The 57,671-nt window shown below is 65.4% G+C and carries 54 protein-coding genes and 3 pseudogenes (2 of these 57 cut by a window edge); 35 read left to right on the top strand and 22 right to left on the bottom strand.

The window, feature by feature from the left end; all coding sequences use genetic code 11:
• The 3 genes from ABD212_RS17490 to ABD212_RS17480 all read left to right on the top strand — a co-directional run.
• On the top strand, nt 1–1,903 hold the 3' portion of the coding sequence (locus ABD212_RS17490) for an alpha/beta fold hydrolase (protein ID WP_425561296.1). Its footprint begins 782 nt before the window's first position; 1,903 of the gene's 2,685 nt are visible here — the last part of the coding sequence; the start codon falls outside the window, past its left edge; the stop codon is at nt 1,901–1,903.
• On the top strand, nt 1,900–2,868 hold the full coding sequence (locus ABD212_RS17485; protein ID WP_344097116.1) for an NAD-dependent epimerase/dehydratase family protein: 969 nt from the start codon (nt 1,900–1,902) through the stop codon (nt 2,866–2,868). The genes ABD212_RS17490 and ABD212_RS17485 overlap by 4 nt, the downstream gene beginning before the upstream one ends.
• A gap of 306 nt (nt 2,869–3,174) precedes the next feature.
• Nucleotides 3,175–3,543 (top strand): holo-ACP synthase, encoded by a 369-nt coding sequence (locus tag ABD212_RS17480; RefSeq protein WP_344097115.1) that lies wholly within the window; start codon nt 3,175–3,177, stop codon nt 3,541–3,543.
• A gap of 225 nt (nt 3,544–3,768) precedes the next feature.
• Here the strand turns inward: ABD212_RS17480 and ABD212_RS17475 are convergent, their stop codons facing one another.
• Complete coding sequence (locus ABD212_RS17475; RefSeq protein ID WP_344097114.1) at nt 3,769–4,413, bottom strand: LuxR C-terminal-related transcriptional regulator; 645 nt, start codon at nt 4,411–4,413, stop codon at nt 3,769–3,771.
• A 650-nt stretch (nt 4,414–5,063) separates the two neighbouring features.
• Here ABD212_RS17475 and ABD212_RS17470 point away from each other — a divergent pair.
• The 13 genes from ABD212_RS17470 to ABD212_RS17410 all read left to right on the top strand — a co-directional run bounded on the left by ABD212_RS17470 (nt 5,064) and on the right by ABD212_RS17410 (nt 20,787).
• Nucleotides 5,064–5,396: a TcmI family type II polyketide cyclase gene (locus ABD212_RS17470; RefSeq protein ID WP_344097113.1), complete on the top strand. Its 333-nt coding sequence runs from the start codon at nt 5,064–5,066 to the stop codon at nt 5,394–5,396.
• 119 nt (nt 5,397–5,515) lie between these two features.
• Nucleotides 5,516–7,207, top strand: coding sequence for an acetyl-CoA carboxylase carboxyltransferase subunit alpha (locus tag ABD212_RS17465; RefSeq protein ID WP_344097109.1), 1,692 nt, complete (start codon nt 5,516–5,518; stop codon nt 7,205–7,207).
• Between the two features lie 11 nt (nt 7,208–7,218).
• On the top strand, nt 7,219–7,773 hold the full coding sequence (locus ABD212_RS17460; protein WP_344097108.1) for an acetyl-CoA carboxylase biotin carboxyl carrier protein: 555 nt from the start codon (nt 7,219–7,221) through the stop codon (nt 7,771–7,773).
• On the top strand, nt 7,770–9,269 hold the full coding sequence (locus ABD212_RS17455; RefSeq protein WP_344097107.1) for an acetyl-CoA carboxylase biotin carboxylase subunit: 1,500 nt from the start codon (nt 7,770–7,772) through the stop codon (nt 9,267–9,269). Before ABD212_RS17460 ends, ABD212_RS17455 begins: the two co-directional genes overlap by 4 nt.
• Nucleotides 9,266–9,532 (top strand): acyl carrier protein, encoded by a 267-nt coding sequence (locus ABD212_RS17450; protein ID WP_344097104.1) that lies wholly within the window; start codon nt 9,266–9,268, stop codon nt 9,530–9,532. Before ABD212_RS17455 ends, ABD212_RS17450 begins: the two co-directional genes overlap by 4 nt.
• A 66-nt stretch (nt 9,533–9,598) precedes the next feature.
• Complete coding sequence (locus tag ABD212_RS17445) at nt 9,599–10,114, top strand: SRPBCC family protein (protein ID WP_344097101.1); 516 nt, start codon at nt 9,599–9,601, stop codon at nt 10,112–10,114.
• A gap of 118 nt (nt 10,115–10,232) precedes the next feature.
• Nucleotides 10,233–10,667 carry a cupin domain-containing protein gene (locus ABD212_RS17440; RefSeq protein ID WP_344097099.1) on the top strand — a complete coding sequence of 145 codons (435 nt, stop codon included), beginning with the start codon at nt 10,233–10,235 and terminating at the stop codon, nt 10,665–10,667.
• Nucleotides 10,664–11,944 carry a beta-ketoacyl-[acyl-carrier-protein] synthase family protein gene (locus ABD212_RS17435; protein ID WP_344097096.1) on the top strand — a complete coding sequence of 427 codons (1,281 nt, stop codon included), beginning with the start codon at nt 10,664–10,666 and terminating at the stop codon, nt 11,942–11,944. Before ABD212_RS17440 ends, ABD212_RS17435 begins: the two co-directional genes overlap by 4 nt.
• A complete protein-coding gene (locus ABD212_RS17430; protein ID WP_344097094.1) occupies nt 11,941–13,209 on the top strand; it encodes a beta-ketoacyl synthase N-terminal-like domain-containing protein in 1,269 nt (422 codons plus the stop codon). The genes ABD212_RS17435 and ABD212_RS17430 overlap by 4 nt, the downstream gene beginning before the upstream one ends.
• Complete coding sequence (locus ABD212_RS17425) at nt 13,206–15,788, top strand: FAD-dependent oxidoreductase (protein ID WP_344097091.1); 2,583 nt, start codon at nt 13,206–13,208, stop codon at nt 15,786–15,788. Before ABD212_RS17430 ends, ABD212_RS17425 begins: the two co-directional genes overlap by 4 nt.
• Nucleotides 15,785–16,483, top strand: coding sequence for a TcmI family type II polyketide cyclase (locus tag ABD212_RS17420; protein WP_344097088.1), 699 nt, complete (start codon nt 15,785–15,787; stop codon nt 16,481–16,483). The genes ABD212_RS17425 and ABD212_RS17420 overlap by 4 nt, the downstream gene beginning before the upstream one ends.
• Nucleotides 16,484–16,819: 336 nt before the next feature.
• The gene (locus ABD212_RS17415; RefSeq protein WP_344097086.1) at nt 16,820–18,538 is read left to right on the top strand and encodes an alkaline phosphatase family protein; all 1,719 of its coding nucleotides are present in this window, start codon (nt 16,820–16,822) and stop codon (nt 18,536–18,538) included.
• A 1,814-nt stretch (nt 18,539–20,352) separates the two neighbouring features.
• Nucleotides 20,353–20,787, top strand: coding sequence for a hypothetical protein (locus tag ABD212_RS17410; RefSeq protein WP_344097084.1), 435 nt, complete (start codon nt 20,353–20,355; stop codon nt 20,785–20,787).
• Between the two features lie 158 nt (nt 20,788–20,945).
• Here the strand turns inward: ABD212_RS17410 and ABD212_RS17405 are convergent, their stop codons facing one another.
• Nucleotides 20,946–21,719: a LysM peptidoglycan-binding domain-containing protein gene (locus ABD212_RS17405; protein ID WP_344097082.1), complete on the bottom strand. Its 774-nt coding sequence runs from the start codon at nt 21,717–21,719 to the stop codon at nt 20,946–20,948.
• A gap of 383 nt (nt 21,720–22,102) precedes the next feature.
• Between ABD212_RS17405 and ABD212_RS17400 the strand changes: the two genes are divergently transcribed.
• On the top strand, nt 22,103–23,701 hold the full coding sequence (locus ABD212_RS17400; RefSeq protein ID WP_344097080.1) for a patatin-like phospholipase family protein: 1,599 nt from the start codon (nt 22,103–22,105) through the stop codon (nt 23,699–23,701).
• 101 nt (nt 23,702–23,802) lie between these two features.
• On the opposite strand, the gene ABD212_RS17395 is transcribed toward ABD212_RS17400, so the two are convergent.
• Complete coding sequence (locus tag ABD212_RS17395) at nt 23,803–24,096, bottom strand: hypothetical protein (RefSeq protein WP_344097078.1); 294 nt, start codon at nt 24,094–24,096, stop codon at nt 23,803–23,805.
• Nucleotides 24,097–24,428: 332 nt separating this feature from the next.
• Here ABD212_RS17395 and galE point away from each other — a divergent pair, with 332 nt between their 5' ends.
• Nucleotides 24,429–25,448 carry a UDP-glucose 4-epimerase GalE gene (gene galE / locus ABD212_RS17390; protein WP_344097076.1) on the top strand — a complete coding sequence of 340 codons (1,020 nt, stop codon included), beginning with the start codon at nt 24,429–24,431 and terminating at the stop codon, nt 25,446–25,448.
• A gap of 504 nt (nt 25,449–25,952) precedes the next feature.
• Nucleotides 25,953–26,429, top strand: coding sequence for a DUF7882 family protein (locus ABD212_RS17385; RefSeq protein WP_344097074.1), 477 nt, complete (start codon nt 25,953–25,955; stop codon nt 26,427–26,429).
• A 10-nt stretch (nt 26,430–26,439) separates the two neighbouring features.
• Here ABD212_RS17385 and pelF read toward each other — a convergent pair whose 3' ends face one another.
• The 3 genes from pelF to ABD212_RS17370 are packed head-to-tail and all read right to left on the bottom strand — an operon-like array spanning nt 26,440 to nt 30,313.
• Nucleotides 26,440–28,329, bottom strand: coding sequence for a GT4 family glycosyltransferase PelF (pelF, locus tag ABD212_RS17380; RefSeq protein ID WP_344097071.1), 1,890 nt, complete (start codon nt 28,327–28,329; stop codon nt 26,440–26,442).
• Entirely contained in the window at nt 28,287–28,979 is a 693-nt protein-coding gene (locus ABD212_RS17375; RefSeq protein WP_344097069.1) for a hypothetical protein, read from the bottom strand. Before ABD212_RS17375 ends, pelF begins: the two co-directional genes overlap by 43 nt.
• A gap of 56 nt (nt 28,980–29,035) precedes the next feature.
• Complete coding sequence (locus tag ABD212_RS17370; RefSeq protein ID WP_344097067.1) at nt 29,036–30,313, bottom strand: hypothetical protein; 1,278 nt, start codon at nt 30,311–30,313, stop codon at nt 29,036–29,038.
• 379 nt (nt 30,314–30,692) lie between these two features.
• Between ABD212_RS17370 and ABD212_RS17365 the strand changes: the two genes are divergently transcribed.
• The gene (locus ABD212_RS17365) at nt 30,693–31,187 is read left to right on the top strand and encodes a metallophosphoesterase family protein (RefSeq protein WP_344097064.1); all 495 of its coding nucleotides are present in this window, start codon (nt 30,693–30,695) and stop codon (nt 31,185–31,187) included.
• 42 nt (nt 31,188–31,229) lie between these two features.
• On the top strand, nt 31,230–32,216 hold the full coding sequence (locus ABD212_RS17360; RefSeq protein ID WP_344097062.1) for a hypothetical protein: 987 nt from the start codon (nt 31,230–31,232) through the stop codon (nt 32,214–32,216).
• A 307-nt stretch (nt 32,217–32,523) separates the two neighbouring features.
• On the opposite strand, the gene ABD212_RS17355 is transcribed toward ABD212_RS17360, so the two are convergent.
• The 3 genes and pseudogenes from ABD212_RS17355 to ABD212_RS17345 all read right to left on the bottom strand — a co-directional run bounded on the left by ABD212_RS17355 (nt 32,524) and on the right by ABD212_RS17345 (nt 34,461).
• Nucleotides 32,524–32,925 (bottom strand): (4Fe-4S)-binding protein, encoded by a 402-nt coding sequence (locus tag ABD212_RS17355; protein ID WP_344097060.1) that lies wholly within the window; start codon nt 32,923–32,925, stop codon nt 32,524–32,526.
• Between the two features lie 568 nt (nt 32,926–33,493).
• Nucleotides 33,494–33,821 (bottom strand): annotated as a pseudogene (locus ABD212_RS17350) (ATP-binding cassette domain-containing protein); the annotation flags it as partial.
• Between the two features lie 115 nt (nt 33,822–33,936).
• On the bottom strand, nt 33,937–34,461 hold the full coding sequence (locus ABD212_RS17345; RefSeq protein ID WP_344097058.1) for a DUF6326 family protein: 525 nt from the start codon (nt 34,459–34,461) through the stop codon (nt 33,937–33,939).
• Nucleotides 34,462–34,561: 100 nt separating this feature from the next.
• Between ABD212_RS17345 and ABD212_RS17340 the strand changes: the two genes are divergently transcribed.
• Together ABD212_RS17340 and ABD212_RS17335 are read left to right on the top strand one after the other, a co-directional pair.
• Nucleotides 34,562–35,227 carry a TetR/AcrR family transcriptional regulator C-terminal domain-containing protein gene (locus tag ABD212_RS17340; protein ID WP_344097057.1) on the top strand — a complete coding sequence of 222 codons (666 nt, stop codon included), beginning with the start codon at nt 34,562–34,564 and terminating at the stop codon, nt 35,225–35,227.
• A 448-nt stretch (nt 35,228–35,675) separates the two neighbouring features.
• Nucleotides 35,676–36,539 (top strand): annotated as a pseudogene (locus ABD212_RS17335) (SDR family NAD(P)-dependent oxidoreductase).
• Between the two features lie 106 nt (nt 36,540–36,645).
• On the opposite strand, the gene ABD212_RS17330 reads toward ABD212_RS17335, so the two are convergent.
• Complete coding sequence (locus tag ABD212_RS17330; RefSeq protein WP_344097055.1) at nt 36,646–37,020, bottom strand: hypothetical protein; 375 nt, start codon at nt 37,018–37,020, stop codon at nt 36,646–36,648.
• 201 nt (nt 37,021–37,221) lie between these two features.
• Here ABD212_RS17330 and ABD212_RS17325 point away from each other — a divergent pair, with 201 nt between their 5' ends.
• Nucleotides 37,222–37,971, top strand: a complete 750-nt coding sequence (locus ABD212_RS17325; protein WP_344097053.1) for a nucleotidyltransferase domain-containing protein — start codon at nt 37,222–37,224, stop codon at nt 37,969–37,971.
• Nucleotides 37,972–38,119: 148 nt separating this feature from the next.
• On the opposite strand, the gene ABD212_RS17320 is transcribed toward ABD212_RS17325, so the two are convergent.
• The 4 genes from ABD212_RS17320 to ABD212_RS17305 form a co-directional block, all read right to left on the bottom strand.
• Nucleotides 38,120–38,716, bottom strand: a complete 597-nt coding sequence (locus ABD212_RS17320) for a hypothetical protein (RefSeq protein ID WP_344097051.1) — start codon at nt 38,714–38,716, stop codon at nt 38,120–38,122.
• A 320-nt stretch (nt 38,717–39,036) separates the two neighbouring features.
• Nucleotides 39,037–39,456: a hypothetical protein gene (locus ABD212_RS17315; RefSeq protein ID WP_344097049.1), complete on the bottom strand. Its 420-nt coding sequence runs from the start codon at nt 39,454–39,456 to the stop codon at nt 39,037–39,039.
• A 264-nt stretch (nt 39,457–39,720) separates the two neighbouring features.
• Nucleotides 39,721–40,146 carry a hypothetical protein gene (locus ABD212_RS17310; RefSeq protein WP_344097047.1) on the bottom strand — a complete coding sequence of 142 codons (426 nt, stop codon included), beginning with the start codon at nt 40,144–40,146 and terminating at the stop codon, nt 39,721–39,723.
• 626 nt (nt 40,147–40,772) lie between these two features.
• Nucleotides 40,773–41,201, bottom strand: a complete 429-nt coding sequence (locus tag ABD212_RS17305; RefSeq protein WP_344097044.1) for a VOC family protein — start codon at nt 41,199–41,201, stop codon at nt 40,773–40,775.
• 534 nt (nt 41,202–41,735) lie between these two features.
• Between ABD212_RS17305 and ABD212_RS17300 the strand changes: the two genes are divergently transcribed.
• From ABD212_RS17300 to ABD212_RS17265, 8 genes and pseudogenes are all read left to right on the top strand, one after another.
• Nucleotides 41,736–41,975 (top strand): hypothetical protein, encoded by a 240-nt coding sequence (locus ABD212_RS17300; RefSeq protein ID WP_344097042.1) that lies wholly within the window; start codon nt 41,736–41,738, stop codon nt 41,973–41,975.
• 100 nt (nt 41,976–42,075) lie between these two features.
• Nucleotides 42,076–42,573, top strand: a pseudogene (locus ABD212_RS19080) (DUF7882 family protein).
• Nucleotides 42,574–42,744: 171 nt separating this feature from the next.
• The gene (locus tag ABD212_RS17290) at nt 42,745–43,431 is read left to right on the top strand and encodes a hypothetical protein (RefSeq protein WP_344097038.1); all 687 of its coding nucleotides are present in this window, start codon (nt 42,745–42,747) and stop codon (nt 43,429–43,431) included.
• A 239-nt stretch (nt 43,432–43,670) separates the two neighbouring features.
• Nucleotides 43,671–44,051, top strand: a complete 381-nt coding sequence (locus ABD212_RS17285; protein WP_344097036.1) for a nitroreductase family deazaflavin-dependent oxidoreductase — start codon at nt 43,671–43,673, stop codon at nt 44,049–44,051.
• 864 nt (nt 44,052–44,915) lie between these two features.
• Entirely contained in the window at nt 44,916–45,185 is a 270-nt protein-coding gene (locus ABD212_RS17280) for a hypothetical protein (RefSeq protein ID WP_344097034.1), read from the top strand.
• Nucleotides 45,186–45,416: 231 nt separating this feature from the next.
• Nucleotides 45,417–46,091: an SDR family NAD(P)-dependent oxidoreductase gene (locus ABD212_RS17275; RefSeq protein ID WP_344097032.1), complete on the top strand. Its 675-nt coding sequence runs from the start codon at nt 45,417–45,419 to the stop codon at nt 46,089–46,091.
• 440 nt (nt 46,092–46,531) lie between these two features.
• On the top strand, nt 46,532–47,488 hold the full coding sequence (locus tag ABD212_RS17270) for an acyl-ACP desaturase (protein ID WP_344097030.1): 957 nt from the start codon (nt 46,532–46,534) through the stop codon (nt 47,486–47,488).
• A 37-nt stretch (nt 47,489–47,525) separates the two neighbouring features.
• On the top strand, nt 47,526–47,660 hold the full coding sequence (locus tag ABD212_RS17265) for a hypothetical protein (protein ID WP_344097028.1): 135 nt from the start codon (nt 47,526–47,528) through the stop codon (nt 47,658–47,660).
• Here the strand turns inward: ABD212_RS17265 and ABD212_RS17260 are convergent, their stop codons facing one another.
• The 3 genes from ABD212_RS17260 to ABD212_RS17250 form a co-directional block, all read right to left on the bottom strand.
• Nucleotides 47,661–47,837, bottom strand: coding sequence for a hypothetical protein (locus tag ABD212_RS17260; protein WP_344097025.1), 177 nt, complete (start codon nt 47,835–47,837; stop codon nt 47,661–47,663).
• 115 nt (nt 47,838–47,952) lie between these two features.
• Entirely contained in the window at nt 47,953–48,114 is a 162-nt protein-coding gene (locus ABD212_RS17255; RefSeq protein WP_344097023.1) for a hypothetical protein, read from the bottom strand.
• 683 nt (nt 48,115–48,797) lie between these two features.
• Complete coding sequence (locus tag ABD212_RS17250) at nt 48,798–49,643, bottom strand: SDR family NAD(P)-dependent oxidoreductase (protein ID WP_344097022.1); 846 nt, start codon at nt 49,641–49,643, stop codon at nt 48,798–48,800.
• A 480-nt stretch (nt 49,644–50,123) separates the two neighbouring features.
• Here ABD212_RS17250 and ABD212_RS17245 point away from each other — a divergent pair, with 480 nt between their 5' ends.
• Complete coding sequence (locus ABD212_RS17245) at nt 50,124–51,023, top strand: oxygenase MpaB family protein (protein ID WP_425561295.1); 900 nt, start codon at nt 50,124–50,126, stop codon at nt 51,021–51,023.
• Between the two features lie 224 nt (nt 51,024–51,247).
• On the opposite strand, the gene ABD212_RS17240 is transcribed toward ABD212_RS17245, so the two are convergent.
• Entirely contained in the window at nt 51,248–51,742 is a 495-nt protein-coding gene (locus ABD212_RS17240) for a DapH/DapD/GlmU-related protein (protein ID WP_344097019.1), read from the bottom strand.
• Nucleotides 51,743–51,897: 155 nt separating this feature from the next.
• Nucleotides 51,898–52,587: a hypothetical protein gene (locus ABD212_RS17235; RefSeq protein WP_344097017.1), complete on the bottom strand. Its 690-nt coding sequence runs from the start codon at nt 52,585–52,587 to the stop codon at nt 51,898–51,900.
• Between the two features lie 411 nt (nt 52,588–52,998).
• On the opposite strand from ABD212_RS17235, the gene ABD212_RS17230 reads away from it, so the two are divergent.
• On the top strand, nt 52,999–53,796 hold the full coding sequence (locus ABD212_RS17230; protein ID WP_344097015.1) for an MBL fold metallo-hydrolase: 798 nt from the start codon (nt 52,999–53,001) through the stop codon (nt 53,794–53,796).
• A gap of 360 nt (nt 53,797–54,156) precedes the next feature.
• Here ABD212_RS17230 and ABD212_RS17225 read toward each other — a convergent pair whose 3' ends face one another.
• Nucleotides 54,157–55,014 (bottom strand): hypothetical protein, encoded by an 858-nt coding sequence (locus ABD212_RS17225; RefSeq protein WP_344097012.1) that lies wholly within the window; start codon nt 55,012–55,014, stop codon nt 54,157–54,159.
• Nucleotides 55,015–55,385: 371 nt separating this feature from the next.
• Nucleotides 55,386–56,582, bottom strand: a complete 1,197-nt coding sequence (locus tag ABD212_RS17220; RefSeq protein WP_344097010.1) for an MFS transporter — start codon at nt 56,580–56,582, stop codon at nt 55,386–55,388.
• Between the two features lie 409 nt (nt 56,583–56,991).
• Between ABD212_RS17220 and ABD212_RS19040 the strand changes: the two genes are divergently transcribed.
• On the top strand, nt 56,992–57,465 hold the full coding sequence (locus ABD212_RS19040) for a Dabb family protein (protein ID WP_425561292.1): 474 nt from the start codon (nt 56,992–56,994) through the stop codon (nt 57,463–57,465).
• Between the two features lie 69 nt (nt 57,466–57,534).
• Here ABD212_RS19040 and ABD212_RS17215 read toward each other — a convergent pair whose 3' ends face one another.
• Nucleotides 57,535–57,671, bottom strand: the 3' portion of a protein-coding gene (locus ABD212_RS17215) for a hypothetical protein (protein WP_344097142.1). Its footprint extends 16 nt past the window's final position; only the last 137 of its 153 coding nucleotides appear in the window; its start codon lies beyond the right edge, outside the window — the gene reads right to left on this strand; it ends in the stop codon at nt 57,535–57,537.

Raw genomic sequence — 57,671 nt, 5'->3', positions numbered from 1 at the left:
AGCGCTGATGCTATGGGGACCCGGAGACCCGATCTTCAGCGACCGCTACCTCGACGACCTTGTCGACCGGCTGCCGGAGGCCGACGTGCATCGCTTCGAGGGTGCGGGGCACCTCATCACAGAAGACCGTCCATATGCGGATGCGGTACTGGCGTGGCTCAGCGACAACTTCGGGCTCGTGCAGGAACGCGGCCAGGCCGCACCGCCGGAATCGCTCGTGCCCATTTCGTCGGAACGGGAACCTTCACGCTTCGTGCCGTTGTGGCACGGACTCGACGAGCGTCGGTCGGACGACGCGATCGCGGTCATCGACATGTCCACGCGCGGCGGACCACGGCGGGTGAGCTGGCGGCAGTTGGACGACAAGGTGCGCCGCATCGCAGGCGGTCTCTCCGGAATCGGCGTGCGAAAAGGCCACCGAGTATCCCTGCTCGTACAACCCGGCGCCACCCTGACCTCCCTGGTCTACGCATGCCTGCGAATCGGTGCGGTCGTCGTCGTCGCCGACGCGGGCCTCGGGGTCAGGGGCTTGACCCGGGCGGTGCGCGGAGCGTGGCCCGACTTCGTCATCGGCGAGACGCCCGGCCTCGTCGCGGCACGCACCCTCGGCTGGCCGGGAGTGCGCATCTCCACCGTGCGTCTGTCGAAAGCTGCCAAGCTGGTGCTCGGCGTCTCGCACACCCTCGGCGACATCGTCACAATCGGCGGCGGCCTGGCCATTCCCGAGCCGCCCGATGCCGGCGACGAGGCCGCGATCCTCTTCACCTCCGGGTCCACCGGTCCCGCCAAAGGCGTCGTGTACACCCACGGCCAGCTGTCCGCGCTCCGCGACGCGCTCGCGAGCCATTTCGAAGTGACCGAAGACACCGGGCTGGTGACCGGCTTCGCACCGTTCGCGCTGCTAGGTCCCGCCCTGGGCACACGGTCGGTGACGCCGGAGATGGATGTCTCATCCCCCCGCACCCTCACTGCGACCGCCGTCGCGGCGGCGGTCAGAGAGTCCGATGCCGGCATCGTGTTCCTTTCGCCGGCGGCGATTCTCAATGTCGTCGCAACGGCCGGAGAACTAGGACGGCAGGACCGCGAGGCGCTCGCGGGCGTGCACACCTTCCTGTCGACCGGAGCCCCGATCGGCGCGGAGCTTCTCGCGTCCGCGGCCGCACTCATGCCGAATGCCACACCCCATACGCCCTACGGCATGACCGAGTGCCTTCTGGTGACAGACGTGACGCTGGACGGCATCCGTTCCGCGGCTGCTGCCGACGCGGACGCCGGGGTGTGCGTCGGATCGCCGATCGGCACGAACCGCGTGGTCGTCAGCGCGTTGGACGTCGAAGGGGCAGCGACAGGGCCGCTGAGCTCGCAGCCCGGCGTTCTCGGCGAGATCGTCGTCTCGGCTCCCCATCTGAAAGATCATTACGATCGGCTCTGGCTCGCGGATCGCGCCGCTGAACGTGAGACACAAAGTGAGGCGGATTCGACCCCAGGCCGGTGGCATCGAACCGGCGATGTCGGGCACCTCGACAGGCACGGCCGCCTCTGGGTCGAAGGCCGGCTGCCGCACGTGCTCGTCACATCGGCGGGACCGATCGCGCCGGTAGGAGCGGAGCAGGAAGTCGAGACGGTCGCCGCCGTGCGACGCGCGGCAATCGTCGGCATCGGACCCGACGGCCTGCGGCAGGCCGTCGCAGTCGTCGAGACCGTCCCGCCGACGGATCGTCCGGGACTCGCCGATCCGAACGTGACCCGTGCTGTGCGCTCCAGGACGGAACTGCCGCTCGTCGCCGTGCTCGCCGTTCCCCGACTCCCCACCGACGTCCGACATAACTCCAAGATCGATCGGACGCGATTGTCGGACTGGGCTGAGGGCGTCCTCGCCGGTGGAAAGCCGACCGCCCCATGACTGTGCTCGTCACCGGAGCATCCGGATTCCTCGGCCGCGCCGTCGCAGCCGAGTTCGTCACCCGCGGCCACGATGTGCGCACCCTGCAGCGACGACCCTCCGGCGTCGGCGGCGTCACCGACATCCTGGGCTCGGTCACCGATCCGAGTCGCATCGCACGTGCGATCGAAGGTGCGTCGTCGGTGGTGCACCTTGCCGCGAAGGTCTCGTTGACCGGTCCTGCGCAGGAGTTCCGAGCGGTAAACGTCGAGGGAACCCGATCCCTGCTGGATGCTGCCGAGCGCTCCGGGGTCACTGGGTTCGTCTACGTCTCCTCTCCGTCGGTCGCATACGAGGGGTCTGCCCTGGCCGGTATCGGAGCAGAACCGGCATCGCCGCGGCGTGCGCAAGGCAACTATGCGCGCACGAAGGCGGAGGCAGAGTTGCTCGCGCTTGCGCGCGACTCTGCCGCGATGCATGTCGTGGCGATCCGTCCGCACATCGTCTGGGGTCCAGGTGACACGCAGCTGATCCAGCGGATCGTCGAGCGGGCCCGCCGTGGACGACTCCCCTTGCTCAACGGCGGCACCGCCCTTATCGACACCACCTACATCGACAACGCTGCGACCGGCATCACCGCGGCACTCGACCGCCTCGATCGAGCGCACGGCAACGCGTACGTCCTCACGAACGGCGAGCCGCGCCCGGTGGGCGAACTGCTCGCCGGGATCTGCCGCGCCGCCGGTGTGCATCCGCCTCGTTGGAGCATTCCCGCCGGTCTGGGGCTGGCAGCCGGCACCGTGATCGAGAGGCTGTGGGCGCTTCGCCCAGGAAGGGACGAGCCGCCGATGACTCGTTTCCTCGCACAGCAGCTTTCAACGGCGCACTGGTTCGATCAGCGCGAGACGCGCCGCGCACTGGACTGGTCGCCGTCCGTGTCCATCGACGAGGGACTCAGCCGCCTGGCCGCCAGTTACGCGGCCTGAGCCCTGGGCGTGAAGTTCGCCGTGCTCCCCACCATGCACTTCGATGGGCTCGACCTAGCCAGCTCGATTTGGTTCAGGCGTTGACATCGTGTTGCCACAGGCCTCTCCCGCGATAGGCAGGCGCGGGAGCGGCTGAAGCGTATTGCCCGGCCGAGGACTCCGCCCGCGACATGAGACCAGGCCAGCGGGGGCGGTTCCGGTACTGGAATCGACGGTTCCGGGAACGGCGAGAACCCGCCACTGCCCGCCGTTCGCCAAGTCGATCAGGTTAGAGTAGCCGCGGCCCACCCGGGCGGGGAGGGATACGTGATCACCGGCATCGGCGTCGACCTCGTCGAGATCTCTCGGTTCGAGCGCTCGCTCGCGCGGAGCCCTCGGCTGCTGGAGCGGCTCTTCTCGCCAGGCGAGCGCTCCCTGCCGATGCGATCCCTCGCAGAGCGGTTCGCCGCGAAAGAGGCGTTCACCAAGGCTCTCGGCGGCTCGGACGGCGTGCACTGGACCGAGATCGAGGTCACATCCGAGACGTCCGGACACCCATGGCTCAGACTTTGCGGATCGACGGCCGCGGTCGTAGCGCACCGCGGGATCACGGCCATCCATCTCTCCATGACCCACGAGGGCGGCTTCGCGGTCGCGTACGTCGTCGCCGAATCCGCGGACGGGTCGCTCCCGTGACGCATCCCCGCCCCGGGGTGAGGCGCGAAGCGCTGATCCACGTCTGCGATCACCCCCGCGAACATCCGTCAGACGGGCTGCGCCGCGCGGGCATCGTCGTGCCGATCGTGGCGTGGTTGCACGCACCGGGCGCATCGTTCGCTGAGACGGCATCGCGGGCATCGAGTTCGGCATCTCGACGTTCGACCAGCTGCTTCACGCCGCGCGCGGTCAGATGGCGACGACTCAGGATTGTCGAGCGGTGTCGTTGTTCACGAAAATGGCCAGCTGCGTGCGGCTCCGGACGCCCAGGCGCCGTAAGACCGCCGTGATGTGGCTCTTGACCGTCGCATCACTGACCGACAGCCGGGCGGCGATTTCGCCGTTGGTCATTCCCTCGGCGACAAGGAGGGCCACCGTCCGTTGGCGGTCGGTCAGTGGGTTCAGGGCGCTGAGCTGCGCGGGGATCTCCGCCGCACCGGTCGGTCCGGTGGTCAGGAACTGCAGGAGGTGGCGGGCGAACGCAGGGTCGAGGACGAGTTCGTCCTTGGCCAAAGCGCGGATGCCGTCGACCAACCGCGGCGCGGCGACCCACCGAGAAAGGTAACCCCTCGCCCCGGCTCGCAACGCCCCTGCCAGATCGAGCTTTGACTCGGTCTCGGCAAGGATCAGTACCGCTCGGTCGCGACTGCACAACGCACTGACGGACTCCTCTTGCATATGCGGTAGCAGGCCCTGACGGATGACGACGATGTGCGGGTCCACCAGGTCCGCCAGCGAGCATGCCGAAGCGACGTCCACCACCTCGCCCACCACGACCAGGTCGGGTTCGAGCTCGATCAGCACTCGCAGTCCGATGCGGTAGATCTCGTTGTCTTCGCACAGCAACACCCGAACAGCTTCCGGCACAGGGACGGGCCAGACTTGGTGCAGGGATCGAGCGGGATGAGAGGTCGCATCCGGGTCAGGTTGGAACGTCATCAGGCTCCCCTTGAAGTGGCAGGACATCGATATTGCATCCGTCACCGTGAACGGACCCCCCGGCCCGTTCGCTCACCGTCACTCACCAGCCCGCCCCGACGAACAGGTCAGTGGCGGACACCTGCAGCAAAATTACCGCGAGAACCCAAACAAATCTACGAAGTGTAGCGGATAGTAACAAACCGCGCTACAGACCGTCACATCGACCGCCGTGGAGCCGCCGGATGGGTGCTGCCAGTGTGCAGGAGGATGCTGGCCGCAGGCCTCACGCTCGACCCGGCATCCGGCACTCGTTCGTTTTCCGGCCGTCGACTCTCGTGCGGTCCAGGGTTCCGACTTTGGATGAGACGCCTCAACCTACGGGAGGGGATGGCTCCTCCAGAGGACAGGTGGCTTTCAACTCCTTGGGTGGGTGAGGAAAGGCACCAGGTCCATACCTCCGGCGGACGCGTGCTGGCTGTGAGTGACTTAGCGTATGGATTGTCCCTGGGGCCGGCTCTCCGCGAGTAGACCGGGACGACAATCGTTCGATCGCAACGTTCCGATGGATGGAGTCAGCCATGCAGCAGATCATGATCGTCGCGAAGATGCGCGCCGACGATGCTCCAGCGGTAGCGGAGATCTTCACCCGCTCCGACGCGACCTCGATGCCTCAGGACATCGGCGTCATCGGTCGGTCCCTGTACCGCTTTCACGGGATCTACGTGCACCTGATCGATTTCTCACGGCCAGCATCAGACGCAATGCGGACGGCGCAGAAGTTGCCGTCCTTCCGTGCAGTCAGTGACGATCTCCGCCCGTACATCGGAGCCTACGACCCGAACTGGAGTTCACCCCTCGATGCCATGGCGGACCGCTTCTACCACTGGACGTCGCCGGCCCCGCAAGGCTGAGCGCACCCACCCGCCAACTCGTTGGACGACTCGGTTCGACCACGAGGAGCCACCCCTTCGCCGTTCCGGTTGAACATATTTGCGAATAAAGGGACCCGATGACATCTACATTGGAGCCGGTGGCGTCGCCCGCCGGTCGGGCGGAATGGACCAAGTGCCCTGGCTGCGGTTGCCTTGTCTATTTCAAGCGACTGGATCGAAACCTGCGGGTGTGTCCCGAGTGTGAGCACCACGTGCGGATGGGGGCGCGAGCCCGGATCGAATTGCTGGTCGACGCAGGAAGTTTTCGCGAGGCCGACTTCGACGCGGTGATGCCCGATCCGCTCGAATTCACCGACTCCCGTCCGTATCGAGACCGGTTGGCCGACGCGACCGCCAATTCCGGGGAGTCAGAGGCGGTCATTTTCGGCGACGCACTTCTCGGTGGCCGGAGGGCGGTCTTAGCCGTCATGGAATTCACTTTCATGGGCGGGAGCATGGGACTGGAGGTCGGCCGCAGGGTGAGCGAGGCGGCCAGCCTGGCCCTCCGGATGCGGGAGCCACTGATCGTCGTGTGTGCAAGCGGCGGGGCACGAATGCAGGAGGGTGTTTTTTCGCTCCTGCAGATGGCCCGCACGGCGGTCGCCTTCGCCCGGCTTCGGGAGGCGGGGGTGCTGTCGGTGTGTGTGCTCACCGATCCGACGTACGGGGGTGTCTCCGCATCCTTCGCCAGTTTGGGTTCGGTGGTTATCGCAGAGAGGGGCGCGCACGTCGGGTTCGCCGGCCCGCGGGTCGTGCAGGAGACCATCCGTGCGGCGCTGCCCGCCGGCTTTCAGGCCGCGGAATCGCAGCTCGTGCACGGCCTGGTCGACCGCGTGGAAAACAGAGCCGATCTGCGGTCCGTGCTGATCCGGCTGATAGATCTGCACACCGGTCGAGGTGACCGCACCGCAGTTGATCCCGTTCCCGAGCCAACAGCGACGAGGTCGATCGGGTCTCCGGCGATGCGTGACTCCTGGGCGGTGGTCCAAGCCGCGCGCAACGTTGATCGGCCGACCACAGCGGACTACCTTCGGCTTGTCTTCGACGATTTCGTCGAGCTGCATGGCGATCGTGCGCATGCCGATGACCCTGCGGTCGTCGGCGGGGTGGCATCTCTCGCCGGGCGATCTGTTGTCGTCATCGGCACCCAGAAGGGCCACACGGTCAAGGATCTCGTTGCTCGCAATTTCGGGATGGCGCACCCGGAGGGTTACCGCAAGGCGATGCGTCTGATGGAGCACGCCGAACTGTTCGGGTTGCCGGTCGTCACTTTTGTCGACACTCCGGGCGCTCACCCCGGCCCGGACGCTGAAGAACGAGGGCAGTCCATCGCCATCGCCGAAACCATCATGCGCAGTTCGCGACTGCGCGTTCCGGTCGTTGCGGTCATCACCGGTGAAGGCGGCAGCGGTGGCGCCCTCGCGCTCTGCACCTCGGATCGGTTGGTTGTCTTGGAGAACGCCTTCTTGTCCGTGATCAGTCCGGAGGGGTGTGCGGCAATCCTTTGGCGGAGCGCATCGTCAGCGCCGGCCGCAGCCAGGGCGTTGCAACTCGGCGCGCCGCAGTTGCTGCACAGCGGCATCGCCACCTCGGTGGTACCCGAACCGGTCGGCGGGGCGCAAGCGGACCCGGCTGCCTGCGCGCAAACGCTCCGCGAGATCATCATCCGTGAGATCGACGAGCTGGACGATATCTCTCCCGCGGATTTGCTGTCGGGTCGGGAGCAACGGTTTTCCCGGCTCGGCGGTGCGGCCCTGATGGTCCCGCTGACGACCGACATCGCTAGCTGAGGCGGGCCGAGATGACAGCAAACGATGCGATCGCGTCAAGGAATGGCGACCTTCCTGGGGCGGCCGCGCTTCGCCCGCCCCCCGGCAACGCGGAATCCATGCCCGAACTGCGGCAGGAAGTGGCCGAACTCGCCCGCACGCTGCCTGGCTATCTGCGACGAGTACGGGTCCGCGGCGGGGACCGCGAGATCGAGGTCGAGTGGGCCGACCAGGTGGGAACCCCGGAATCGGCAGTCGATCAACGGAGGACGGCTCACCCCGGCGGGGCAGGGCACCTCACGACCGCGGTGTCCCCGCCAACGGTGGACGATGCGTTCACAGCAGTGCGGGCACCGTTGGTCGGCTGCTATTTCGCCGCGCCGTCACCCGGTGCGGAACCGTTCGTGCGGGTCGGCGACGAGGTGGAGCCCGGCACCACGGTGGCGATCATCGAGGCGATGAAGTTGATGAATCCGATCGTGGCAGGCGAGTCGGGCGTCGTCGCCGAAGTGTTGGTGAGCAACGGTGAATCTGTCGAATATGACCAGATTCTCCTGCGCCTTCGCCCGAAGGAGCAGGCAGCATGATCCGGAAACTGCTCATTGCCAACCGTGGCGAGATCGCCGTTCGGATCGCCAAGACGTGCCGGGAGTTGGGCATCGAGGTCGTCGCTGTGCACAGCTCCGCCGATCGGGATTCCGAAGTCGTTCGGTTGGCCGACATCGCCGTGAACATCGGCCCGCCGGCACCGCGACGGAGCTACCTGAACATTCCCAACATCGTCGAGGCGGCCCTGCAGACGGGGGCCGACGCCATCCATCCCGGTTACGGCTTCCTCTCCGAGGACCCCGATTTCGCGGAGATCTGCGAGTCGGCGGGACTGATCTTCATCGGTCCTCCACCGTCGGTGATGCAGGACATGGGCAACAAGGCGACGGCGCGTGGGCTCATGCACAAGGCCGGGCTGCCGATGCTGCCCGGGGTGGTCGAACCGGTGCGCTCGGTACGCGATGGGCAGGAGATTGCCGCCGACATCGGGTATCCCGTCATCATCAAGGCTGCCGCCGGCGGTGGTGGTCGCGGGATGAGCGTCGTCCACAGCGAAGCGGATTTCAGCGACGCGTATGTCAGCACCCGCGAGGTGGCCAGGGCGGTCTTCAACGACCCCGCCGTCTACGTGGAGCGTTACCTGGCCGGTGCGCGCCATGTAGAGGTGCAGGTGCTGTGCGATCAGCACGGCAACGGCGTCTTTCTGGGGGAGCGCGATTGCTCGCTGCAGCGCCGTCATCAGAAGCTCCTCGAGGAGGCGCCTGCCGCCCACATGACGGTCGCGCAACGCGAACGCCTGGGCGCGTTGGCCGTTCACGGTGCGCTGTCAGTCGGCTACACCGGCGCCGGGACCATGGAATTCCTGGTCGACGGCTCGGGCGAGCCCTACTTCATGGAGATGAACGCCAGAATTCAAGTGGAACACCCGGTCACCGAAATGCTGACCGGTATCGACCTGATCCGCGAACAGATCTTGATCGCCGATGGACTGCCGCTCGCGTTCGGGCAACAGGATGTCCGATGCAGCGGAGCCGCCATCGAGTGCCGGATCAACGCGGAGGACCCAGCGCGGGGTTTCGCACCGACTCCAGGTCGGCTCGACGTCTACAGAGCGCCGGCCGGACCATGGACGCGACTGGACACCGGGTACCGGGAGGGCGATCAGGTAAGTCCGCACTACGACTCTCTGCTGGGCAAACTCATCGTATGGGCGCCCACCCGGGATCAGGCAATGTCCAGGATGGACCGGGCATTGGCCGAAATGGCGGTGGACGGCCCGGGCCTGTCCACAACGGCGACCCTGCACCGGGCACTGCTACGGCATCCCGACTTTCGCGCCGACCGGCATGACATCCAGTTTCTCGACCGGGTGATGCCGAGCCTGCTCGCCAGCGCAGCCGAAATCCATCAGCAGGGACCCCGCGTTCCCTCCTTGACGGCAGATTACGTCTGTGCCGTCCCAGCCCCCGCGGAGCCGATCGGGCCCCGCGGTCTACCCCCACGCCCCACCCTAGAGGAGGTCACCCCAGCATGAATGACACCTTCACGATCGGCGATCTGATGACGTTGCTCACCAAGAAGGCGGGTCTGCCGATAGCGGACCAGACCGACGACCCGTCTGCACGGTTCTCCGATGTCGGCCTCGACTCGCTGGCATTCCTCGAGATGCAGACCGGACTGGCGGCCGCCTATGGGATTGAAATGCCCGACGATCGGACCGAGCGATACACGTTCGGCGAGATCGTCGACGTGGTGCAGAGCCATCTCGCGTTGAGTTCCATCGAACAAGCGTCGTGATCCGATGAACTCGATACGCCGATCGGAGTCTGACCGATGAGCATCGATTCGCCCAGGACGCCATCGGTGTCCCCGACCGCGGAAACGGAAGGGCACACCGACAACTCCATCGTCATCGACGCTCCGCTGGATCTGGTGTGGCAGATGACCAATGACCTCGGCAATTGGCCGACGCTGTTCACTGAGTACGCATCGGTCGACATCCTGGAGAATCGGGACGACAGCTACTTCCTGTTCCGGCTGGCCATGCATCCGGACGCCAACGGGACGGTCTGGAGTTGGGTCTCTGAGCGGACTCTCGACCCGATCGCCCACCGAGTGAATGCACGGCGGGTCGAGCCGGGCCCATTCGAGTTCATGAACATCGAGTGGACGTACCGGCACGTTGAGGGCGGAACCATGATGCGGTGGGTGCAGGACTTCCGGATGCGACCCACGGCCCCTGTCGACACCGCCGACATGACGAGCCGGATCGATGCCAACAGCAAGATCCAGATGGCCATCATCGCGCGGAAGGTACAGGCAGTCGCCACCGGATCGGTTGGGGCGCTGCCCCTCGGGCAGTCCGCACCGGTGTCATGAGCGGAGCGTCGATCCCGCCGCGTGCCCTGCCCACGCACCTGATGACCGACGCAGAATCACTGCCCCCGGCTCTGTCCATCCCGCCGCTCCTCGTATCGAACAACGCTAAGGAGTTCCGTTGACCACCAATGCGCACCCCACCTCGACAGTCAGGTGCGGCCCCACCGTGCATCGCGACCAAACCCAGCCGAATTACCGGCGCGGCGGGGATATCCGCACCCTGCTGTCACCGGCAAGTGTCGGAGCCACTGCGGCCTTCATGGGAACGCTCAGCCTCGCGCCCGGCGAGATCGTCACCGAACACTGGCACCCGTACTCCGAGGAGTTCCTGTACTGCGTTTCCGGTGACGTCTCGATCACCGTGGACGGTGACGAGCGCCGATTGGTGGCGGAGTCAGCAATCCATATTCCCGTCGGGGTGCGTCACCGCATTGTCAATGATGGCGCCCTGCCTGCTTTCTTCGTCTTCACCTGCGGTCCGCTGGCGCCGCGCCCGGAGTTGGGCCACGTCGACACCGAACCATCACCGGGATCCCTCGGCGAGGTTCGATGAGCGCCGGGAGACGGGTCGTCATCACCGGTATCGGAGTTGTCGCACCTGGCGGCGTCGGAAAGCAGGCGTTCTGGACCCTGCTGACCGAGGGTCGCACCGCCACCCGCAGGATCAGCTTCTTCGACCCGGCGCGGTTTCGATCGCAGATCGCCGCAGAAGTTGATTTCGACCCGCGGGCCTCCGGCCTGACGCCGCAGGAGATCTACCGCAACGACCGATTCATCCAGTTCGCCATGATCGCAGCAGATGAGGCAGTCGCGGACAGTGGTTTGGACCTGCGCTCGGGAGTGGGTGTGAATCACGACCGGCTCGCCATCAGCGTGGGCAGTGCAGTCGGCGCGACGATGCGGCTCGAGGACGAGTACGTCAACGTCAGCAACCATGGTCGGGACTGGCTGGTCGATCCCGCGTATGGGTCCAGGTTTCTGTACAACTCGCTGATCCCCAGTAGTGCAGCCACCGAACTCGCGGTCCGATTCCACGCGCACGGGCCGGCATCGGTCATGTCGACCGGTTGCACGTCCGGCATCGATGCCGTCGGATACGGCACGCAGCTGATCCAGGACGGCGACGCGGACATCGTCATCGCGGGGGCGAGTGACGCCCCCATCTCGCCGATCTCGGTCGCGTGTTTCGACACCATTCATGCGACGTCCGAGCGCAACGACGATCCCGAACACGCATCACGGCCATTCGACGCGACCCGTGACGGGTTCGTCATGGGCGAGGGCGGGGCGGTGCTGATCCTGGAGGAGTACGCCAGCGCTCGGGCGAGGGGCGCCCATATCTACTGCGAGATCGGCGGCTTCGCCAACAGGTGCAATGCGTTTCATATGACCGGGCTGCGGCCGGACGGCGTCGAAATGAGTGCCGCCATCGACGCCGCACTCGGCCAGGCCGAACTCGACCCGACGACGGTCGACTATGTCAACGCCCATGGTTCGGGCACAAAGCAGAACGACAGGCACGAGACCGCCGCCGTCAAGCGCAGTCTCGGCCAGCACGCCTACGACATCTCGATGAGCTCGATCAAGTCCATGGTCGGGCATTCGCTGGGTGCGATCGGCTCCATCGAGCTGGTCGCCTGCAGCCTCGCCATCGAGCACGGTGTCGTTCCGCCCACCGCCAACCTCGAGAACCGCGACCCCGAGTGCGATCTGGACTACGTTCCCAAGACCGCTCGGGACATGCCGGTGGACGTCGTCGTCTCAGTGGGCAGCGGCTTCGGCGGGTTCCAGTCGGCCATCGTGCTCGCGAAGCCCGAGGTGGCGGCATGACACGTGCGGTGGTCACCGGTATCGGCGTGATCGCGCCCAGCGGTATCGGCGCCGACCAGCACTGGAAGAGCATCCTTGCCGGTGAACTGAATGTGCGTCGCATCTCCGCCTTCGATCCGACCCGCTACGCCACCACGATTGCCGGCCAGGTCGACGGATTCGAGGTGACCGACCGGGTAGACCCGCGGCTGGTTGTGCAGACCGACCGCTGGACCTGGATGTCGCTGGCCGCAACGCAAATGGCCCTCGACGACGCCGTGTACAACCCCGCCGACCACAATCCGTATGCAACGTCAGTCTCTCTAGCAGCTGGTTCCGGCGGCAACGAGTTCGGCCAGCGTGAGATGACGGGCCTGTACACAAGAGGCCCACGAGCGGTCGGTGCCTACCAGTCCATTGCCTGGTTCTATGCGGCCAGCACCGGACAATCCTCGATCCGGCACGCCACCAAAGGCCCCGCCAGCGTGCTGGTGACCGAGGGAGCCGGCGGCCTGGACAGCCTCGGTCATGCGCGCCGGGTGGTCCGTCGGGGTACCACGGCAGTCATCGCCGGCGGAACCGAAGCCCCGCTGTCGCCGTACGCCCTGACCTGCTTGGGCACAAGTGGCCGGTTGACCACGTCGGCTGACCCACGTGCCGGTTACAAGCCGTTCGACAAGCAGGCCAACGGCTATGCACCCGGTGAGGGCGGTGCTGTGCTTCTGGTCGAGGATTTCCGCACCGCTGTGGAACGCGGAAGTCCTCAGATCTACGGGGAGATCGTCGGCTATGCCGCAACCCACGACGCGTTCGACGCCAATGCACCGGCGCCGGACGCTACGCACATGGCGCGGGCGATGAGCCTGGCGATCGCGGATGCGGGCCTGAAGGCAGATGACGTCGACCTGATCGTCGCCGATGGGGCGGGAGTAGCCCAACTGGACGCCCTGGAGGCATCCGCGCTGCGAATGGTTTTCGGCGACCGGATCAGCGCCGTACCGGTCACCGCGCCCCAGGGCTTCGTCGGTCGGCTCAACGCCGGCGGTTCGGCGCTCAGTGTGGCGACTGCGCTGCTTGCCATTCGCGACGGTGTGGCGCCTGCGGTCGGCAACCTCGACCAGCCCGATCCGGCGTACGGACTCGATCTGGTGCGCGTGCCGCGCGAACTCGACCTCGACGTCGTGTTGATCAACGCCCGCGGCTTCGGGGGATTCAACAGCTCCATGGTGCTGCGGAACATCGCCGCTGCGGATCTCGAAGGCATTGCCAAGGAGGGCTTGCCGTGACCGAGCCGGTGATCAGGACGGTGCTCCGGATGCGCGCCCGCCAGGGCCAGGAGGCGGAGTTCCAAGAGGCCTGGGCCCGCGCGGCTGCCGAGATCAGTCGCGTGCCGGGCAATGTGCGACAGGAGCTATCCCGTGATCTCGACGACTCGCGCACGTTCGTCATCACCAGCGAATGGAGCGACCGCGCCGCGGTGGATGCGTTCGGCCGCAGCGACCAGCGGGAGGCGCTGACCGCGGGATTGCGTGATCTGCGCGAGGATGCGGCCAGGAGCACCTACGAGCTGTTGAGTACCGTCCCGGCGACGAAGCCGCTGCCGATCCGCATCGATCTGACCACCAGGGTCAGCCCAGGAGAGGAGGAGGCATTCGAGCACGCATACCAGATCGTTGCGTCCCGGCTGGGGGGGACGCCAGGCCTGGTACGCGAGGAACTGCTCAAGGAGCCGGGATCGTTCGTGTACCACATCTTCGCCGAATGGGAGTCCGAGCAGGATTTCATCAACTGGGTCGAGGATCCGTCGCATGCTGACCAGAGTGGCCCGTTGGCCCGGTGGTTGTCCGTCGAATTCGCGCGGCGGGTGTTCGAGATCCGCTACCGCCCGGCTCAGCACAACCCGGCGCCGGGCGCGCCGGAATTCCCGGCCGTGCAACGCTCCTCCGCACGGCCGACCATCGCCGCGCGGGCGACGGCGCCGGCGGCGGTCGTTGCCGCTGCGCCGACGTTTGCGGTCGACGCAACGGCAACGCACTCACCCTCAGCTGGGCCGTTGCCGATGCCGGCGGCGGCTCCATCTTCGGTACCGGCGGTGGCAGCCGCCGCGACGTCAGCACGCCCCGCGGCTCACGACTCCGCGACGCGGAAAAGCAGGGGAAGCGATGTCGACGTGCTGGTGGTCGGCGGCGGGCCAGTGGGACTGACCTGTGCCATCGAGTTGGCTCGCAGGGGAATCTCCGTGCGCATCATCGACAAGCGACCGGAAGCCGCCGCGCAGGCCGACAAGGCGATCGGCATCCATTGCCGGACGATGGAGATATGGGAGGACCAGGGCGTTGTCGCGGAGGCGATCCGCGCAGGGGTCTGGTTGCACGGCCAAACGGTGTATGTGAATGGGAAACTGACCCATCAGGTCGACTGGGCCGGAATGAGCGATCTTCCCTACGCGCACCTCGGCCTGCCGCAATACGACACGGAACGCATTCTGGGCGACCGGCTCGCCTCCCTCGGAATCACCCTGGAACGCGGCGTCGAGCTGGTCTCCTTTGAGCAGGACGCGGATGAGGTGGCCGCGACGCTGAGAAGCTCTTCCGGTGCCGCGAGTGTGACGCGAGCGCAGTTCCTGGTCGGCTGCGACGGTGGACACAGCGTGGTCCGCGCGGGCCTGGGGCTGAAGTTCGAGGGCGGGCTGTCGATGTTCCCGCAGCTGTTCATGTTGGGCGACGTGCAACTCGATTGGACGATGCCGCAGGGCCATCTCCTGCGTTTCGTCCGGATCGAGGACGATGGCGACTTCACCGGGATGCTGGTCTGCGTCCCGCTGCAAGGCCCGGGGCGCTACCGCGTTGCGACCTTGGCGCCACAGCCGCTGCAGAAGACCATCGGGTCGGGGATCGTCCCGGCGGGATTCTGGCAGGAGTACACGCCCCCGAACCTCGCCGACATCCAAGCCGTGCTCGACGATCTCGCACCCGAGCCGACGACCGCCAGCAACCTGCGGTGGGCATCGACCTTCCGCATCAAGCACGGCATCGTCGACAGATACCGGGCCGGCCGCGTCTTCGTCGCCGGCGACGCAGCACACCTGCATCCACCGGCCGGTGGCCAGGGCATGAACACTGGAATCCAGGACGCTTGGAATCTGGGCTGGAAGCTCGCACTCGCCGTCCGCGGAATCGCTGCAGACAGTTTGCTCGACAGCTACGACGCCGAGCGGCGTCCGGCAGGCAAGGCGATCGTCGATCGCGCCGTCGCGCTCGCTTTCACAGACGAGATGGACATGGAGGACGAAAAAGCGCAGTTCCTGCTCGAAATGCAGATGACCATGAACTACTCCGAAAGCGCCCTGGTCGGCGAGGAAATCGGCACTGACGCGGTTCTCGGTGGCCCGGCTCCGGGCGAGCGGGCACCGGACGTGCACGGTCTGACCAGGTTCGGAGTCGGCCACCCACTTCGCCTGTTCGAAGTCACGCACGGAACGAGATCAACGCTGCTGCTCTACGCCGACGAAACAGTGAGTGAGGACGACATCATGGAATTGGAAAAGCTCGCCGCGGCGGTGTGGCGACAATCGTCGGGCGAGGTCGATGCCTATCTGATCACGAGCACGGACGCCCATGTGCCGGCGCACCTCGACGTTCCCGTTCTCCGGGACAGCGCCGGCAACTTCCGGAAAACCTATGACGGCCAGGGGCTGACGGGCTACTTGATCCGCCCCGACGGTCACGTCGGGTATCGCAGTGCGAGAGCGACGCTCACCGGAATCAACGATCACCTTCGGCACATCTTCATCGATGCCAAGCCGACTACCGGTCAATCGAGCAAGCGACCCTTCCGAGCAACCGAGGAGACAGAAGAGCCATGACTTTCCGCCCCTTCCGCAACGTGATCGTCTGCCACCTGGTTCCAGGCAGCGAGGAAAAGGTCGGTGCCGTCTTCGGCCACTACGACCAGATCACCCGACCGCAGGACCTCGGTGTCATCGGCCGGACCCTGCTGTCCCACGACGACCTCTACATCCACGTCCTTGATCGCAAGCAGGACCCGGAGGTGTCCGGCCAGCGGCGGGGGCTGCCGGCATTCCAGCAGATCGCGCAGGAGATCGGTCCGTTCGTCACGCCGTACCCGCGTTACTGGGAGAACCCGTCCCACTCGGTGGCCAAGGAGTTCTACAGGTGGGTTCCGGATGGGGATGTCCCCGCGGACCGGACACTGACCGTCATCATCCAGCGGATGAAGCACGATGCAGAGTCCGACATCGCTCGGGTGTTCTCGGATTCCGACGCCGGCCGGCTGCCGATCGAGACGGGCGTGACCGGGCGTTGGCTGTACTCGATCGACGATGTCTTCGTGCACCTGCTGGAGGAAGACAAGGCCAAGGCGGACGCCGTGCGGCAGAATCCCGAGTCGCACCGGCCGGCTTCCGCCCGCACCATGAATGACCTGAGTCCGTACCTCTCGCCGTACGGGCCGGACCACTGGAAGACCGCAAAGGACTCGGTGGCCAACGTGTTCTATCGCTGGAAGGCCGAGGACTGGACTCCCCCGGCGGACGACTGACTATTGCGATCGCCGCGGACGGTCGGGCCGCGGATGCCAGGATCGCAGTCATGCCATCGACGGTCAGCCAGTGCCAGGCGGCCCTCCCTTCGCTGCTCCCGGTGGTTTCACCGTGGCCCGCCCAGACTTGCTTTCCTCCGCGAGCGACCCCGGAATCGGTGGCCGCGAGCTCGTCGGACTGATCGGCCGCTGAGATGGCCCTGAGGAACCTGTGAGACATCTTCCCGTCGTGCATCGGACCCGAACCGTTCACCCATCCCAACCCTGCCGTTTGGCGACTCTCGCCTAAACCTGAGGGGGCGCCGCGACACGTCGACGCGAGCTCAGAGGAGGATCATGTCTCGTCATCCCATCGCCGTCGTCGGCGGAGTCGCTGCGGCTGCGCTCGTCGTCGCCGTTGCAACCGTGGCCTCGCCGGCGCAGGCGAACCCGACCGCCGCGGCGAACAGGCACGTTCTGCTCGTTTCGGTCGACGGGCTGCATCAGACCGATCTCAGCCGCTACGTGTCGACGCACCCGCACTCCGCAATGGCGGGAATGGTCGCAGGCGGTGTCGAGTACACATCGGCGAGGACATCCTTTCCGTCAGACTCCTTCCCCGGGATGCTGGCACAACTGACCGGCGCGACGCCGGGCGCGAGCGGCGTCTACTACGACGACTCCTACAACCGCACGTTCTTCGCCCCCGGAACGCTCGACTGCTCGACCGCGACACCTGGGGCGGAGATCCCCTGGACGGAGGGAATCGACCGCTCGCAGAACCCGATCACCCTCGACGCCGGCCAGGGGCTGACCGACGCGGCGCTCACAGACCTGCCGACCAACACCAAAGCCCAGACGATCGCTTCCACCGCGGCGATCACGGCCGCAGCCCTCAAGATGACCGCGACGCCTCAGACCCTGCTCAGCCCCGCCGCGCTGCCCGTCGACCCGCACAGCTGCCTGCCGGTGTATCCCAGCCAGTACCTGACCACGAACACCGTCTTCGAGGTCGCCAGGTCGCACGGGCTGCGCACTGCGTGGTCGGACAAGCACCCCGCCTACGAGATCCTCAACGGCCCGTCCGGCAGTGGCGTTCAGGACCTGTTCACCCCCGAGATCAACTCGATCGCAGACAACGCGGGCGACGACTGGACCACCGACAATGCGCTGACCCAGGTGTACGACAGCGTCAAGGTGCAGGCGATCCTGAACCAGATCGACGGGTACGACCACTCCCGCACCCACAAGGTCGGCACCCCCGCGGTCTTCGGGATGAACTTCCAGACCCTCTCGACGGCCGAGAAGCTGCCGCTGTCGGACGGTCTCGCCGGCGGCTACCTCGCCGGCGGCGCGCCGGGTCCGCTGGTCGCACGCGCCCTCGACTACGTCGACGCCCAGTTGGGTCGGATGCTCGAGCAGATCGCGCGCGATGGGATGGCCGGGCAGTTCACCGTCATCGTGTCCGCCAAGCACGGCCAGTCCCCCATCGACCAGTCCACGTTGCGGCGGGTGGACGACAGCGCGATCATCACCGCGCTGGATGCGGCGTGGACCGCCCAGCATCCCGGCGCCGCGCCGCTGGTCGCGTTCTCGCTGGACGATGACGGGATGCTTTTCTGGCTCTCCGACCGGAGCGCCCAAGCGCTCGCGTTCGCGAAGAGCTTCCTGCTGACCCACACCGCGCCCGCCAACACGGTCACCGACCCGAAGGGCACCTACTCCACCACCGTGGCATCGTCCGGTCTGACATCCGTCGCCGTCGGAGCCGCGGCGGACGCACTGTTCAGGGCGACCCCCGGAGACTCCCACGCCCCCGACCTCGTCGGCATCGCGCAGATCGGCGTCGTCTACACGGGCGGGGTGAAGAAGATCGCCGAACACGGCGGCGCCGCCCCCGCCGATCGCGATGTCGCCCTGGTCGTGGCGGGTACGAGTGTCCCCCACGGCAAGGTGATCGGCACGCCCGTGCAGACCACCCAGATCGCGCCCAGCATCCTCCGCCTCCTCGGCATCAACCCGCGGGAACTGCAGGCCGTGCGCACGCAAGGCACCGCGACCCTCCCAGGACTCTGACCACAGAGCACCCGCGATGCGCTCCGGTCATGGGGTGCAGTCCGATGCAATACTCCTCGCGTGACCCCTTGGCGGGACCGGACAATCGGCTCGGTACCAGGGAGCAGCTGAGGGCCGGAAATACCCGTTGCGTTGCGAGAACCTCGTGCTCCTCGCCTCGCGCAGTCCGATGACCGCCATGACTACGGCAAACAGGAATCCCCCGCCACCAACCATGGGGACGACGCGATCATGGCCCGGGTGCCGCATCGCGGTGCGGAACTGGTTCTCGATCAGGTAGCCGGCCGTCATGGCGGCCCCCAGTGTGCCCAGCGTGCCCGCGGCACGCCGGCTCGGTCGCATCCCGAGAACCGCGATAGCGCACGCGTGGACGGCCATCATGGGGATTGGGGCCGATAGCCCCGTCCCCAGGAACCACGAGTCCTTCGCGACGCGCCTCGGGTCACCATGCCATCGAAAGATGTCGAAGGATCGACCCTGGCGAATGGCCACGACCTGACCCGTCACGCCCACGGCAAGCTGAGCGACCGAGATGGCCAGCAACAACCCCCGACTGCGCACACGAGGACCCTACGCCGCCATGAGTGCCCGCACGGCTGAAGGATCGCGAGCAGAACCATGTAACGGCGGAGCGGGCCCGGTCCGAACGCCGAAGGTGTCCTTCAAATGTCCAGTCGGCCACTTCCTGATCCCTTCCGGAATCAGACGAAGCCCGTGTGACAGGTGAATGCGGAGCCACCTAAGGGAATCGAACCCTTTGACCTATTCATTACGAACGGGCTCCTCCGCCCGCTGTCCGGAGGCGGCTTCCGCGAGACATACGTCTCGACTCACCTGTATCCACCTGGGACTTCTGCCCCTTGATGAACTTCGATGCTACCGGACGTCTGGACTCGTCTGGGCCCGCTCTTACCCATATGTGATCAACAAAAGAACAACGAGCGGGTTCGAGCCGAGAAGCGTTGACGCCGCCCGAGAGTCCCGCGCGCATCGAGCATTTCACCGTCCGGGTTATACGGGCGCCAGAGCTGGCGCAACACCGCGGTGCGAGGTCTGTGTCGTCCCTGTTCCATCATCGACCGGCTCACCGGCGAAGGTGGCCCCTCAACCTGCGGCCACGATCAGCGTCGAGCAGACTTGCTTTGGTGGTCCGCTAGCGCCCTGTCGGGCATTGTTGTGGTGTGGCGGGCGGAACTGTGAGTGCGGCCGCGAACGCCCTACTCAGTGGCTCTCGCGGGCGACGACTGTGCCTGGAGTATGCGATGGCTCTCGACCCAGACATTCGGCAGATGGTGTTCTGGCTTGGGTACGGGGCGGGGCATGGTGTCTCGGTTGTGCTCCCACCCGGAGGACCAAGGGAGCCACCGGAGATACCGACGTACGCGCCGGCCGATCTTGTCGCCAGGCTCCAAAAACTCGACGGGGAGCTCACCGACGATCTGGCGGTGGTGGCGGCGTTGCGTGCAACGGTCGATTCCGCGCGGTGCTGGCAAGAGCCCGACGGCGAGGACGTCGTCGCGAGACTCCGCGAGGTCGCCGCAGCGTTGCACGAGGTCGCCGAGGCAATCCTGTCGTCGACCACCGCAGCCGGATGGAATGCGGCACGGGGCGTAGAGCAGTGGGCCGCAGACTGGCGCGCAGAAGGGGATACGTCGCCACTCCCGTCAGGCGCGCGAAGTGTCCTCGTGGATTGGGACCGAGCGCAACGCGACGAGGAGCGCCGTGCCGAGAGCGAACGTCCACGGGACCCGCACGCGAACTGGTCAGGCACGTGGTGGTCGGTGCCGCAAACGATCCTGAGCACGAGAGGGCGCGTGAAGGACGCACTAGAACTGGTCGAGGATTCGGCCGGATGGGACGCCGCTACCGTTATCCCGGTCCGCGGTACCGGCCGGGAACTGGAGATCAGTTCCCGCCACGACTGGGCAGAACTGTGTCGCGCGTACCCGCTCGCGGTCACGGCATCCCGTCGTCACGACTGGTTTCGGGTCACGGGACGCGATGGACGCTGGCTCATCCCGGATTGGCCGCGCATCGCCGAAGAATGGGATGCCGTCCACCTCACCACCTTCGCCTACCTCTGCGCCGCGACGACCCTCATCGCGATCGACGCGGAGTACGCCACGGTGATCGGCGGATGGGCACCAGACTCGACGCTGTGGCTCACGGATGTCGCCCGGGAGTGGGAGGGGCCGCGCCAACAGTGGGTCCGCCTATCAGGCAGCGACGAGTGGATCCGCGAAAACTGACGCCCTTCGCACTATGAGGGACCGGCTTCGGGCGTCAAGTAAGCGGGGGCGTCGGTGGCTTCGAGGTCACACTGATCCGAGGTTGCCGCGACCGAAAGGCTCCGTGGGGCCTTACGCGCACCCGCGATCGCGGCGATCTCTCGGCATGCTGACAGGGGTTACGGGAACATCTTCCGTAACAGCGTGACGTTGCTGTCGCTGATCGCCTGCCCGACGACTGCGGCGGTCGGGCCCATGACGTCCGCGAGGTAGCTGTCCCAGACATCGCGAGCAGCTACCAGGTCGCCATGGACAGCGGCGGTGCGCATCTTGCCGATCGCTTCCCGGTACGTCGCGGTCACGAACCCGCCCGGGGCGTCTCGAGGTGAGGAGTAGTCGAACCACGGCACGGACGGATCCGGGCGCAGCACGAGGACATCGCCAGGCTGGATGGCGGTCGACCCGAACCGGTGGTTGTAGGACCCGACCGTGACGTAGTCGACGCAGAACCGCTCGCCAATGCTGATCAGGGAGTCGTTTGGTTGAACGGTGTAGGTCTCGATCAGGCCATCGGCGGTGTAGCCGACCGGCCCGTCCGCGTATTCGGTTGCGCCCATGTCGGTCAGCTCACCCAGCAGCTTGCCGTAGGACGGGCTGTTGTCGGACCCGGTGATGTTGATGAAGGCGCTGGTCGTGCAGTTGCCGGGACCGCCCGCCGGGCGACTGATCCCGTCACCCAGGTAGACCGGGCCGTCCTTCTCATCGGCCGCGCGAGCCCCGGCGGCGTGCTCGTTCGTCGGGGTCGGGTCGGCCTTCGGCTCCGCCTGTGCGCGGAACATGGGCCAGGACGCCAGTTCGGTCACCGTCCCGGCGACCGCGGGCGCAGCGAGGGCAAGCAAACTCACAATGGCTACGGCGGACACCGCGGCGGTGACCTTGGCTGTGCGGTTCATCAGCGCAAGCCTCGCATGCCGTGGGGTATCGCACGAGAACTCTCCACAGATGCATTTCCAGAGCGAGAACGAGGCGACACCCGCCCCGGAGACGACCGATGAGCCACCCGCATCCGCGCCTTTCATCGGAGGCGATGAGATGTCGCACCCGGCCGCGAGGAGAGGCGGCGTGAGTGCAGTCGCACGTGTTTTCGACGATCGGGGAGAACACAATCGAGCTTTCGGACGTCGAGCGCGTCGGGCCGGCTGCGGACGGACTGACGTCGGAATCCTTGGAATTCCCCAGCCGCAATTGAGCAACCACTGGCGAGCAGCCGACGGGCCGCGCGAAATTCCGATCGGGCTGGGAGTCTCGGAGGACCTGAATTGCCCGGCCATTGCTGATGGGCAACTCGAAGCCTACTCTGTGGGATATGGGGAATGGGGTGCACGATAATGCTGTCCGCCCAGATGACTCTATCGGGGTTGCAATTTCAGGCGGTGGTCTAAGGGCGACGCTCTTCTCGCTGGGCGTCGTCCTCTACCTCGCGGACTCGAGGGCCAATCGGCGGGTCCGACTCATTTCTTCCGTGTCCGGGGGATCGATCACGAATGCAATTCTTGCGTTGCTGGGTGACTTCAGTACTGCCTCTCCTGAGCGAGTGAGGTCGGTCATCGGCCGCGCGGCGAGGAGAATTGCGAATGAAGGGACCTTCTTCTTGCCAGGTGTTGGCTATTGGGTCGGACTTACGGTGGGCTTCGTCGTCTCTATGGGGTCTTTTGTCGTAATCGATGGACTTCTCTCAGGCGAGGGAGGTTTAACGGAAGCCGTATCGCTTTGGTGGATAATCATGGTAGCGGTGCTGTCCTACGTCGTGTTCCTATTCGTGATCTTCATGCTCAGTCGCAAGGCAATCCAGATAAGCGCATATAGCGCATTTCTTGCGCACGTGTTCACGGACGAATCGCTGCGCGGGAAGGATAAGGCGGCCCGGACAAAGGAGATTCGCGGAACGCGGTTGGCAGACATTTCCGACGAGGGAGTGCAACACATCTTTTGTGCCACCGAGTTGGTCTCCGGGCGCCCGTTCTACATGTCTGCCCGACGACTGACCTCGCCCGCCTTTGGAACTTGCGAACCGGAAATTGATTTGGCACGGGTGATCTACGCGTCAGCCGCATTTCCTGCGATATTCCCCCCATTAAGCCTAGGAACGAAAAGATTGGGCCTGCGGGGTGGGGAGGAACCCGTGCGTCCCCCGAAAATCGTGTTAGCCGACGGAGGCGTATACAACAACTTGGGCACCGACTGGTTCGAGGACTCCACGCGTCCTTTGAGCATGATTCACGATTTTGGCGCCACGACACCCGTCGCGCGCAAGATCATCGTCAACGCTTCGGCTCCGCGACGCGTTCGGCGCATTCAGGGGTGGTGGCCCGCACGAAACATTCACAGTCTCATGCGGATCTTCGGTGTCATGTACGAAAACACTGTCGCACCGCGACTGGACGCTCTGAAATCAAGCGCGGACGAAGGCCAGGTCGCTGTCATCGATATCGCATTCTCGACCGGGGCGGCCGCGCGGACTCTCTGCAGTTCCCTCGACGAGGATATCAAGGAACGGGCGAAGGGGCTGGCAAAGACCCTGGGCGAAAGCAGCCTCTCGGGTTACCTCGACAAGATCGCAATTGGATCGTCTGGCACGCGCACGAAACTTAGCCGGATCGGCGAGGCTGCCACGGTTCAGCTCCTCATTCACGGGTACGTGAGCGCGCTGGTGTCATGCCACGCGATATTAGGGACGGACGTGGTCCTCCCCGAGCGTGCATGGTTCGAGGAAATGATCGTTCCGAGTAGGCGCCGGCCCGATGCGCGCAAATCTGCGGTGGTCGTGAGCGAACCGTCGACCGACCTGCCCGTGCACTCCCAGGAAGAAGCTGAGGTCGCCGCAACCGCTGCCGTCTCATCAGCGCGCCGAGGCGAAGTCGCGCAAAACGTGTAAGCGACACGCCTCTCGTCGTCAACTCATCCTCGATGTCCCGCGCATCCGCAGCCAAGTGTGAGGCGATCCCGACTTCATCACGACGAGCGGATCGCCGTTTCTCAACGCTGGGTTTGACAGATGACATCGGTGTGCGGGCCACCCTCGCGGTGCTCGTCGCGCGCGAACATCGGCGGTGGCAGGCGAGGCTCCGGGCGTAGGCCGCGGCCGCCCGCGAGAGGATGGACAATCGGGATTCGGTCTTCTGGCGAGTCCTCGTTCACCGCGGGGCTGGGCATCCCGAGATCGAAGTCTCCGGCTGAGTCGGAAAACGCATCATGCCAGGAGTCGGCTTCGGCCTTGCTGACCCCGGCGATCGTACGGAGGGACGCGATCCTCGGCTCGAGGTCGTCCATGTCGAAAGTCGCAATGGCGACATCGGGTAGTTCCGGTTGGGGAGTGGTAACCGACTCGGCCCCGGATTCATACAGCGCACGAGCCACTTCGTCGGCATCGGCGTCGTTCTCGAGCGCTACCAGAGTCCGCGTGGACATGGCGCAATGCTCGCCGCCATCCGTCGCTCTCGCAAGGGAAACGACGGATCACAGTCAGCCGTCGTACGGCGTGCGCGACATCCTCCGCGGCGGCACGCGCGCGCTTCGCGCAATCGGTCGTTGAGCTCGCCGTCTCCTTCGGTGCAGCATTTGCGCACGCTGGGTCGTTGTGATGGGCCGATTAGGCTCTGACTATGCGCGTGTTGCTTATCGGTGGTGCCGGGTACATCGGGTCTCATGTCGCGATTGCAATGGTCGAGGCGGGCCATGATGTTGTCGTGGTCGATGATCTCTCGAACTCGAATGCAGTCGCCATCGCCCGCGTGCGACAGATCACGGGTCGCGATGTGCCTCTTGTCATCATGGATGCCAGAAACGACGATGCAGTCCTTGCTGCGCTGGCCGAAGAGCCGCCGATCGACGCGATCGTGCTGCTGGCCGGGCTCAAGTCCGTCGCCGAGTCCGTTGCCGACCCCCTGCGCTACTACGACGTGAACATCGGCGCCGCGATCTCTACTCTCAAGGTCGCCGCAGCGCTGTCGATCAGGAACGTCGTGTTCTCGAGTTCTGCAACGGTCTACGGATCACCGGCCGACCTTCCAGTCAACGAGAGCAGCCCCACGAGCCTGGATCTGGCCAACCCGTACGGAAAGACGAAGCGCATCATCGAGGAGATCCTCGCGGATGCCGCCGCGGCAGACCCGACGATGAAGATCACAATCCTGCGCTATTTCAACCCTGTCGGCGCGCATACATCCGCCCTCATCGGGGAGGATCCGCAGTCAGCACCGACCAACCTGATGCCGATCGTCGCTCGCGCGGCGGCGGGGACTCTGCCATTCGTGCGCGTATTCGGCGCCGACTACGCGACCCCCGACGGCACGGGTCTGCGGGACTACATCGATGTCAACGATCTTGCACGGGGACATGTTGACGCGATCATCCATGCTCGCGAAGGATACGAAATCTTCAATCTGGGGACAGGCATCCCCGTCAGCGTGCTCGAGATGATCTCTGAGTTCGAGCGTGCGGCGGATCGATCCATCGAACGGCGCGTGGAGGCGAGGCGTCCCGGGGACGTCGCCGTGAGTGTCGCTGACCCGTCGAAGGCAGAGGCGAGATGGGGCTGGCGGGCGGAGAAGTCGATCGCGGAATCGTGTCGCTCGTACTGGGCTTGGCAAACCGCGAACCCAGCGGGGTACACGTCGGCTTAACGATCTCGATAGATTTGCGTCTCCCGTAAGGTTGCCCGCGCTGACGGTGCCGGAAATTCATGTGTCAGATTTGATTGTCCGACGTTGGGGAATGTTCGGGCTAAATCACTGGGGATCGCTGACGTCATCGTCGGCCACGCGACTTGCTTCGGCAGGTCTCAATTGCGAGTCCCGGCGATTCTTCACCGACGTGGTCACGAAGGTCGCAAGCATCACGCGTCTGCCGGCGGCATCTGACATCGGGAACCACTTGGGACGATCCTCTCCGACTCGGGGTGCCGTGGACATCGAGGACCGCCCGCTCGCGCAGTCCGCCAACTCCTCGGGTGGCATCTCCCTGGTCGCCGAGCCCATCGATGGCGCGCAGACACCGGTCGAAGCGAACGCATTCTGCAACCCATCAACTGATTCAGGAGACCCCCATGGGAAGGTTCATCTACGACAACGACGGGCAACTCCGTCGACATCGAGGACCGCACCCTCGCGCACCTGCGCCTGGTGATCATGAACAAGCTCCGCCGGGCGGAGCCGTCCATGTTCGACGTGGATATGAAAGACTGCAGCGGGCGTCGCAGCTTCTGGCTGAGCCCATCCGTGCCGTTCCACTTCCAGTTCTTCGGCGGCCGCCCGCCCCGCATCAACCGGGAATCGGTCGAGGAACTGATGCTCGTCGCGAGCGGACCCCACGGGCTCGACGTGATCGTGCGCCACAACTGGCCGAGCGTGGATCCGGATATCGACGTCGAGGGCTATCTGTTCGCGATCGCGATCGGCCTCGATATTTCTGGCGCGCGACCCGATGCCCTCCCCGAAGCTTTCCTGCGTGAGGTTCTCGTCGCCCATCCGCGCGGCACCCTCGCCGAGGAATTCGGTGCGTGCGTCGTGGACCAGGCCGAACGGAAGCCGGATACCTCTGCCCGTCGCCTCGTCGATGGCGGCCTCGTCCGAAAGCTCGCGGAGAATCCACTCGAGCGCGTATAAGAAGCGGGTTTTAGACCGAGATCGACCTGCGCGCGTGACGAGGAACTCGACGCCCGTTCACCACAGGAATCACGACAGTCGACATCGCCGCGAGTGCCGATGAATTCACGGCAGGACGCGATGAAGCCTCCTCGTCGTTGGCCAGCGCTAGGGCGACGTCGACATCACGCCGCTGCTTTGCAACCATCTGCAACGCATCCGGGATGCCGCCTTCATACAGTCCGCCGTAGTGCGCCATCGCCTGGTCGATGTGGAAGCACTCCATCACACGGCGTTCGCCGTTAATACCGAGTTGGGCGGCCAGTCCCGGGCTCTCGATGAATCGCAAAAGCGCCGCCGCCATAGCGTCGGTCTGGTGCGGCTCGACCAACAGGCCGCATGCGCCGATCGATTCCCCAGACACGCTGCCGACAAGCTCGTCCTCAACGAGTTCCTGCATGCCGCCCACGCGGGTCCCGATGGTTGGCAACCCGATGGTCATGGCCTCAAGGACAACAATGGGCTGACCTTCGTTGTGGCTCGGAAGCAGCAGCGCATCGTAAAGACCCAGTCGTTCGCGCAGATTGACGCTTCCAAGGAAGGTGATCTTTTCGGACATGCCCGCGGCGATCACTGCCTCATGGCAGCGTGCGGCATAGGCGGGAGCCTCGCCTGCGGGGCCCATGACGTCGAGGTGCCACTGAGTGAATCCGGCCTCGACGACCAATGCGAGCGCATCGATGAGATCGAGTAGACCCTTGATGGGAACGACGCGCGCCGCGTAGGCGAATTGCCACACGCGGTCCTCGCTCGCGGCGGCATTCCGCTCCACCAACTGCGCACGAGCAGCATCGAAGTGCTCGGGTGTAACGCCGTTGGGCACGACGATGGACTTGCTGGCATCGCCCCCAAGCCCGCCGGCCTCTCCAATCGCCTCAGGGTACAGATAGGTGATCAGGTCTGCGGATCGGTACGCGATCTTGCCGAGCTGAGTCCACCACAACATCCACGCGCGCATGTCGCGCGTCGGGCTGAGTGTCTCTCCGGTGCTCACTTCTGGGTACGTGAACTCTGTCTTCCAGTCGTTCTCCCGGACCACAGTGGCCATACTCCGGCCCAGCGCGTGGTTGATCGTGTCGCGCGTGTAGAGATTGTGTTCGGTGAGCAGGAACTGCCCACCGTTCTGGCGTGCGGCCGCTGCCGACAGAAGCGCCGCGGCGCCGGTCGTGTGAGCGTGGTAGACGCGCGCTATGGGGAACCGTTCGTCAGTTGCCGCAAAAGCGAGCGAGCCGAGTTCACGAATCTTCCAGAAGAGGTCGGTGACAGACATCCCAGAGGCCGCGAATTGGGTCAAGGCGCGTGCCATGAATCGCTGAGTGCTCATCAGCGGCCACAGCCGGAAGGAGCGGGTGAGTGGGTTGATGCCGTCGTCATAGAGCGACCACAGTGGGCCGTCATCCCCCGCCATGTGGTCATCGAGCGCGGCGAACAAGCGATCCACGGTCTCGCGTTGCGCACGCTTGGACAGTCCGGAGTCGCTCGGACGCGATGCGGTCAGCTCGCGGTGCTCTTGCATGCTCTGGTAGATCGGCATGACCCAGAGAACATTGTCCGGTACGTCGTACAGAGGAACTTCAGGAGAGGAGGAATCCCAGGTGATGTGGATGATCCCGATCTTTACTCCAGGGTGCGCAACGCAGATCTGATGGACGACCGCAGACAGACCGCCGGTGAGATAGGGATACGTCGACTCGCACACGATGGCGACGTCGACATCTTCATAGACTTTCGGCGTTTCCTGGCCGCCTAGGAGATCGAGCACTTCTTCGTCTGCACCCAACGCGCGCGGCGCTTCTGCCACGCGCACAAAATAATGGCTCAATTCGTCTCGTCCTTGTTCTTTTTCAGTTGCGCCGGCCACTGGTTAAGTGAGCGAGGTGCGGTTATCCATGTCGAATCGAAGAGGCCCGGGGCCAGCTGATCCTCCGGGTGATCGTGGCGCGCGGAGGTATCCAGATACTCGATTCGATGCACGGCGGCGCCATTCGTCCGCACGCCGACGAGGGCTGGAATCACGGTCTCCGAGACCCAGCGGCTGAGGCCGTCGGGGTCATCCTCGGCCACGCGGCCACCGCGAACGTCCTCGATGAGCACAGCACCGAGCGTCAACCCCGCCCATGCGTGGAATCCGCGATTGACGAAGAGCTCCGGGCTCCATCCGAGCGCCTCCTGCAACCCAGCGACGAAGGCGTGCGCCGTCGCGGCGCTCACTCGATCGATATCATCGATGAACACTCCGTGGATCTGCTCCGGCCCCGAAGCGAGTGCCCACGCAGCCTCGTCGATAGCCGTGCGCCAGCCCTCTGTCGTTGTGAGATCAAGGCGTGGCAATGACCATTCATCGTCGATGTCGAGCAAGGGCGGCTTCACGGCTGCCCGGTCGAGTCTCCACGGATCGATCGATGTCGGATTCACATATACGAATCGACGTGCGTTCGGGAACGCCCGGCGATACTCACCCTGGGTCACGATCGAGTGGTACGGCTGAAGAACGACGTCGGTGTTCGTCACGATCTGTGAACGGCCCGGGTCCGGCATCGAAGTTCCGTAGTAGACGATGAGATTCGTCACGCGCGGGCCGCTTTCCGCCAGAAGAGCTCGTACCGCAGGTCTCGCCACAACCGCGCGTTCGTCGTGGCGAGCGCCACCCCGATAACGGTCGAGATCAATGCGAATGCCCAGAGCGCGGCGTGCTCGCCGGAGATCGGCCACACAATGAGAAATGTGAGCGGGCCGAACACACCCACTGCGCTTACCGCCCAGCTGCCCGTGACCGCGATCATTCGGGTGGACTCTGCGATGACGATCGTTCCAGCGATGCTCGCCGCCGCAAGTGGGATCGCGATCGAGAACGTCTCGAAATCCAGACCCGCCAAGATCACGGCGATCGACATCCCGATAATCGCGCCGAGCAGCAGAACCATTCGGCCGAAGCGGGCAACTCGCCGAAGCGGCAGATCGATGTCAACGGCATCCGTCAACGTCGCTCGTTCGAGCTCGAGTCGGAAAAGGTGCAGCTCTGTCCACATCGGACTGGCGACCAGGCTGAAATAGAGCTGGTAGAGCATGAGTGCGGGGAGGATGCCCAGGAAAAGGGTACCCATGGACGTCTCGGCTGGGTTGCTGACCAACACCAGGTACGGAATGCTCCACAGCGGGAGGGCATCTAGCACGCCGCGAGCGCTGTGTTTCACTGCCGTGAACATCGACGGCAGCCTGTCAGATTCCTTCGGCTGGCGCCATGCGACGATGACCAGCGCGAAGATGCAGACGACTGCTGCCAGCGTGGCGGCGAGCCACCAGAGTGTCGGCCCGATCGCCAACCCGAGCGCGAACGCCGCCCAGCTCGACACGATAATCGGCGTCGAGCGCACAACGTAGGCGAACGATATGGCGGCGGCGAAGACGAAGTTCACGCCCACGTACGCCAGCAATGCGACTGTGCCTTCGGGGGTCAAGCCGAACGCACTCGCGAGGATGAGAGCCAACACCGCCGCGAGGGGTGCCCCGATCGCGAGCGAGCGGGGCGCGACGCGGATACACCGCGCAGCGATCGCACCGAAATCCCTTGGTGGCAGGCCTTCGATCGCGCTGTAGACCGCCCCGGACGATGCTTGGGCGGCGAGGGGCATGATCACGCTGGTGATCGCCAGATGAGTGATGATAGGCACGCCGCCCCAGAGGGTCTCCGTCAGCACATCTCCGCTAGCGAGGAAAGCGGACGAGATCAGCACCATCGGCGCCAGTTGCGCCAGAATGAACCAGATCGCCGACGTCGAGCCGACGATCACCCTATGGTGTCGCGGCGCGCGAGCAGGCGGAACAGCGGACATGACAACAGACACGAAAATGGCTCCTCAACTGGTGCATGCGCAACTCGCGCGGTGGCGGGGTCGCGTAGTGGTCTGGAGGTAAGACCAGGGCCGAGCGCCGGCGTCCGCGAAGGTAGTAAGCACGGCGATAACGATACGATAGCAACCTGATAGCGTGCTTTTAGAGTGCCTAGTAAGCCCCTGAGGGGTGTTATCCTGCCCTTTGCTGGTTGGCTGCCGCTCATCGGCTTGTTGCCGTCGCGTAATCCCACCCGCCCCTCTCCCCCAGCGAGCGCGCTGAGGGATCCCGGACGCGGGGGCCCGCCTCAATGCTGGTCTTAGATGACACGGCTCGGGACTTTAGCGCTGGGCCTTCCGGTGTCGGGTGGCCATGTCCCGGGAGAATCAACACATGGCAACCCGGCTACTCCTCATTTCCGACACGCACATCCCGGGACGTGCTCGACGGTTGCCAGACGCGGTGCTCAAAGCGGCGGACATGGCGGACCTCGTGATTCACGCCGGCGACTGGGTTGCGGCATCCGTTCTTGATGAACTCGAGCAGCACGCCGACGTGCTCGGCGTGTGGGGCAACAACGACGGCGCTGACCTGAGAGGCCGGCTGCCGGAGGTCGCACGCCGCGTGATCGACGGTGTGCGGTTCGCGGTGGTGCACGAGACCGGGCAAGCGAGCGGGCGTGAGATGCGGATGGATGCTGCCTACCCCGATGTAGATGCGCTGGTGTTCGGGCACAGCCACATTCCATGGGATACGGTCACGCCTCGGGGCATGCGGCTCCTCAATCCCGGCTCTCCGACCGACAGGCGACGGCAGCCCCTGTGCACGATGATGATGGCAGCGGTGGATCACGCGCGTCTTCGCGAGGTCGACCTGGTCGCGCTCTGAGCGAGCACACCGCCGCTACGACCTGCCATTCCGACACTGACTATGGGATCAGCCGAGCGCCCCGGCCCAGCACAAAGCGGAGGCCCTTCACAGCCGACGGGGACACCGGACTCTAGGCTGCCGCCCACCCTGAATCTCCATGCAGAACCCCATCGCGGCGCCCGCTTGAGGATCCGCATGCTCGCTCCGGAACAGCCGTTCTTCTGGCGGGCGGGCGTTGCGGCGATTAGCGTCTGGGCCAGCCCGGCGAAAGGCGAGGGCATGACGATCCCGAGCGCTGATGGTCCTCCCGAGGAACGCATCGGCACGACTCTGGACCAGTTCCGTCAGGCGCTCACCAGAGAGGTCGGTCGCCGGAACCTCGGAATCAACATCAGCGATGAAAGGGCCGCCGCCATTGCGGACGATTCCGAGTTGTCGGCGCGGTGGTATCAGCTTTGGCTGATGAGCATCCGTGCGACGCCGAGTCCTACCCCGGACACCGCCACACCGGCTCCGGTAGAGGGAGCAGCAGCCCAGACCGACGACTGGCAGCGCCAACTGCCTGTGCGCTTCAACCCGCCTCCAGGATGGCCAATGCCCGACCAGGGCTGGATTCTGCAGCACATCGGATTGGAGATGTCCGACGCATGGCGGCCGGCCGGAGCCCCAACCGATGATCCGCCTGGGTGGATGTGGTGGCTACCACAGAATCCACAGTGGACAGCGTGGCTCGAACACCACGGCAAACCCGCGAAACGACTACGCGGTTTTGTTGTGGCCGCGTTCGTGTTCCTGATTATCACCCTCGCATTCGTTTTCGCGGGGTCGGTGGCCGAAGCCGTTCTCGCGGGCGGGTTCACCCTCGCGTCCGCCACCGGTGCGGCGCTCACGATCGCCGAGGTTCGGCACTTCCGGCGGGATCCGCTGGGCGAACTGCGCGACAACCACACCCAGGCAGCGGCCCAGCTCAACTACGGGACCACTGTGCGCGACGGGGGGTTCCTCGATGTCGCGGACTTCATCTCCGACTTCTTCGACGGCGAGTGAGCCCGCACGGGAGGTGGCGCCGGCCCCGTAGCGGAGGTGACGCGCAAACGCCAACTGGCCTCCCGACGCGACGGTTAGGCCAGCATCGAGCTCGCAGCAAGTCGCGCCCCTTGCAGATGCACCAACGCATCAGTCTCCCGGTGCATCGCCCGCATGGGGATCGGCTCAGGGTGCCTCACTCCTGACCGCCGAGCTTGGAGCGGGTATGCTGCGTCGGCTTTAGGCAGCGGTTGATGGTATTGGCGTCGCTGTAGGTTCCACGTCAGGGTAAGAGCGCTGTGCTGGGGCGGTCTCCGGATCGCTTTGGTCAAAGGCTGGGCGTGAGGTGGGTGAGATCGCAGAACGGTTGGTGCGCCGATCGCCCACAACCGCAGAGAGCCGCACGGGTAGCGGTCTCGGTCGACCCATCGGCAAGGCGCACGGTGATGTCGCCGCGCACGTAGATCGGGCCGGCGGGCATGGGAGTGATGGTCGTCGTCGCGTCGGGGGTCTCGGCGACTCCATCGGCGCGGCGGTAGTGCAGCGCGCCCGAGGGGCAGCGCAGGATCGTGGCAGTGATGGCGTCCGGGGTGCCCTCATCCGGAAGTACCCATGGCTTGCGACTCCGGTCGAAGACCTTCGGAAGACCGTGAACGCACTCCTGGGCGTGGATGCACCGATCCAGGTCGTAGAAGACGTCAATGTCCGCGCCGTAGTACTGCCGGTCCACCGCGTCACCTCCCAGATCGGATGACCACACCGTAGAACTGATTGCTCTCGCGTGCAATGAGCGGTATTCAGTACCAGGACGTTGCTGCCCATGAATCGGCTCCCCTTGCGACGGACGTGGGAGATCGCGCGCTCGGTCATCCAGCGCATGACCGGGCCGCCGGCCTTCGGCCGGCGGCCACCGCGCGTTCCATTGGGTGTGGTGAAGCTCATCGGTGAGTCTCCTTGTTGCCGGCATCCATCCGGACCCCCGTGATGTCGATATCGCCCATGGCGGGACACTATCGTTCACCTCGCGCCATATCTGACGCCGCTCAGCGACGTACCTCCCGCCGACTCGCGCCACCCCGGCGCCGGTACCAGTACTACGGTCCGGCCCGCTGCCGGATCGCCGGAGGGCGGTGCACGCCACGGTCCCTGTTTCGGGCATGCCCGCGGGCGGATCCGACTCGAGCGATTAGCGTCCATCCTTCCCGGCCTGCTGGAGGGCGTGATGCGCGACGAGTTCGGAGGGCGAGTCGCCGAGGCATGTGCTGAGCTGAACGCCCGACTGGACCCGCTTTTCAGCGCCCCTCGGGGTCGAGCCCGTTGACCGGCTCGTCGAGGATGCGCGTCCTGGGGTCGCCTAGGAGGGCGGCGGCGATGCCCAGGCCGGGCCCATGCCGAGGGAGAACCCTCCGACGCGCCTGGTCGCGACCCGGCCGGGCCGGTCATTTCGATGACCTCGCTGACGACGTCGGCCGGTCCCGTCCCATGATCATGCAAATTGTCGGAGACTTGCCGACGCCGTTCGGGCCGAGGACCCCGGTGACGGTCCCGGGGCGCGATCGTGAAGCTGAGGGAGTTCACGGCGGTGGTGTCGCCGTTGCGCTTGGGGAGCTCGTGCGCCTCGATCATGACCGGGACCGTTCTCGGGACGGGGTGGGACGGAGTGCTCAACAGCGAACGCTGAGACAGGTGACCGTGCCCGCGGGTGGCGCGAGCGAAGGATGGTCGGGCGCGGGGCGGGAAGTCACGCCTGCTGCGGCGTGCGGAGTGGCCCGCTGTCGAGGCTGGCCGCCAGGGTCGCCGGCGGCGTGGTGCGGCGTGGCCAGGCCCAGGCGGAGCGCAGGATGAAGGCCAGGAGCAGCACCTCGATTCCGATCGAGAGGCCGTAGAAGAAGGCCCACTCCCAGGTCGCCCCTGCCGCGTTGAACACCGAGTAGGGGATGTAGAGCGATGCCACGACGAGGTTCGTGGCGCGGTTCACCCGGGCGGGCAGCGTCATGGACAGCATCACCATCAGGGCGGGGATCGCCACGGACGCGAGCATGACGGTCAACAACGTCGAGCTGACGTCGAACCTCCAGACCAGGCCACTCAGGATGCCGTCGACGACGCCGGGCTTGTAGAAGTTGAAGATGTCGACGTAGACGTAGAGGAACATGAAGCTGGTCCATGCGGCGGCGAGCTTGGCCTGCACGGGAATGCGCAGCTTTTCCAGCGTGCGCTGGGACGGCGGATTCCCTAGTGCGGTGTGGGATTGAGGCGTTCTCATCACAATGCTCCTTGGCTTGATTCGTCAGACTCGGGACTTACAGTTGTAAGGACCGGTCCCCACCATAGCCTTACGGGCGTAAGTGCGCAAGGATGGGAAAATGACGCGGCGCGAACCACTGAGCAGGAAGAGGATCATTGCCGCGGCCGCCGCCGTCGCCGACCGGGCAGGTGTCGCCGCCGTGAGCATGCGCAGTGTCGCGAAGGTGCTCGGCGTAGAGGCGATGTCGCTCTACCATCACGTCGAAAGCAAGGAGGCGCTGCTCGACGACCTCGTCGACTGGGTATTCGAGAGGATCGAGCCGCCCGAGGTCGGCGATCCCTGGCGGGAGGCGCTGACCGGCCGGGCACGATCGGCACGGTCGGTGCTCACCGCTCATCCGTGGGCGCTCGGGATGATGGTGCGCCAGAACCCCGGCCCAGCGCTGCTGCAGGACCACGACCGGCTGCTTGGCGTGCTGATGGCCGAGGGCTTCAGCGCCGCGCTCGCCACACACGCGTTCTCGGCGATCGACGCCTACGTGTACGGGTTCGCGCTGACCGAGACCAGCCTGCCGTTCAAACCCGGGGACGGCGCCGAGGAGGCATTCGCCGTCCAGGTTGCGGCGTCGGCGGAGCTGTATCCCCACATTGCGCGCTCCCGCGCCGAGCTGTTCCGCGATGGCGGTTACGCATTCGCGGACGAGTTCGACTACGGATTGGAGCTGCTGCTGGAGGGCTTGGAGCGTCGGGTCGCCGACGAGAGCCCCGAGATACGCGAGCGTTAGCGCATCCGTCCGTCCTGCCCGCAGAGGGATCCGTCTCGGGCGCTGTGCCAGCAGCCAGTGTCCGGCGGGCACGCGCCGCCTACTGGTCGTCGCGCCGTCTGAATCCCGTTCGCGTCGCTGCCCAAACGGCAAGCCCGAATGCCGCCCAGATAGGTGCCATGGCGATGACAAAGGGCCGAATCGTGTCGCTTACCGAGTGTGACCCCGAGTCGAACGCAATGAAGACCACGACGGTGCCCGTGACCAGCAGAAGGAATGCCGCAGCGAGTACCAGTATCTGAAGCCTCATGCGAGGGATTATCGCCCTGTCGGCTGTCCGGGGAATAAACCTGAGGTGGCCGTACCCTCCCTGTTCGGTGGTCAGCGGGTGCCGACACAATCGCGGGGCCGCACCGCACCGCGCGATCGTGGATCCTGCGGCCATCGACCGCCCGGGAGGGGTACCCGCATGCGAGCTGAGCGCCGCGACGTCGCCACTGGTGTCGCGCCCCCTCACCGCCGACCGGTTTCTCCTCATTTTGACGAGCGCGTGGGTGGGCGTGCGAGACTGCATTTCGACCCGCGCGAGGAGGCGGTAATGAAGATTGAGAACAGCGTCATTCTGATCACTGGCGCTTCCTCCGGCATCGGAGAGGCGACGGCGCGGGCGGCGGCCCAAGCGGGCGCCCGGCTCGTCCTCATCGCGCGGCGCGGGGAGCGATTGACCCGCCTCGCGGCAGAGCTACCCGATGCGCGGGCGGTGGAAGGCGACGTGACGTGAGCGGAGGACATCCAGCGCGCGGTCGCCGCGGCGCTCGACGAGTACGGCCGGATCGACGCGCTCATCAACAACGCCGGGCAGGGACTGCACGTGCCGATCGACCAGATCGATCCCGACGACTTTCGTGCGATTCTCGATCTCAATCTCATCGCGCCGCTGGTGGCGATGCAGGCGGTGCTGCCCGCGATGCGGCGCCAGCGCGCGGGCAGCATCATCAACGTGAGCTCCGGAACATCGCTGATGACGCTTCCCGGAGTGAGCGCCTACGCTGCATCGAAAGCGGCCCTGAATAAGCTTTCCGAGGTTGCCCGAGTGGAGCTCGCCGAGGACGGAATCACCGTCTCGACGCTCTACCCGTTCATAACCGCGACCGAGTTCCACTCATCGCTTCGTGCCGGCGCTGACGCGGTTCGGTCCAGCAACGCCCCGGCGCCCCAATCTGCCGGCGAGGTTGCCGCCGTCCTACTCGACCTCCTTCGGACAGGTGTCGAGCGAGCCGATCTCATTCCACGCCGGTTCGGCGGAACGTATGAAGGGCCGGCGGGCGGGTGACCACCTTCCCGGCGCTCTAGCCTTCCGCGATCAGGCCTCCGAGATGCGCGAGTGCGGACCGTCGAGAGACGCACGCCGCTATGGGTTCAGGCGGGCGGCTCGAGGCTCAGCTGCCGATGAGACGACCCAGATGATCCCGTTCCTGCTCGCGAATCTCCCCCCGTTCGCTCGCCTCGAACCGCCACCTGGTCGTCACCCCGCCAGGAGCGACGAACCGTGCATCATGCAAGGCGTCATCGATGCGGTCGCGGACGCGACGCTCGAGCTCCGGTTCGACGGCGAACAGCGTGCGGAGCCGAACCAGATCGCCTGTCCGCTCCGCCCGCGTGTGGTGCGGCGCCAGCGGACACGGCGGGTCGTGATCCCAGCGGCCGCAGAGCGCGACGGTGATGGCCGCGCCCAGCGCGTCTGCATCACCATCCGGTGCGATCGTCACCGTGGCGTCGTGCGCGAACCCTTCGCGCATCCTCGGGCTCTCCATGCCGACATCATCGACACGCGGACATCATTCCGACATCACCGACACCCGGAACGCGCAAACGCACCGAGCTGGGCTGCCTCAAACGGCGAGATGATCCGCGCCCGTGGACCGGGTTACGGGCGCTGATGGACCGGGTGGGGACTGGACACACTGGAAGCCGTGTGATTGACACGGCGCCGTGGCGCGGACTGAAGTAGTGAGATGTTCGCACCTGCCGATCGATCCCGCTTCCGCGATGTGCTCGTGGACGATGCGCGTGAAGATGCAGACGTCACCGGTGCTGCCTTGGTGGGCTCCGCAGCGCGTGGGACAGAGGATGCCTGGTCAGATATCGACCTGGCCCTCAAGCTGAGACCGGCCGCGGATGAATCGGCGGTGGTGGAGCGGTGGACGGAAAGGATTGACGCCGAGCAGGGTGTTTCTGACACGCTGGATGTTTGGTCGGGCGGCGTCCGTTATCGCGTGTTCCTTATCCGGTCCTCGTTGCAGATCGACGTCTCCTTCTGGCCGCACGATCAATTCCGCGCAACCGAAGACGGATTCCAGCTGCTCTTCGGCACCGCCAACGCACCGACCTCCGCTGCAGACCTGGACCTCGACCAGACGATCGGGATGGGGTGGCTGTACGCCCTCCATGTGCGATCCGCTCTCGCTCGAGAAAAGCTCTGGCAAGCGGTCATCATGCTCGACGAACTCCGCAATCAGATCATCGCGCTCGCATGCGCTCGCCGCGGACTCAACCCCTGGCACGGGCGCGAGGTCGACCGGCTGCCGTCAGGCGAACTGGCCGCATTCGCCCGCGCTCGCACCCATGAGGTGAGCGTCGCAGCAATCCACAACTCGCAGAGACAACTCATCGATCTGTTCCTCGCCGAGGTCGAACTCGCCGACCCCTCCCGAGCCGCTCGCCTACGTGAACCCCTGACCACGCTCATTCAAGACGAACGCTGAACCCCCGGTCACCGAGCGTTGACGGCCGGTCAAAGGACCCGCCCTCGGGGACGTCGGGTGGCCCATGGAGCATCGCTTCAGCCGCACGGGAAGCATCTAAACCCCACGATGGCGGCGCCCGATCACGGACCCCGCAGCGGGAAGTGTCCTAGATCCGGCCGAGCGCGCCGGTGGTGAGCCCGACCACGAAGAGTGCAAGTCCCACCGCGACCACGATGGCGTGCGGCAACGCTACGTGCGGCCAGAGGAGGACCCAACGAATTGCGCCGGGTTGATCGTTGATGTCCTTCCACGGGCTGGGTCTTCGCGGATCGCCCTTCGACTTTCCGCCGCGCAGCCGGGGCGGAGCAGTGAAAAAACCCCAGTCGATGAGCGGCGACGACGCAGGCCCGCTCGGTGTGTTCTCAGACCAGAGCTGAAAGCTGATCACCTCGATGTCGCCCATTCGTGGGTAGTAGCGCATCTGGTGTCGCTTAACGGAGCCCTCGATCAGCCAGAACGCCAGGGCAGCGGCTGCGGCGACGAGGAAGAGACCGTAGTGACCCTGTTGGAACCCGAAACCGAGAGTCGCGAGCGCAAACGTTACGCCCCAGCTTTTGATGGTCAGGAGGCGCTGATCAAAGCCCTCGACGATCCCGACGATTACGAAATACTCGGACCGCAGATCGTCATGAAGTCGATCCGCGCTGTCGGACTGTGATCGCGATCGGCGGTCCGCAGTTTCGTCACCATCGCCGTCGCTCATGCGTCAACCCTTCCCTGTGAGCACAACCTAGTCCGCACGATGATCGATCATCACGCTCCCACATGCGCTGTGGGCTGTCGACACCTTGGGTGCGACCGCTTCGCTCGATCCCCGCACACGGGCAGTGGATCCATCTCAGCGAAGGGCAGCGTTGCGCGCGCGGCCACGCCCATAGCCGGGTTATGGACCCGCGGCAATGGAACCTGGTCGATTCGCGACAGCTGCGCATGGCGCGCGGCACGCCCCTAGTCGTTCCGGTGCTCGCACGGGGATCGCGTCCGGTCAGGAAGTCGAGGCTTCTCCGGTGGGCTAAGGGCAGACTACCGAGCTTCCGCGAGGGCGGTCTCGAGGGCCGCGACACCGGCGTCGTCGGCGAGTCCGATGTGACGCTCGGCCTCGCGGATGCGTTCGGCGACCTCGGGCGGTGTGGACGACGATTCGAGTGCCCAGTAGGCACTGTCCAGCATCCCCCTTACATGCATGCTCAGGTAGAAGTCTCCGGCTGCATGGACGATGTGCTTGAAGTTGGCGACCGCTTCGACCGCATCTTCGAGGACGCCGGCCCCCGCGGGATCTCCGTTGCGAATGAGCGCAAGCCCGCGCTCAATCTCGTCGCCGAGGCCGCTGCGCGTCGACGGGAGACAGCGAAGGGTCTCCGCGCGGGTGATGAGGTCGCGATCATCTGCGGTGAGGCGGCCGAAGCCGCCGGAGAACGATTGGTTGTCGGTTTCGGCGGTCATGCGGGTGACGCCCCCTACGTCGAGTCCAGCCCACCGTATCCGCATCCGCTCGTGGTCGGTGACGCTGCTCCTCAGCTTCGAGACGGAGAACTCGTCAACCCCATCAGTCGAAGCGATTCGGCTCTCGCGGGTAGTCACAGCAACGGATCGCTGGCGTGCGGGATGTGGGTGCGCTGTGCCGCCCGCACCTCCGTGCCAGGTTGCGGCGACTGCGGTTGCCCGGGGTGCGATTGAACACGCACACATGCTCTTCCAGGTGACGCCCTAGCGGGCGGACGAGAACACGCGGACCCGGTCGCCTTCGAGCACGAACTTCAATGCGGAGCCTGGTGGAAAGACGGTTCGGAGTTCCGCTGGGAACGCTTCGTCCACGGTCGTCTGCGCCGCGGCCGGAAACCCGCCCGCCTTGCATCCGGTCAGCAATATCCCCACACCGGACCAGGAATCGACGTCCGCATTGTCGTCGGGTACCTCATCCGTAGGAACGACCATGAAGCAGTTCGTGCCGGTACCGAGTCCGCTGTCGGTGGTCAAGACAGTCAGGCCGTAGAAGTCGAAGACCAACGAGCTCGATGACGTACCGAACCACTCTTTGGGAAGCGTGCGGATAGAGGACGGTTCCAGTGTCGCGACCTGGCGCTCAGCCCCGGAAGCAGACACAGGTGGCACGTACGTGGTGGTGAATGTCACAGCCCATACGACCCCGGCGGCAACGATGACCGAGAGCAACCACAAGACACCGACACCGATCCACCGGTGACGGGGTGCCCTGGCTGGGGAGACGACATGGTCGACTCCACTCGACGCGGACTCGTCCTCGCCCGCGGTAGGAGTGTGACCGCCCTGCCGCGGCGCCGACTCCTCAGATGCACTCGCGACGTCACTCTCGTGCAGCTCGGCATGAGATGACGGCGACGAGGCGCTCAGGCGACGCTCAAGCTCCTGAAGGCGCCGTAGCGCAGCCGGGTCCTCGTAGATGTCGGCGGCCGGACCGTACGCGCGAGCACGGAGGGCATGCAACTCACCGCGGTCACCAGCGCCCATCGCGTGATCATCTCACATCGTGAAGGCGCGGCTCTGCGCGTCAATGCCGCGCCAACCGGTCGCGCCGTTGCAGCCGATTTCCCTCGGCACTGGGACCTCATCCCGTGCGCGAATACGGATCGTTGCAGGTCCGACCCACCCGGGACGCCTGGGGCGGCAGCGCACACCTCTCAAGAGGCGAATTGCCTCTCCGGACACGTGTGGGAGGACCCATCCTGGGCGTCGGCAATTGGTCGACACCGGCGTCGCGTCAGAGCGTGCAGGGTTCGGGTTCAGCTCGCTGTATCGGCGCGCATCCTCCTCGCCATCTCCATCATCTCGGGTGTCGGCTGGCCGATCGCGAAGATGTTGCCCTCGCTGTCGCTGAACCACGCGGTGCGCTCGCCGCCGAGGTCGGCGATGCCGTCGACGGTCTTCAGTCCGGGCATGTCGTAATCGTGGAAGACGACCCCGTGCGTGCGCAGCGCCGTCGTGTCACGATCGATGTCGTCCGTCACGAGGTTGAACGCGGTGTTCTGAGCCGTACCTGCGAAGTCGGTTCGGTACACCAGCACCATGGTTCCGCCGACGTCGTAGAACAGGTTGCCGCCTTCGTTGTCGGCAGAGACCGGGTCGCGGCCGAGCACGTCGTGCCACCAGGCCTTGGCTCGATCGATGTCCGCGGCCGGAAGGACAGCCGTCGCCATCAGGTTCTCGAACATGATGATTTCCAGTCCGGGGGCGTTGTCATCCCCGCGCCGGCCCAGCGCAGCGCATCGGCGATTCGGGCGCGCGAACGTGGCCCCCGACCGGAGTGTAGACCCGCATCCGAGGCCGCGGTAGAGGCGGACATCCTCGCCGGGTACAAGATCTTCAGCGAGACAGCCCATCACGCGGACCCGCAGTAGAACCGCCGTCCGCCCCCGCCGGCGCGACCGGGCAGACCCAGTCCGCCGTGTCCGAATCCCTGCGGGCCCCCGCGTGAACGTCACCGCGGGCTCGAAGCTGAAGGCCGCCGTCCAGTAGGCACGCAATCTGGTCACGAGGCAGCTTGCGGCTGACTCATCGGCGGCGGGACCCCTCCACTCGCGCGCAAGGGTATGCCTTGTGTACGCAGGGACCGCGCCTCGCTATCGCGAACGCAGCCGCCTCGATGACGCCAGCGGAGCATGAACGGCGGCCGAAAGCTGATCGCAGGTGAAAAGTCGTTGCCCCCGGCGTACTCTGTGTCTCGGCCGGCGGAAGGAGCCCGGCCGATGAGTTACAACAGGCATCACATCACCGACCTCGACATGCGCGCGGCGAACGCTGGGGCGGTAAACGTCGAGATTGAGCTGACCTACCTTCGCGCCGGCGTTGACCCGCATTGGGAGCGGCCCTACCGCGACGGGCGTGACATCACCGACGAGCCCGCACTGTGGACGCCTTATCAGCGTGCTCGGCGTGAGTCGTTCCAGGCACGCGTCGAGCAATACCGTCAAGAAGGCTTGCTGTAGCCGTGAGACGAGTCACCGACCTCCCGCCCGCTAATGGATCCGTAGCGGTCCGCGGAAGCGAAGCATGTCCGACAAGGCTGACCCTTGCATCTGATTGGATATGAGGAGTGGGTGTCTTGGATCCTCTTCGCCCGTAGTGCTCGGGACAGCCGCAAACCCTGCTCAGGTCCCGGGCGGGCACACGTCGGCCGTGGTGTCGAGACTCGTCGTGGCCCGCGCTCCACCGCGGTCGTATGCTCCTCGCATGGGGAGGTTCATCTACGATTCGGCGGGGATTTCTGTCGATATCGACGATCGGACGCTCGCTCACCTGTGCATCGTCGTCATGAACAAGCTGCGCTGATCGGAGTCGTTCATGTTCGACGTGGAGATGGGCGATGGCAGCGGGCGCCGCAGCTTCTGGATGCACCAATCAGTCCCGACGCAATTCCACTTCTTCGGCAGCCGTGCACCTCGCATCAACCGGCAGTGGATCGAAGATCTGATGCAATCTGCGAGCGGTCCGCACGGCTTGAGCATCGTCCCGGAGCCGCCCGAAGCGGCCGCCCTGGCAACGCCAAGACCAGCCGAGGTAGGAATGGCCGTTTCGGGATCATAGACACGTGCCCACACGGCCCGGATGGGATCGGCCATCGGGCTGCGGGATTCGAGCGAGGTACGGCCCGGGCGCGGTCGCCGTGACTTTCGGATCTACACGAACGGAGAGAGAGACCATGACATCGGGACCTTCCATCCCTGGCCGGTCGCACGGCGACCGCATACTGTGACCGTGGATTTGAGAACGGGTCGCAGCGACGAGTTGGACGAGCTTCGCGCTCGGGTTTACGGGCCTACGCCGGAGCCTCCCCCGACCGAGGACGAAATCGCGCGACTTCTGGAGCTTGAGGCAGCGCAGTCCCAAGACATCGGTCTAGCTCCGCCGAGTGTTGAGGTCCGTGCGATTGAGGAAGAGCCAGACAAACCCGACCTCGCTGACCTGGGCCCGAGCGGTCCCGCCGAGGATGGGCACCGCTTTTCTGTCCGGCTGATCCCTTGGGCTGTGGCGGTCATCAGCGGGTCCCTGATCGCAGGTTTCGCGGTAGGCGCCGCGGTATCCACGCCCAAGCCGGATCTTGTGCTCCCCGAGTTCGCGAGGCCCCAGACCGACGAAGACATTCTGTCTGTCGCGACGCAGGCTCAAGTCCAGCCACTATCAACCCGGTTCATCGCGCGAGTCGACGGGTTCGACATCTACCTCGCCCGACCGACGGCGTACAACGGAACGTGCATCGTCGTAACGAGCCGAGCCGACAACGGTTCCCCCAACACCGCCTGCGGACACGGTTCTGACGCCGACGTGACAATGAACTTCGGAATCACCAGTCGACTCGGCATCACTGTCGGTGACCCGTCAACCTGGAACCTCGGGGGCAAGGAGTTCGCCCTGTCAGAGAGTGTGAGCGCCTGGCGAAGCTAAGCCGCCGGCGCCGTGAACGGTCGCGAGACGCACAACCGACGCGAGCTGCCGAGCGCTGGTGCGCCCCGGGCCGTGCGCCGCACGATCGAGGACCGGCTTAAGCGCGGTGATCGAGCGCTCAACGACCCGCTGGCGACAGGCTTGGCGTTGCTGCCGGGGGCTTTGGCCATCAGCGTTGCGCACGGAAAGTCTCACCGATCGCGTGGAATGTCTGCAGCAGCGAGATTGCTTCAACAGGTGTGAACAACGACGTCAGCGCGGCCCTGCACCGAAGTCAGCTCATCGACTTGACGACGACCGGTCGCCGCAGCAAGCTGCCTCGCCGCATCGAGATCTTCCTGCACGATGAGGACGGCGTGCTGTTCATCACCGGGATGCCGCGTCGAGACCGCACAAGGGACTGGATACACAACATCACCGCAGACCCCAACGTCATCGTGCATTTGAAGAAGGGCATCGAGGCCGACGTTCCTGCCACGGCGCGGGTAATCACCGATCCCCACGAAGCACGGCCGCTCATCGAGGCCGCCGCACGCCGATGGCGCAGGGACGATGTCGACGACATGATCGCGCACAGTCCGCTCATCGTGCTGACTGCGGCCACCGCGCCCGCCGCCTGACGGCATCCCGAGTCACTGGCCGCGGTCCCCGGCGCGAAGGAGCAGAGCCTCCCTGAGCCCGAGGACAGCCGGAAAGTGAATGTCAGAGTGAAGGCGAACGCTGCCGGGATGAGGGCGATCGCCACGACAACGATCCATCAGGCACCGACTCCCGCAACCACCTTGTCGAACGTCCGCGTCGGTCGACAGACTGCCGGCATCACGCGAGGAGTGCGCAATAGCCGATGACAGCATCCCGACCGGATCGCACGTGATCAAGCCGCGCACTCTCGAGACCCGAGCTCTGGGCCGTCGAGAACAACGAACGCTGAGCGACCGGCCAGCGGGCGCTGATGCGATGCGGCGACGGTTGACAGGGCGCTGTGCCGCGGACTGAAGTGGGGAGATGTTCGCGCCCACCGATCGAGCCCGATTCCGCGATGCGCTCGTCGCACATGCCCGTGCCGACGCAGACGTAGATGGTGCCGCCTTCGTGGGTTCCGCGGCGCGTGGAACGGAGGATGCCTGGTCGGACATCGATCTGGTTCTTCAGCTGAGATCGGCCGCGGATGAACCGGCGGTGGTGGAACGGTGGACGCGCTGGATCGACACCGAACAACGAGTCGCGGACACGCTCGACGTGATGTCGGGCGGTGTCCGGTATCGCGTGTTCCTGTTGCGATCGTCACTGCAGATCGATGTCTCTTTCTGGCCAACAACGAGTTCCGAGCGACCGACGACGGCTTCCACCTCATCTTCGGTACCGTCAACTCACCAACCTCCCCTGTCGGACCCAATCTCGACCAGACGATCGGCACGGGCTGGCTGTACGCCGTCCACGCGCGATCCGCTCTCGCTCGAGGAAAGCTCTGGCAAGCGGCGCTCATGCTCGACGAACTCCGGAACCAGATCATTGCCCTCGCGTGTGCTCGACACGGCCTGAACCCCTGGCACGGACGCGAGGTCGACCGGCTGCCGTCAGCCGAACTGGCCGCACTCGCCGACGCGCGAGCCTCGCAGGTTACCGCCGCCGCGCTCCAGAACTCGCAGAGACAACTCATCGACCTGTTCCTCGCCGAGATCGAACTCCACGACCCATCGCGAGCCGCCCGGTTGCGTGAACCACTGACCGCACGCGCTCAAGACGGACGCTGAACCACCGGCTTCCGACCGCGGATCCTTGGCCAGCCTTCATCCGACGTCGGCCGTCCGTCGCCGCTGACATGGCCAGTCATCGAACGGGATGACGAGTAAGAGCGCAAGGTTGGTGGTCTGCCCGCACCAAGAGCGTCGTCGCCAGCGCCCTCTCGCAGACAAGACGCTAGGTCATCGTGGGAGGGGCCGGCGCTATGGTCAAGACAAGACGATGAATCGAAGGAATCTACCGTGCCTGTTATCGCCATCATCGGAGCTGGACCGGGACTCGGAGCGGCAGTTGCCCGAAGGTTCGGGCGCGAAGGCTTCTCGATAGCCCTGATCTCGAGGAACCAGTCGAAGCTTGACGCCATGGCTGCGGAGCTGAACGCCGGAGGTTTGATCGCACGTGGTTATGCCGCGGACGTGCGGGTACCGGCCGCGCTTGAGGATGCCCTTGCACGTGCCGCGGCAGAGCTGGGGTCCATCACCGCGTTGCAGTACAGCCCGCTCCCGGCGCGTGAATACCTCAAGCCGGTGCTCGAGATGACTCCGGAGCTGGCGCTGGAAGCATTGCGGTTCTCGGCCCTCGGGCTCATCCACGCGGTGCGTACTGTGCTGCCGGCGATGCGGCAGACCGGACACGGCAGCGTCATCCTGATCAACGGCGGAACATCGGTGAAGGCACGCGCCGACTTTGCAGGCACATCGGTCGCGTTCCCGGCCGAGAGCGCCTACGGTGAGATGCTCCACGACGCACTCGAGGGTGAGGGCGTCCGAGTCGCGCAACTCGTGATCCCGGGAGGCATTCCCAAGCTTCAGCTTGTCAATGGCATCGACGACGTCGCCGATCGCATTTGGGACCTCCACGCCGTTGCGGGTCCGTTCCGCACTATGCTCATTCCGCTCGAGGACGGCAGGGAGTAGGACCCGCTCTCAGTGCTGACCGTGTTGCAGTCGTCGACCTGGGACCAGCACGCCGAACGGGCCGTCGCCCCGAGCAGGCGCCGGATCATTGCGCCGCGCTCGCCGCTCCCATCGCTCTCGACGTCGCGGCAGTCGGTCCGCCTTCGAGGCAGGGAGGCCTGTCGCAGTGAACGACCGGCCCGCGGGCGTGAGCGACCCGTTAAGGGGCTGCCCGAACTCGCTTCGCGTGTTCACCGGCGCAGCGAGTTCGGGCACGGCTTTTGGCCAATCGGGACGGGGTCGACAAGGTGTCCGTCTCGGCGGTCGACAGCAAGGGCACTGGTCCGGCCGCGAGCACCACCTTCCGGGTCAAGAAGTAGGCGGCCGCGCGGCCCCCGGGCGCACCGGGCCCAGGTGCCGGTAGCCTCGGTCACGGGGCTAGTGCGACCGAGGGAGCAGCCATGACGAGCACGCCGACCAACCTCCTCGAGGAGCTCGAGCCGGTGGTGGCCGAGAACCTCGACCGCCACCTCTCGATGGCGCAGGAGTGGCATCCCCACGACTACGTCCCGTGGAGCCGGGGCCGCGACTTCGCGTTCCTCGGCGGCGAGGACTGGGCGCCCGAGCAGTCGCAGCTCTCCGAGACGGCCAAGGCCGCGATGTTCACCAACCTGCTCACCGAGGACAACCTGCCGTCCTACCACCGCGAGATCGCGGCCCGGTTCGGCCGCGACGGCGCGTGGGGCACCTGGGTGGGCCGCTGGACCGCGGAGGAGAACCGGCACGGCATCGCGATGCGCGACTACCTCGTCGTCACCCGCGGCGTCGACCCGGTCGAGCTCGAGCGGGCCCGGATGGACTACATGACCTCGGGCTACGACTCCGGCGACAAGACCGTGCTCGAGGCGGTGGCCTACGTGTCCTTCCAGGAGCTCGCGACCCGGGTCTCGCACCGCAACACCGGCAAGGTCACCGGAGACCCGATCGCGGACCGGATGCTCGCCCGGATCTCCAAGGATGAGAACCTCCACATGATCTTCTACCGCAACATCGTCTCCGCGGCGCTGGATATCGCGCCCGACGCGACGATGCAGGCGATCGCCAAGGAGGTCATCGGCTTCGAGATGCCGGGAGCCACGATGGCGGGCTTCCGGCGCAGCTCGATGATGATCGCGAAGGCCGGGATCTACGACCTGCGCCTCCACCACGACGACGTGATCATGCCGGTGCTGCGGCACTGGGACGTCCTGGACCGCACGGACTTCGGACCGGAGGGCGAGCAGGCCCGCGAGCAGCTGGCGGCATTCCTCCAGGGGCTCGACGCCCAGGCGACCAAGTTCGTCGACCGCCGCGAGGAGAACCGGGCCCGGGTGGCCGCGCGCGACGACGGGGTGCAGCAGGACATCGTCGGGTCCTGAGCCGAACGAGCCGGGCGACGACGGGTACCGCCGGATCATGAAGATCATGCGCACCGGGGCCCACATCGGCGTCGCCAAGAAGCTGTACGACGAGGCCCGCAAGCCCGAGAAACAGCGCCGGATCAAGCATGCCGTGGCGGCGGCGCGCGAGCGCCGGGCGCGCCGCGCCTGATCAGGACACGGGGCGGATCGGTCCGCCGCCGGGCGGCACCGCCTCGAGCACCTCGACCTCGTCGCCGACCCGGATCGTGACGCCCGCGGCGTCGGGCGCCAGGTTGATCCCGAACCAGGTCTTGCCGTCCCACCGCCGGATCCGGGCCAGCGAGGCGATCGGCTCCTTCTCGCGCAACCCGGTCCGCCCTGACAGGGATCCGCAGTGCGACGATCAGCGACGGACTCGCCACAATCGAATTCGCGGCTCATGCTGTTGCAGTGAACGACCGCCTTGTGCGACTCATCATTTGTCAGTGGGAGCCGTTGAAGAAGAGCATCTTTGAGCCGTCTTCGGCGGTCCAGATGTGGCCGACCCATCGCAGGTCTCTCACCGGCGGTGGTTTGCCCACGATGAGTCTGGGCAAGAGGGTGGGCCACGCCCGCCGTGCTGCTTCGTCCTCGAAGAGATACATTCCTTCGGGGTACACATCAGTCACGATGGGGGCGCCGGACTCGATCGCCGCTTTCCCGTTGGCCCGCTTCACCCGCTCCGCTGATTGTCGATAGCTGCGGCCATTCGCAGCCCTGATCGATCCGTCGGCTTGGAGATCGACCGGAAACCGCCGAATAGCTTCCACTCGTCCATGCCGGAATCCTACTTTCGAGCGCCGAGCCGGTGCCGCCGCGACTACTGTGCGCCGGCCCCGACAGCGACCGGCTTGTGGGCGAAGACCCGAGCCGACTTCGGGGTGTAGAGTCGCCGTTCGCAAGACTGTTTTACAACAGCGCGCTCACTCCTCGGAAGCGGCGGATTCAGGTCTCGCCTACACCCTGATTGCGATGGGTCGGAATCACTTGCGGGCATCCGTCTATGGCATATCCCGCGTCCGCTGAATCGATGGCGATCTCCACGAGCGTCACACCGCGGCAGTCCCTGCCTCGACCCGAGCTGCTGCGCCCAGAGCGGGAGCCTTTGATCGGCTGGCGCTCATCGCACCGGCGACCAATTGGTGGCGGGTCCGGCGCGGCATGAGGAATCCTGAGTCGCCGTGTTTGTCGCGCCGATTGTCACGTGGGCGGTCGGGGGTCCGATCGCCAGCGACAGACGCTGAATGACGGTCACCGCCGCTGGAGGGCGCCCTTCGAGGCTGACCGACTACAGCGTTCTAAGTCGCAGCGTATACAAATCATCCTTGCTGATCTGCTCCGCGCGAAGAGCCATCCGTTCCACATCATCGGTTACCCGTATAAGGCACCCCGACATCGCGTCCAATCTCCCCGATGCGATGAAAGTGACCAAATTCGCCGAAAGTTCTGCTGGTACATCCTCGCCCGCCAGAATGTATTCCCGATACCACGGAAGATAGGTTCGACCCTCTACCGATTCAATCAGATATTCCGTCATGGCTGTACGCACCGAGCCCGGGTCGATGGCGAAGGCCATAAGGCCGTGCGCACGGCCATCAGCCGCAAGACATTCGGTCAAGCGTAAGACGGCGGCCTTGGACGTAGCGTATGCGCTGCCATTCATCATGGGGCCCAATGCGGCCCCGCTAGCGACATTGATGATTCGGCCCGTGTTTTGCTTGAGCATCGTTCTGCCAACTGCTGTGCTGCATAGAAACGTGCCATTCAGGTTCACGTCGACCGTATGCCGCCAATCTTCGGGATCCGATTCCCAGATGGGGGCGGGCCTGCCGGTCACACCTGCGTTGTTGATCAGGACACCAATTTCGCCGAGTTCTCGCTGTACGGTTGCAACCATCTTCTCTACCGCTCTGTGGTCGGTAACATCCGCAGAGACGGCAAGAACTCGTCCCCCGACCTTCTCTATCAAATCAACCGTTTCGGCGAGCTCTGCCTCGGTGCGGGCGACCACCGCTACTTTCGCTTTGGCGGCGCTCAATGCCTGAGCCATTACCCGTCCCAGACCGCGTCCACCACCGGTAACGATGGCAACCTGCCCACTGAGATCGACATCTGTCGTATCAAGCGGCGTCATGGTCGCACCCTCATATCTTGTATTCCGGCAGTCATCGCAACAGGGGTGATTCTGGGAGGCTAGCAGGGTGGTGAACAGGTCCGCCGGGGCTCCGTCGCCGAGGGTGTGAATCGTGGCCGGTGGTTGAGGTCGTCCTCGACGTGGGCGACGTCGGTGGCTGTGTATGGAGAGGTTGGTCGACTTCGAGAAGTAGCGGCGCCAGAGCCCGGCGATCTAAACCCGCGGCTACTCGCAAGCCATCTTCGCCAGCTGAGTTTCCCATCGCCTGCGCCACCACCGTGCTCCCAGGGACGGCTGCGATCCTAGACGTTATATGCCGAGTCGAGCACAATCGTCATGCGCGTTCATGGACCGTGTTCCGAACCGCTCGTCGCGCCTACCCCCACTGGGCCGTGGCACGCTTGAGCAGTGACCCGACTTCCCTTACGCGCGCGACTACTCACGGCGCTGGCGGGTGATCCGGACGGCACGCCCTCATGGGTGCGAGCCTTGGCTGAGGGTGACGATGGCGGCTACTTCGCCGACGGCGGCGCCGTCTGGACGGTTCATGCCGGCACGGCGACATTCGTCGCGGGGATACGGGCGCTCCTCATCCAGGCTCTGCACCCGGGCGCGATGGCAGGCATCCATGACTTCTCGCGCTATCGGGAGGACCCCATCGGACGCCTCACCGGCACGGTGCGCTGGGTCATCTGCGTCACCTACGGGTCAACCAAGCAAGCTCACACGGAGACGGCCCGCGTGGGTCGCCTTCATCAGCGGGTTGCCGGCACCTACTCGACGGATACCGGACGCCGCACGTACTCGGCGTCGGACGCGTCGCTTCTGGAATGGGTCCACCTTGCCTTTACGGAGGCATTCCTCGGCGCCCACCAGCGCTGGGGCGGCCCGATCCCGGGCGGCGCAGACGCGTACGTGCGCGAGTGGGCGCAGGCGGGTCGACTGATGCGAGTACCGAGTCCGCCCGAGACCGAGGCCGATCTGAGGTCGCGGATGGATGCGTACCGCGACCGCGGTGAGCTCCGGTACGACGCGCGCGTCGCCGAGGTCGTGCAGTACCTCCGCGACGTCCCCTTCACCGGATCGATGCGATTCGCTTACCGCGTGCTGTTCGCCGCTGCTGTCGCGAGCCTGCCCAGGCAATATCGCAAGCTGCTCGGTCTACGACGAACCCGCCTTCCTGTCATCACCGCGACCCGAATCGTGCTCGCCATCTCTTCCCGGGCCCTCGCAGCGGGTCCACGCGCCCAAGACTTCGCCCGCCAGCGACACCATCGACTGCAGCACGCACTGCACGCCGCACCCATTACGAAGCGGGAGTCGGCGATCCCATCCGCAGCGGACGACAGATCGCAGCAGCGCTCCAACGCTGAGGATTGAAGGCCGTCCTTCATCGCGGTGAGGCAACTCGCGACACCCGCTCTCTGCGAGCACGGTGATGAGGGAGCTGCGGTTCGTTGAGAGCACTCGATAACGCGGCGGTTGTTGGCACACACGTTAATCCGTGGGCCATCGAGCCACCTTCCTTCGAACGGTCACGGACCGGTTTGGGCGGCGAGGGACGCTCAGACAGGGGTCGCCGCGGGCATCCGGGATGGTGGGATTCAGGACGTGACGGTGCGAACTGCGCGAGCCGGCGAGCCGACGACGATTGTGTTCTCGGGGACGTCTTTGGTGACGACGGCTGCCGCTGCGACGACAGCGTTGTCACCGATCGTGATGCCTGGCAGGACTGTGACGTTCGCTCCTATCCAGACGTTTCTGCCGATGATGATCCGGGCGGGATGCAGGTCGCCGCGCTTGCTCGGGTCGAGGTCATGATTCAGCGTCGCCAGCACCGTGTTGTGTCCGATGAGGCAGTCGTCGCCGATGACGATGCCGCCCTGGTCCTGAAACTTGCATCCGGCGTTGATGAAGACCCGCTTGCCGACCTTGATGTTCTTCCCGAAGTCCGCGTAAAACGGCGGGAACACCGTCACCGACTCATCGATGGGCGTCCCGGTCAGTTCGGCGAGCAGGTTTCGAACCCGCTCGGGCGAGTGGTAGCTGCTGTTGAGCTCAGCGGTGATTCGGAGCGCTTCCTGGCTGGCCTGGTGCATGACGACGCTCGCGCAAGGACAGCGTCGGATGAAAGGCCTTCCCACTTCGTGCACAGCCGGTCGATAGACCGCCCGCATGGGGATCGTCAGCGATGCAGCACCTACCGTCGTAGGTGTGCATTATTCCCCAGTGCGTGACCGAACGCGGTTTTGAGTTATCCGATGAGGCTGACGCCCCGTGCGATGACCAGGGCGAGGAGGACGAACCCTCCGAAGGACTCCAGCGACATGAGCAGTTTCGATCGAGCGGTGAGAGGCATGGTGTCGGTGGGGCTGAACGCCATCGAGTTGGACAGTGAGAAGTAGAAGTAGTCGACGAAGCCCGCTGTCCAGTCCGACTTCAGCGATGAGCCGGCTGCTACTTCGACGATGGTGTCGTCATCCTCGTCCTGCGGAAAACGGAAATCGGCGGCCGGAAGGTCCGAGCGTTCCGCCATCGTGCGCACGACGGGTCCACCCCGATCGATCTCCCAGAACAGCAGTGCGAAGCCGATCACATTCACCACCCAGACTTGGAGCGCCGATTGCAGCAACGATGGCCCGTCGCCGGTCCCGTCGACGAGTACGAAGACGAGCGAGACCAGAGTTATCTGGTTGGAGAGCACCACGATGATGGCGAGGGTGAGCGAGGCAACGCGCGACCACGTGGTCTGCTTCTTGAAGCGGTGCGGGTTGATGATGATGAGCGGGATCAGCAGCAGGATGCCGATCGCGACGGTCACGTACCGCTGGACCGTTATGAGATCGTTCGGCAATGCGCCGTAAAGGGCGAGCGCGACAACCAGCGCGAAGACCGCCGGCCACCGGTGCTCAATGCGGGCATTGCGCGTTTGGTGTTGACTCACGCACGAAGTCTAGGTTGACGGCTCCCACAGCCTCGCGGAGGCGCGACCCGTAAGCGCTCGCACGCCGGACATTGCATCGAGAAACGAGTCGAAACCCAATCAGTCGCACTTGAGGCGGCACATCAACGAGACAGGCGCCTTGAGCCTAGTGCTCGCTAGGGGATCCGCGGGGCGGGGCGACAGCCCTCGACCGCTACCCTCGCGCGCATTGCTCGAATAGGGATCCGTTGGGGCGGTCGGACCGCGGCCGCATGGGACGACGCTGATCGATCCTGCTTGCGGGAGGTGTACCCTGTTCGCCGCACCGAGAGGAGAGCGGTCAATGAGGCTCGGAGACGGGAACGCTGAACGGCGGTTGCGGATCACGGTGTTGAATGACGCGTTCGGCGCAGACGCGGCGATGGTCAAGGATTGGGGCTACTCGACCCTGATCGAGGCTGCCGATCGGCGCATACTTTTCGACACGGGCACAATGGTGAGGTTCTGGGCGCGAACGCGGCGGCCAAACGCATCGATCTGCAGAACCTCGACTTCGCGGTGATCTCTCATCGACACGGTGATCATATGGGCGGCCTGGCACACCTGCTGACAGTGAATCCCACGCTCACGGTATGGGCGCCCGACGAGCCATTCGGTGTCTTTGGCTCCCAGTTGGATGCCACCTTCCCCAGGGCTGACAATTCGTTGGCGCCGCATGAACGCTATTTCGACGGGAATCGCGACGGGATATGGAAAACCGGCAGCGCGTGGCCCCGTGCCGACTTCCACCTGGTCAGCGCGATCACCGAGATCGCCCCGGGAATCACACTGATCGCGCTGGTCTCTGACCGGCCCGGGACCGTTGAGCTTCGCGAGCTCTCCCTCGCCTTGGACACGCCCGATGGCATTGTCCTCGTGGTGGGATGTTCGCACCCGGGGATCGCGAACATCGTGGAGGCCGCCCGGCCGATCAACTCTGAGATTCTCTGCGTGGTCGGTGGCCTGCATCTGCTGGTCGCCGGCGACCTCGAGATCGCCTCCACCGTTGCCCTGTTGCACGACACGTACCACGTCAAGTACATCGCGCCGGGCCACTGCACCGGCGAACCGACGCTGATCGCACTGAAGAAGGTCTTCGGCGCACGCTGTCTATATGCCCGAGTCGGCAGCACACTGTCACTCGGCGGCTCCCCCACCACCGAGACACAACCGAGATCCACCGCAAAATAGCTCATGACGACCAGCGGTCGGGCGAGACATTCGCACCTGAGCCTGCCCACCGCCCGCGCCCCGCGGACATCACCGATAGGTATCACAATCGCACGCGCATAGACGCGTACGTGGCCAAGCCCCGAACGGGCATTGCCCGCTAGGGATCCTCAGCACGCGATATGCCGCCGAGGCGCAGACGTCGGGAGGGGACAGTGCAGATTCGTGGGGCGATCGATCTGGAGTTGCTGACGGGAGGGAACATGCACCCTGGCCGGTCGCGCCCATTCGGGATCACGCGGATCGGAGGCGAGTTCGTTCGCTGTCCGTTTACCGCTGTGAACTGAGTTGGTAATCGGGCTGGGGCGGCCAACTCGCTTGTCAGGCCTCCGATGGATCCGACGCGACCGTCGCCCGAGGAAGCCTCGGCGTGAGCTTGACGAGGCCAGGCTCTTCGTTCCAGCGTTGGATGGTCTGAACCAGCCAGAACAGCGCGAAGGCGAGCAGTGCGACGGCCTCGCAGATAAGGACGGCGTGAGTGTTTGGCAACGCGAACCCCAGAATCGGTGACAAAGGGATGTCGATGGCAAGGACTATTACGACGCCCGCATAGATCGCCCGCTGCCAGGGGCGCGGTTCGATGTTGCTCGTCTTGCGGAAGAAATTGATGAATGGAACGGTCGCAAATGCGATGAAGAACGCGATCGTCGCAGGGTAGTGCATCGAGAAGATCCACAGATTCGGGTCATCCGGATTGACCCATGCTGGGATGATGAGGGCGAGGACGACGAGAAACACTCCGAGTGCAACGATCATTGTGACTCGGACCCAGTTTCCTTCCAGCTGCTTGGTTCGCCACAGTATGAGGCCGGCAATGAGAATGAGCAGTAGCGCTACGAGGTAGGCCGTTACGCCGGTGATCACTCCGTCTGCCTCTACCTTTATTGACGCGGGGTCCAGCGCAGCAGGGATCAGCGCGATGAGTGGGGCAAATGGTGCTGCCATGTCGAGGAAGGCGCTCTCGGCGTCGGAGCCAGAAAGGACCGTGAGCGCTAGAGACGCAGCTACGAGCGATCCGACGAAGACGCTTCGGGCCGACGTGTAGTAGGAGTGGCTGATCGAAGGAGGCAGCACGCCGGAGCGGATCCATTCGATCACCACCCCGGCCAGGATGACAATGACGATTCCGACGAGCGCGACGCGAAGATACCGGTGAGTGCGCTGTGCAGCATCCGACATGGACGAATCCCCCAGAATGTGTGCCGAACTCCGGCGTAAGTGTCGACTGAGGTTGTCAGGAATTCACGCCGTTGGCGTCAAGATAGCCCTACTCGCTTCGGAGGACTAGAGCGTTTGCCGCCGCTGAGTTTGGGCGACTCCGACCCGCTGCGCCGGCTCAAACATCACGCGTCCCCCAAGTGACGCCGCGCACGCTTGAGAACTCACGCTCCGCAGCGGACACGATCGGTTAGTGTCGACGACGGTCCTGCCCGTTCGTTGTTCACCCAATAAGGCTCAACGTGCGCACGCGACGCGCGCGCGACGGTGCCGCATTAGTGCACCGCCCGCAAAGGGATCCATCGTGCTAGGGCCGACCCAGAGGACTGTATTCAGGCGGGCGGAGGATCTGACTCACGTGGCTTAGGGCGCTTGGGCTTTGGGCTTTGTAGCAGGGTGCTGCCGACGCCTGTGGCGAGGAGGGAGACGAGACCCATCGTGGCGAGAGCGAGGGGCAGGGAGGCTGCTGCGGCGATGGCGCCGACGAGGATGGGTCCTCCGGCGTCTCCGACTTCTCGGCCGAGTTCGGCGCTTCCCATTGTTCGTCCCATGCGGTTGGGTGGTGTCGCGGCGGCGAGAACTGCAAATCCCAGCGGGGTGATGACTCCGACCCCGACTCCGATGAGGGTCGCCGCAATGTAGATCGTGACGAGACCGGGGGTGACTGAGACGGCGGCCAGTCCAGCCGTGAGGAGCACGCCGGCGGAGGTCATGAGGATGCGGGATCGGTGCGGGGCGGTGTCGTGCCGGCGACCCATACCGGGCTGGATGATGGCGGAGATGAGTGCGAGGACGGTGACAGCTGCCATGCTGGCGAGCGGTTCCAGCCCGATCTGGGTGCCTAAGTACGGGAGGAATCCGACGGCGACGCCAAGCACCGCAGTGGCCGTAGCGAGCAAGATCACGGGGCCGAGGAAGGATCGGGCCGTGGATTGGCGAACGAGTTCGGCGAGTGTGGCGCGCGCTTTGGGAAGCACGGTGATCTGTGGGATTCCCCACGCAGCCCATCCCGCCGCGACCACGGAAAGCACCGTGAGGGCGACGAACAATGCGGGGAGCCCGGCCCACATGATCAGACCAGCCCCCAGGAGCGGCCCGGCCGCGTAACCGAGCCCTTTCCACGACCCATACCGACCGAAATACCGACCGGCCGCGCCGGCACCCGCCAACCGTGCCACCGCGGCCGAAGACGCCGGCGAGAAGGCGGCGGCCGCCGCGCCCTGCCCCAACCGGGCAAGCGCGAGCAGGACAGGTGTCGACGCGAACACACCGAGCAGGCAAGCCCCGGCGAAAACCGCGAGACCCCCCACGATCACCGGCTTGACACCGACCCGGTCGCTCAGCACGCCGAACAAGGGCTTCAGAATCACCTCAGCGATGTCGTAGACAGCGAGAATCACACCGAGCCCGAGGAACGACAGGCCGAGCTCGGCGGTCTCGGTCCCGATCGCCGCTGCGACACCGTGCGCGCCAAACGCAGTGGTGAACCCCGCAAGATACAGCGGCCCCAGGTTCACCCTTCTGGTCACGGCATCCTCCACCCGACCGACCGTAGTCGACCAAGCCGCGCACCCAGAGCGATCGTGGTCGTGCGCTGGCCGACACCGTTCTGGCGAATGTCCCACAGCCCGCCGCGGGACTTCGGTGGCCGACGCGAGGCTGACGGCTCCCTCGGTCAGCCGGGTGCGGGGGGAAGCGTGGCCGAGAGAGCCTGGCCCGCACACCGCAGGGCGCTCGGGGGTGGCCGACGCCCATAGCCGGGATGCCACCACCATAGTGGCCCCACTTACCGCCTGGAAAGCAAAGTATTCAACCTCGGTCACACCTCGGTGATCGGACCTGCCCGGCGAGGGGGTCCGTGTCGGTCCCCACGGGCGGGAGTCTCCGCTTCAGCTGACTCAGCACGCGACGCCGGTCATCCGTACGGCGCGTGCCATCATGTGGGCATGTCATCGCCGACCTCGCCTCTCACCTACCGCCCTGGCCAGCAATCGCTGTGAGCGCCGTGCTTGTCGCGGTGCTCGCAAGCGTCGTGAACGCGATCGTGGCCACGATCGCGATCGCCCTCGGACTCGACGCGACCGCCTCCCACGGATTAGAGGCATTCTCGACATCCCGCTCACCATCATCGGTGCGATCCGCTGGAAGCCCGAAGTCAGCCGGGCCGCGCTGGAAGACCTCGCCGACATGGCAGGCACATTTTCGGGAACGAACCCCGGAGTTCTAGCCGTTCATTGCGGGCCGAGCACCAGCCCCGAAGGCCTCGAGGGCGGATTCGAACAGGCGCTCATCGTCAACTTTGCGAGCAGTTCAGCGCGAGACGACTATCTACCGCACCCGGCGCATCAACCCGTCGCACAGCTGATTTCTCGATGGGCAGAAGAGGTCGTCGTCTTCGACGTCGATGCGTGATGGCTCGCCCGTGGTGGATCCGTTGATGAGTCACAGCGGCATCCGGGAACTCGACGGCACGAGCAGGTGTCAGTCGGTGGTGTCGGTCCAGGATGCGATGTCCACGCCCTTGTTGTCGGGCGACGCGAGCGACCACCAGGCAGGAGCGCACGAGTCGTCGGCGAGTCTGCCTCCGGCGGCGAGTGCGGCATCCACCCGCGCCCGAG

The organism is Microbacterium deminutum, from assembly GCF_039530205.1.
Lineage (GTDB): Bacteria > Actinomycetota > Actinomycetes > Actinomycetales > Microbacteriaceae > Microbacterium > Microbacterium deminutum.
Note: the sequence above shows the minus strand (reverse complement) of the source record. Positions and strands in the feature narration are given on the sequence as shown.

What these genes read in the sequence shown, in the direction of transcription:
- ABD212_RS17420 (WP_344097088.1), top strand. Translation starts at nt 15,785, where the DNA reads ATGACTTTCCGCCCCTTCCGCAACGTGATCGTCTGCCACCTGGTTCCA.
- ABD212_RS17320 (WP_344097051.1), bottom strand. Translation starts at nt 38,716, where the DNA reads ATGAGCGACGGCGATGGTGACGAAACTGCGGACCGCCGATCGCGATCA.
- ABD212_RS17430 (WP_344097094.1), top strand. Translation starts at nt 11,941, where the DNA reads ATGACACGTGCGGTGGTCACCGGTATCGGCGTGATCGCGCCCAGCGGT.
- ABD212_RS17340 (WP_344097057.1), top strand. Translation starts at nt 34,562, where the DNA reads ATGACGCGGCGCGAACCACTGAGCAGGAAGAGGATCATTGCCGCGGCC.
- ABD212_RS17395 (WP_344097078.1), bottom strand. Translation starts at nt 24,096, where the DNA reads ATGGACGACCTCGAGCCGAGGATCGCGTCCCTCCGTACGATCGCCGGG.
- ABD212_RS17325 (WP_344097053.1), top strand. Translation starts at nt 37,222, where the DNA reads ATGTTCGCACCTGCCGATCGATCCCGCTTCCGCGATGTGCTCGTGGAC.
- ABD212_RS17280 (WP_344097034.1), top strand. Translation starts at nt 44,916, where the DNA reads ATGCTCGACGAACTCCGGAACCAGATCATTGCCCTCGCGTGTGCTCGA.
- ABD212_RS17470 (WP_344097113.1), top strand. Translation starts at nt 5,064, where the DNA reads ATGCAGCAGATCATGATCGTCGCGAAGATGCGCGCCGACGATGCTCCA.
- ABD212_RS17270 (WP_344097030.1), top strand. Translation starts at nt 46,532, where the DNA reads ATGACGAGCACGCCGACCAACCTCCTCGAGGAGCTCGAGCCGGTGGTG.
- ABD212_RS17455 (WP_344097107.1), top strand. Translation starts at nt 7,770, where the DNA reads ATGATCCGGAAACTGCTCATTGCCAACCGTGGCGAGATCGCCGTTCGG.
- ABD212_RS19040 (WP_425561292.1), top strand. Translation starts at nt 56,992, where the DNA reads ATGTGGGCATGTCATCGCCGACCTCGCCTCTCACCTACCGCCCTGGCC.
- ABD212_RS17330 (WP_344097055.1), bottom strand. Translation starts at nt 37,020, where the DNA reads ATGGAGAGCCCGAGGATGCGCGAAGGGTTCGCGCACGACGCCACGGTG.
- ABD212_RS17250 (WP_344097022.1), bottom strand. Translation starts at nt 49,643, where the DNA reads ATGACGCCGCTTGATACGACAGATGTCGATCTCAGTGGGCAGGTTGCC.
- ABD212_RS17265 (WP_344097028.1), top strand. Translation starts at nt 47,526, where the DNA reads ATGAAGATCATGCGCACCGGGGCCCACATCGGCGTCGCCAAGAAGCTG.
- ABD212_RS17365 (WP_344097064.1), top strand. Translation starts at nt 30,693, where the DNA reads ATGGCAACCCGGCTACTCCTCATTTCCGACACGCACATCCCGGGACGT.
- ABD212_RS17360 (WP_344097062.1), top strand. Translation starts at nt 31,230, where the DNA reads ATGGGATCAGCCGAGCGCCCCGGCCCAGCACAAAGCGGAGGCCCTTCA.
- ABD212_RS17385 (WP_344097074.1), top strand. Translation starts at nt 25,953, where the DNA reads ATGAACAAGCTCCGCCGGGCGGAGCCGTCCATGTTCGACGTGGATATG.
- ABD212_RS17240 (WP_344097019.1), bottom strand. Translation starts at nt 51,742, where the DNA reads ATGCACCAGGCCAGCCAGGAAGCGCTCCGAATCACCGCTGAGCTCAAC.
- ABD212_RS17400 (WP_344097080.1), top strand. Translation starts at nt 22,103, where the DNA reads ATGGGCAACTCGAAGCCTACTCTGTGGGATATGGGGAATGGGGTGCAC.
- ABD212_RS17345 (WP_344097058.1), bottom strand. Translation starts at nt 34,461, where the DNA reads ATGAGAACGCCTCAATCCCACACCGCACTAGGGAATCCGCCGTCCCAG.
- ABD212_RS17450 (WP_344097104.1), top strand. Translation starts at nt 9,266, where the DNA reads ATGAATGACACCTTCACGATCGGCGATCTGATGACGTTGCTCACCAAG.
- ABD212_RS17225 (WP_344097012.1), bottom strand. Translation starts at nt 55,014, where the DNA reads ATGTCGGATGCTGCACAGCGCACTCACCGGTATCTTCGCGTCGCGCTC.
- ABD212_RS17460 (WP_344097108.1), top strand. Translation starts at nt 7,219, where the DNA reads ATGACAGCAAACGATGCGATCGCGTCAAGGAATGGCGACCTTCCTGGG.
- ABD212_RS17405 (WP_344097082.1), bottom strand. Translation starts at nt 21,719, where the DNA reads ATGAACCGCACAGCCAAGGTCACCGCCGCGGTGTCCGCCGTAGCCATT.
- ABD212_RS17305 (WP_344097044.1), bottom strand. Translation starts at nt 41,201, where the DNA reads ATGTTCGAGAACCTGATGGCGACGGCTGTCCTTCCGGCCGCGGACATC.
- ABD212_RS17255 (WP_344097023.1), bottom strand. Translation starts at nt 48,114, where the DNA reads ATGTATCTCTTCGAGGACGAAGCAGCACGGCGGGCGTGGCCCACCCTC.
- ABD212_RS17485 (WP_344097116.1), top strand. Translation starts at nt 1,900, where the DNA reads ATGACTGTGCTCGTCACCGGAGCATCCGGATTCCTCGGCCGCGCCGTC.
- ABD212_RS17415 (WP_344097086.1), top strand. Translation starts at nt 16,820, where the DNA reads ATGTCTCGTCATCCCATCGCCGTCGTCGGCGGAGTCGCTGCGGCTGCG.
- ABD212_RS17300 (WP_344097042.1), top strand. Translation starts at nt 41,736, where the DNA reads ATGAGTTACAACAGGCATCACATCACCGACCTCGACATGCGCGCGGCG.
- galE (WP_344097076.1), top strand. Translation starts at nt 24,429, where the DNA reads ATGCGCGTGTTGCTTATCGGTGGTGCCGGGTACATCGGGTCTCATGTC.
- ABD212_RS17435 (WP_344097096.1), top strand. Translation starts at nt 10,664, where the DNA reads ATGAGCGCCGGGAGACGGGTCGTCATCACCGGTATCGGAGTTGTCGCA.
- ABD212_RS17315 (WP_344097049.1), bottom strand. Translation starts at nt 39,456, where the DNA reads ATGACCGCCGAAACCGACAACCAATCGTTCTCCGGCGGCTTCGGCCGC.